Origin of the sequence: Alloprevotella sp. OH1205_COT-284, from assembly GCF_003859795.1 — a bacterium.
Classification (GTDB): domain Bacteria; phylum Bacteroidota; class Bacteroidia; order Bacteroidales; family Bacteroidaceae; genus Alloprevotella.
In genome coordinates, this window is the sequence record NZ_RQYI01000009.1 from 1 (window position 1) to 57,671 (window position 57,671).

36 protein-coding genes, 1 tRNA gene and 3 pseudogenes (1 of these 40 running past the window's edge) are annotated in these 57,671 nt (G+C 50.0%); 12 read left to right on the plus strand and 28 right to left on the minus strand.

What is annotated here, in order from left to right:
• Positions 1 to 65: 65 nt before the first annotated feature.
• The 4 genes from EII14_RS03825 to EII14_RS03840 form a co-directional block, all read right to left on the minus strand.
• The gene (locus EII14_RS03825) at positions 66 to 755 is read right to left on the minus strand and encodes a DUF262 domain-containing protein (RefSeq protein ID WP_124931241.1); all 690 of its coding nucleotides are present in this window, start codon (positions 753 to 755) and stop codon (positions 66 to 68) included.
• A gap of 423 nt (positions 756 to 1,178) precedes the next feature.
• Positions 1,179 to 1,736, minus strand: coding sequence for a helix-turn-helix domain-containing protein (locus EII14_RS03830; RefSeq protein ID WP_124931242.1), 558 nt, complete (start codon positions 1,734 to 1,736; stop codon positions 1,179 to 1,181).
• A gap of 1,873 nt (positions 1,737 to 3,609) precedes the next feature.
• Positions 3,610 to 4,638, minus strand: a complete 1,029-nt coding sequence (holA, locus tag EII14_RS03835; RefSeq protein WP_124931243.1) for a DNA polymerase III subunit delta — start codon at positions 4,636 to 4,638, stop codon at positions 3,610 to 3,612.
• Between the two features lie 205 nt (positions 4,639 to 4,843).
• Positions 4,844 to 5,620, minus strand: a complete 777-nt coding sequence (locus EII14_RS03840; protein ID WP_124931244.1) for an AMP nucleosidase — start codon at positions 5,618 to 5,620, stop codon at positions 4,844 to 4,846.
• A gap of 214 nt (positions 5,621 to 5,834) precedes the next feature.
• Here EII14_RS03840 and EII14_RS03845 point away from each other — a divergent pair, with 214 nt between their 5' ends.
• Complete coding sequence (locus EII14_RS03845) at positions 5,835 to 6,317, plus strand: ferritin (RefSeq protein WP_124931245.1); 483 nt, start codon at positions 5,835 to 5,837, stop codon at positions 6,315 to 6,317.
• 135 nt (positions 6,318 to 6,452) lie between these two features.
• Here the strand turns inward: EII14_RS03845 and EII14_RS03850 are convergent, their stop codons facing one another.
• The 4 genes from EII14_RS03850 to EII14_RS03865 all read right to left on the minus strand — a co-directional run bounded on the left by EII14_RS03850 (position 6,453) and on the right by EII14_RS03865 (position 11,750).
• Positions 6,453 to 8,663, minus strand: a complete 2,211-nt coding sequence (locus EII14_RS03850; RefSeq protein ID WP_124931246.1) for a ComEC/Rec2 family competence protein — start codon at positions 8,661 to 8,663, stop codon at positions 6,453 to 6,455.
• A 15-nt stretch (positions 8,664 to 8,678) separates the two neighbouring features.
• Complete coding sequence (locus EII14_RS03855; protein WP_124931247.1) at positions 8,679 to 9,437, minus strand: 1-acyl-sn-glycerol-3-phosphate acyltransferase; 759 nt, start codon at positions 9,435 to 9,437, stop codon at positions 8,679 to 8,681.
• A 151-nt stretch (positions 9,438 to 9,588) separates the two neighbouring features.
• Positions 9,589 to 10,929 (minus strand): dihydroorotase, encoded by a 1,341-nt coding sequence (locus EII14_RS03860; protein WP_124931248.1) that lies wholly within the window; start codon positions 10,927 to 10,929, stop codon positions 9,589 to 9,591.
• Between the two features lie 68 nt (positions 10,930 to 10,997).
• Positions 10,998 to 11,750 (minus strand): polyprenol monophosphomannose synthase, encoded by a 753-nt coding sequence (locus EII14_RS03865; protein WP_124931249.1) that lies wholly within the window; start codon positions 11,748 to 11,750, stop codon positions 10,998 to 11,000.
• Positions 11,751 to 12,985: 1,235 nt separating this feature from the next.
• Here EII14_RS03865 and EII14_RS03870 point away from each other — a divergent pair.
• The 6 genes from EII14_RS03870 to EII14_RS03895 all read left to right on the plus strand — a co-directional run bounded on the left by EII14_RS03870 (position 12,986) and on the right by EII14_RS03895 (position 18,075).
• Positions 12,986 to 14,431: a lipopolysaccharide biosynthesis protein gene (locus tag EII14_RS03870; protein WP_124931250.1), complete on the plus strand. Its 1,446-nt coding sequence runs from the start codon at positions 12,986 to 12,988 to the stop codon at positions 14,429 to 14,431.
• A 19-nt stretch (positions 14,432 to 14,450) separates the two neighbouring features.
• The gene (locus EII14_RS03875; protein ID WP_124931251.1) at positions 14,451 to 15,458 is read left to right on the plus strand and encodes a glycosyltransferase; all 1,008 of its coding nucleotides are present in this window, start codon (positions 14,451 to 14,453) and stop codon (positions 15,456 to 15,458) included.
• A gap of 47 nt (positions 15,459 to 15,505) precedes the next feature.
• Positions 15,506 to 15,967: an adenylyltransferase/cytidyltransferase family protein gene (locus EII14_RS03880; protein ID WP_124931252.1), complete on the plus strand. Its 462-nt coding sequence runs from the start codon at positions 15,506 to 15,508 to the stop codon at positions 15,965 to 15,967.
• Positions 15,968 to 16,097: 130 nt separating this feature from the next.
• Positions 16,098 to 16,907 carry a phosphorylcholine transferase LicD gene (locus tag EII14_RS03885; protein WP_124931253.1) on the plus strand — a complete coding sequence of 270 codons (810 nt, stop codon included), beginning with the start codon at positions 16,098 to 16,100 and terminating at the stop codon, positions 16,905 to 16,907.
• Positions 16,900 to 17,871 (plus strand): glycosyltransferase, encoded by a 972-nt coding sequence (locus EII14_RS03890; protein WP_124931254.1) that lies wholly within the window; start codon positions 16,900 to 16,902, stop codon positions 17,869 to 17,871. The genes EII14_RS03885 and EII14_RS03890 overlap by 8 nt, the downstream gene beginning before the upstream one ends.
• Before the next feature lie 133 nt (positions 17,872 to 18,004).
• Positions 18,005 to 18,075 (plus strand) — tRNA-Gln (locus tag EII14_RS03895).
• Positions 18,076 to 18,222: 147 nt separating this feature from the next.
• Here the strand turns inward: EII14_RS03895 and EII14_RS03900 are convergent.
• From EII14_RS03900 to EII14_RS03975, 16 genes and pseudogenes are all read right to left on the minus strand, one after another.
• Positions 18,223 to 19,266 (minus strand): endonuclease/exonuclease/phosphatase family protein, encoded by a 1,044-nt coding sequence (locus tag EII14_RS03900; protein ID WP_124931255.1) that lies wholly within the window; start codon positions 19,264 to 19,266, stop codon positions 18,223 to 18,225.
• Between the two features lie 2 nt (positions 19,267 to 19,268).
• Entirely contained in the window at positions 19,269 to 19,742 is a 474-nt protein-coding gene (rlmH, locus tag EII14_RS03905) for a 23S rRNA (pseudouridine(1915)-N(3))-methyltransferase RlmH (protein WP_124931256.1), read from the minus strand.
• A 102-nt stretch (positions 19,743 to 19,844) separates the two neighbouring features.
• Complete coding sequence (locus EII14_RS03910; RefSeq protein WP_124931257.1) at positions 19,845 to 20,666, minus strand: zinc ribbon domain-containing protein; 822 nt, start codon at positions 20,664 to 20,666, stop codon at positions 19,845 to 19,847.
• A gap of 28 nt (positions 20,667 to 20,694) precedes the next feature.
• Positions 20,695 to 21,474 (minus strand): Nif3-like dinuclear metal center hexameric protein, encoded by a 780-nt coding sequence (locus EII14_RS03915; protein ID WP_124931258.1) that lies wholly within the window; start codon positions 21,472 to 21,474, stop codon positions 20,695 to 20,697.
• A gap of 242 nt (positions 21,475 to 21,716) precedes the next feature.
• Positions 21,717 to 22,727 (minus strand): hypothetical protein, encoded by a 1,011-nt coding sequence (locus EII14_RS03920; protein WP_124931259.1) that lies wholly within the window; start codon positions 22,725 to 22,727, stop codon positions 21,717 to 21,719.
• A gap of 64 nt (positions 22,728 to 22,791) precedes the next feature.
• Positions 22,792 to 23,045 (minus strand): annotated as a pseudogene (locus EII14_RS09450) (cell filamentation protein Fic); the annotation flags it as partial.
• A 4-nt stretch (positions 23,046 to 23,049) separates the two neighbouring features.
• Positions 23,050 to 23,470, minus strand: a pseudogene (locus EII14_RS03930) (winged helix-turn-helix transcriptional regulator); the annotation flags it as partial.
• A gap of 9 nt (positions 23,471 to 23,479) precedes the next feature.
• Positions 23,480 to 23,677: pseudogene (locus tag EII14_RS09455) on the minus strand (transcriptional regulator).
• 184 nt (positions 23,678 to 23,861) lie between these two features.
• Complete coding sequence (gene dnaK / locus EII14_RS03940; protein ID WP_124931260.1) at positions 23,862 to 25,781, minus strand: molecular chaperone DnaK; 1,920 nt, start codon at positions 25,779 to 25,781, stop codon at positions 23,862 to 23,864.
• Between the two features lie 1,158 nt (positions 25,782 to 26,939).
• Positions 26,940 to 28,088, minus strand: coding sequence for a retropepsin-like aspartic protease (locus EII14_RS03945; RefSeq protein WP_124931261.1), 1,149 nt, complete (start codon positions 28,086 to 28,088; stop codon positions 26,940 to 26,942).
• Between the two features lie 189 nt (positions 28,089 to 28,277).
• On the minus strand, positions 28,278 to 29,759 hold the full coding sequence (locus EII14_RS03950; RefSeq protein WP_158608317.1) for a thioredoxin family protein: 1,482 nt from the start codon (positions 29,757 to 29,759) through the stop codon (positions 28,278 to 28,280).
• Positions 29,760 to 29,857: 98 nt separating this feature from the next.
• Positions 29,858 to 30,865 carry an FISUMP domain-containing protein gene (locus EII14_RS03955; protein ID WP_124931263.1) on the minus strand — a complete coding sequence of 336 codons (1,008 nt, stop codon included), beginning with the start codon at positions 30,863 to 30,865 and terminating at the stop codon, positions 29,858 to 29,860.
• A 32-nt stretch (positions 30,866 to 30,897) separates the two neighbouring features.
• The gene (locus EII14_RS03960; RefSeq protein ID WP_124931264.1) at positions 30,898 to 31,998 is read right to left on the minus strand and encodes a hypothetical protein; all 1,101 of its coding nucleotides are present in this window, start codon (positions 31,996 to 31,998) and stop codon (positions 30,898 to 30,900) included.
• Between the two features lie 115 nt (positions 31,999 to 32,113).
• Positions 32,114 to 33,757, minus strand: a complete 1,644-nt coding sequence (locus EII14_RS03965; RefSeq protein WP_124931265.1) for a RagB/SusD family nutrient uptake outer membrane protein — start codon at positions 33,755 to 33,757, stop codon at positions 32,114 to 32,116.
• 16 nt (positions 33,758 to 33,773) lie between these two features.
• Positions 33,774 to 37,196 (minus strand): SusC/RagA family TonB-linked outer membrane protein, encoded by a 3,423-nt coding sequence (locus EII14_RS03970; RefSeq protein ID WP_158608318.1) that lies wholly within the window; start codon positions 37,194 to 37,196, stop codon positions 33,774 to 33,776.
• 1,236 nt (positions 37,197 to 38,432) lie between these two features.
• On the minus strand, positions 38,433 to 40,634 hold the full coding sequence (locus EII14_RS03975) for an AAA family ATPase (protein ID WP_124931267.1): 2,202 nt from the start codon (positions 40,632 to 40,634) through the stop codon (positions 38,433 to 38,435).
• Positions 40,635 to 40,842: 208 nt separating this feature from the next.
• On the opposite strand from EII14_RS03975, the gene EII14_RS03980 reads away from it, so the two are divergent.
• Positions 40,843 to 41,574, plus strand: coding sequence for a LuxR C-terminal-related transcriptional regulator (locus EII14_RS03980; protein WP_233569361.1), 732 nt, complete (start codon positions 40,843 to 40,845; stop codon positions 41,572 to 41,574).
• A 128-nt stretch (positions 41,575 to 41,702) separates the two neighbouring features.
• Here the strand turns inward: EII14_RS03980 and EII14_RS03985 are convergent, their stop codons facing one another.
• Positions 41,703 to 42,689 (minus strand): DMT family transporter, encoded by a 987-nt coding sequence (locus EII14_RS03985; RefSeq protein WP_233569362.1) that lies wholly within the window; start codon positions 42,687 to 42,689, stop codon positions 41,703 to 41,705.
• Between the two features lie 128 nt (positions 42,690 to 42,817).
• Here EII14_RS03985 and EII14_RS03990 point away from each other — a divergent pair, with 128 nt between their 5' ends.
• From EII14_RS03990 to EII14_RS04000, 3 genes are all read left to right on the plus strand, one after another.
• Positions 42,818 to 43,741, plus strand: a complete 924-nt coding sequence (locus tag EII14_RS03990; RefSeq protein WP_124931268.1) for a tRNA-dihydrouridine synthase family protein — start codon at positions 42,818 to 42,820, stop codon at positions 43,739 to 43,741.
• A 102-nt stretch (positions 43,742 to 43,843) separates the two neighbouring features.
• Positions 43,844 to 45,013 carry an FprA family A-type flavoprotein gene (locus EII14_RS03995; protein WP_124931269.1) on the plus strand — a complete coding sequence of 390 codons (1,170 nt, stop codon included), beginning with the start codon at positions 43,844 to 43,846 and terminating at the stop codon, positions 45,011 to 45,013.
• A 344-nt stretch (positions 45,014 to 45,357) separates the two neighbouring features.
• Complete coding sequence (locus tag EII14_RS04000; RefSeq protein WP_124931270.1) at positions 45,358 to 50,235, plus strand: S8 family peptidase; 4,878 nt, start codon at positions 45,358 to 45,360, stop codon at positions 50,233 to 50,235.
• Between the two features lie 885 nt (positions 50,236 to 51,120).
• Here the strand turns inward: EII14_RS04000 and aroC are convergent.
• The 3 genes from aroC to EII14_RS04015 all read right to left on the minus strand — a co-directional run bounded on the left by aroC (position 51,121) and on the right by EII14_RS04015 (position 54,893).
• A complete protein-coding gene (gene aroC, locus EII14_RS04005) occupies positions 51,121 to 52,185 on the minus strand; it encodes a chorismate synthase (RefSeq protein WP_199733869.1) in 1,065 nt (354 codons plus the stop codon).
• Positions 52,186 to 52,340: 155 nt separating this feature from the next.
• Positions 52,341 to 52,982: a peptidylprolyl isomerase gene (locus tag EII14_RS04010; RefSeq protein WP_124931271.1), complete on the minus strand. Its 642-nt coding sequence runs from the start codon at positions 52,980 to 52,982 to the stop codon at positions 52,341 to 52,343.
• Positions 52,983 to 53,021: 39 nt separating this feature from the next.
• Entirely contained in the window at positions 53,022 to 54,893 is a 1,872-nt protein-coding gene (locus EII14_RS04015; RefSeq protein WP_124931272.1) for a DNA polymerase III subunit gamma/tau, read from the minus strand.
• Between the two features lie 268 nt (positions 54,894 to 55,161).
• Between EII14_RS04015 and EII14_RS04020 the strand changes: the two genes are divergently transcribed.
• Positions 55,162 to 57,671: the 5' portion of an NPCBM/NEW2 domain-containing protein gene (locus EII14_RS04020; RefSeq protein WP_124931273.1), read on the plus strand. It continues 535 nt past the right edge of the window; the window shows 2,510 of its 3,045 coding nt (coding positions 1–2,510); the start codon lies at positions 55,162 to 55,164; the stop codon falls past the right edge of the window.

Sequence of the window (57,671 nt, forward strand, 5' to 3'; positions counted from 1 at the left end):
CAACACCACAAAACTCCCCCAGGCTTGGGTTAACCCAAAGCCTGGGGGAGGAACGGAGGGAAATCTTACACACTTTTTCGGACATTACCATTTTGAAGAATGATAGCACCAAGATGATAGGATTGACCTTCCGGCATTTCCAGCAAGTTGTTCCATAATGTTGAAATATTCTTGTCTTCCCAACAATATATGCGTTGATATTCCGGAATGATAAGCGGAAGATCGAAAACTTCACGCATAGAAAGAGTTTTTAGGCTTACTTCGCTTTCAACATCCAGTTTTTGAAGTTCTCCCTTTTGGACATATTGTTCCGACAGATCCAGCGGTTTGAAGATCTCTGCACATTCGGCCAATACATTGTCAAATATATTGGAAAGCTCTATAAGAATCTTTTCAAGCTGCTCATTATTGCATACCTCCTCTTGATAAATAGCAATATCTCTCCAACCTTCATTACGCCATATCAAGAGAGGAGAGCCATTGATATGTTCTTTGATATATCTAACGATTCTACCATATCTATAACCATCGCTTTCTCTCGGAGGCTCTATATGAAGTTCCCAATGTCCGCATATATACTCATAGTGAACACTCTCTCTATTTGGGAATGCTGTCTGTACTTGAATAAACCTCTTCTTGTGAGCTTTTTTTGATGAATTATTATGATAGCTGCAATAAACTTCTCTTCCGGGAAGTTTATGGGTAACTATTTGCTCAACTTTGGTATTTACCTGTGTACGTATTTGTAAAGCCATATTGAAATGTATAAAATCCTCAACACAATGGCTGTGCAGGCTTCTGCTACGGTCATGGCATGGTGACAGCTTGTTTATTCATATCCGCAACGCGCGGCAATTATGCAGAGGTGGTAATGTTTTTCCGGGCAGGCCTTATGTGAAGCGACACAATCTATTGCAGCAAGGCCGGTATGAAAAACACAAGCCGCCTAATGCGATTTCTTTTGTAGGTTTTCTATATAACAGAAAAATTCAAGGGTGGTTCGGAGTTTTACCGGACAGCAAAAACACTTATTATTTTATTCTTACGAAGAGCCAAATGCGTATTTTTTATTACAGGGTATCCGTAAAACCTTTTCTTCTCTTAGAAATTAGGGCTGATTTCCCAAACAAGAAACCGGCTCTTTTCCACTTTTAGCGGACAGCTATATTTTTATGATTTCATTTCGAGGAAGGAGAAAAGGCCTCAAATGTTCCATCATCAAAAAACACACGTATTTCCTTTATTTTTCGCTGAGGTCTATCAATATTTTTCGCCAATTCATTCGGATCTTGCATAGAACGCTTGGAAACAGACGCAGGGGTTGAAAAATTCATCGTCGCCGAGGTGGGAGAGGGATTGACTGTTGCGGAAGATGTTTTGGCAGGCATTGCCGGCACTTCCGAAAAAAGAGTTGTTCCGATTTCATTCTCAAAAAGAGAAGCTCCTATATCCATCACATCTCCTTTTGAGAAACCGAAATTTTGACCACTATCTCCGGAAGCTCCCACGGAAGCCGAAGAATGAGATCCTGTCAGCATTTCCCCCTCTCCAAACAGCACCCAATTCGTACTGACTTCCGGAAAAGCCTTATGTATGGCTTGAATGTGATTATTCGTAGGGTTCGTGCGTCCGGTAAAAATACTCGAAATCGCAGCAGGCGACAAGCCCAACTTTTGCGCAAAGTTTTGTTGGGTCATGTCATACATTTCCATAATGGCACGTATTCTATCTTTCATTTTTTAATCGCGATGAGAAATGATTCTCCATTTATATATGTGTATCTAAATTTTCTTTATCTCAATCATCGGATTCGGACTGTTTCCGTATCCTTAAAATAAAAGCAATTCAAGAAGAAAAAGAAGGGTCCTAATTCTTCCTCCTCAAACCGCAGTTTTATTTAGAGAGAAATCCCGAGTTTCCGACAGGTAAAAAATGGTGGTATTGTTCCTTATGCGCTTTACTGCATATTCACTTCCGAGCGTTCCATTCGTCAAGACTTATGCTTAAACAGTATTATCGGAAAGTTACGAATATACCTGCCGAAAATTTCGCCACCCAAAAGCCGAACTTCTCTCCATATCTCCATTCGTTTCTATGAGAAAAGAGAGGGGAAGATACGGAAAGGAAGTACAGAGCAGGAGAAACAAGCTGCTTTTCGTCCATTTCCTTATCCTCTACAAAGGTAAAAATAAATCCTGAAACAAACAACAAACCAATACTGCAAATTCAAAACCCAAATTTCCACATATCCATTTTAGCATTCACATATCCAAATCAAGAACTTTCATGTCGCTATAAACATTTGCATATACAAACCAAAATCCCCGAAAATGGCCTATAAGCTCCACTTTCCTTATTTCTATCAAATCATTGGCTTAAAACAGACTATTAGATGAAGTAGATGAAAAAACTGCGCTTTCAATGCTTCAAAAGAGCCTTTTCATCAAAAAGATCATATAAACCCTCTTATAGAATAGAAGAAAATACTGATTTACAAGCCTATATAAAAATAAAATTCGAGTGAATAATTAAAGATACACAAACCGATATAAGCAAAACAAAAACACAAAACAATATATCTACATTTGTTACATCTATCTATTCTTGTCTCTTGTTGTACACAAACATGAATTGCAAAACCTGCGGTATTTGAATATACAAATCCACAATTAAGAAAACGAAATACAAACAAAAGCTAATGAAAAATGTATTCAAACGAAAGAGGCATAAAACAGCCCCTTTTCACCGAAAAACGCCCATTGGTGCAGCTTGTTCACTCTCACGCAATTCTCAGCGAGCAGAAATCCACCTAAACAACTCATAATCTGAAACTAAAATACAAAAATAAAGATATCAAAGAGAGGTCAAATAAATAGATAGCTTGCTTGTTTTTAGTGTTTATCTTCTATTTTTCGGCTGTTTTCTGTCGGTTTTATTTGCTTTTTAGTCTTCTTTTCGCCCTACACACCCCATATTTACATTTTCCGATGAGATTTTCTCGGAAAAGGCATCTTGTCGGATCGATGCCTTTTCTTTTTTATCATATCCCTACCCTTTTCTTTCGGCTACAAATATAGTTTTCTTCCTCTCAATGTTCATGCCGAAAGCATCCATTCGAAAAAAAGATATAGAAAATTTCGAATCTATTTTTTGCGTATTTCCAACGCCCTACCCTCTATTATTCATTTTTCTATTTGCAGTAAAAAGCCATACAAAAATCTCCGTCTTGTTTTTATTGTTGCCAAAATAGGAAAAAGGCCAGAGAAGATGAAAAGAATTTCATCTGCAAACTTCCGCATTCGACACACTTTTCTCCCCCACTCTTTGAGCGTGTTTCACAATGCAGGAAGACACCTCAACTCCTACATCCGCATCACCCATAGTTCTCCGAATTCTTTCCTCTCTCACTTCCAAAACGAGGGTTTCAAGTCCGCACATTTTTTCTCTCCAATCCGTTTTTACTCTTCCTGATCTCCTCCATTCGCGTTCCGATCTCCTCAACTTTTCTCCCCTCTCCCGTCATCGTCGATACGAAAAAAGGCTTCCGATTTTCACAATGTGAAAATCGGAAGCCGTCGCACTTCCTTTTGATGAAGCTCTCGCCGCCAATCAGTGCAAGATAAAAAAGAGCAACTCTTTCATCAAGTCTCCGGAAGCAATAGAAGGATTATCCACTCCTTTACTTCGCGCATCCGTTCGGCGAATTTGACCAATAATACTCATTACCTTTTTCCCCGTATAAACACTCATCGCCGGCAGAATGCTTTTCTCCACCTGCCACTCCGACACTCCCAACCACGAGGCGATCCCCGCTTTTGTTTTGTCGGGGGCATAATAGGCCAACATCAAGTTGGAGAAATAGCGAAACAAGGCCGGCAATGTTTTTTGAATTGGATTTTGCTTCGGATTACTATCAAAATAATTCGCAATACGATTTACTTTTATCACGTCTTTTCGGCCGAGCGCGTCAGTCAGTTCAAAAATATTAAACTCCTTACTCACTCCGATATGTCGCTCGATGAGGTCGGTCGTCACGGTATTTCCGCCTTCGGCCAGTGCGATAACCAATTTGTCGAGTTCTCCTGCCAGTCGGTTTAAGTCTGCCCCGACATAGGCCGCCAACATTTCAGCCGCCTGCGGTTCGATGGCCAAGTGTTTCCGGCGCAGATATTGAGTAATCCAAGTCGGGAGTTGATAATCGCGCAACTTCACGCTTTCAAACAACACTCCATTTTTTTCAATCAGCTTCACCACCCCCTTTCTGCGATCGATCGTTCCGTTTTTATGGCAGATGATCAAAACGGTGGAAAGTTGCGGTTGTTTGAGATAAGGTTCGAGTTGCTCGATGTCTTTCAAGTTTTGCGCTTCTTTGACAACGACCACCAAACGCTCTGCTCCCATCGGAAATCCCATGGCAGCGTGGCGTACGGAAATCGTGTCGGTTTCTGCTCCGAACAGGGTGATCATATTGAAATCACGGTCTTCGGGTTTGAGCAATGTATCGATTAGGAAGTCGCAAACTCTATCTATATAATAACTCTCCTCTCCCATCAAATAATAGACGGGAGCAATGTTGCCGGCGCGCACATCTCTCACAATAGATTCGTGCGTCACCGAGGCAGTCGCTTTTTTAGCCATAAAAAAGAAACGGTTTAAGTAGGTATTGAGAATTTATTGATATCGGATTTGCTTTTGTTTTCGTCAGTCTGCCGGCGAACAGAAGGAGTGTAGCGGACTCTACACGACTGACAAGCAACAGCAGACTGACGAAAAAGAAAGACAAAGATGATGTCAATAAAATCAACGGCCTACAAAGAAGTATTGTTTGATTTTCAACACCTACTTACCAATCAAATTTCAAGTGCCTCACCGTTTTTCGGTCGCCTTGCAAAAGTCGCAACGCCTCGATGCCGATTTTGACATGGGTGGCGGCAAAATTCTGCGTCACATGATTATCCGATTTTTCGGTCTTCACGCCTTCGGGTGTCATGGGGTTGTCGCTCACCAAGAGCAAAGCCCCTGTCGGAATATGATTGTAGAATCCGCAAGAGAAAAGCGTAGCCGTTTCCATATCCACGGCCATTGCTCTTGTGGTGCGGAGATAAGATTTGAACTTTTCGTCGTGTTCCCAAACTCTCCTGTTCGTGGTATAGACGGTGCCCGTCCAATAGTCGAGCGACGCATCTCTCAAAGCGGTCGATATGGCACGTTGCAGCATGAATGCCGGCAATGCCGGCACCTCCGGCGGAAAATAGTCGTTCGACGTACCTTCACCTCTGATACCGGCAAGCGGCAGAATATAGTCGCCCAACTGCGTTTTGTTGGAAATTCCTCCCGTTTTTCCGAGGAAGAGAACGGCACGCGGTTTTACGCTGGACAGCAAATCCATGATCAACGCAGCGTTGGGCGATCCCATTCCAAAGTTGATCATCGTGATGCCTTCGGCCGTCGCGGCACGCATATTGGCATCGAACCCCACGGCTTCGACTTTCATCTGCTCACAAAACATATCCACATAGTTATTGAAATTGGTGAGTAGGATGAGGTCGCCAAAATCTTCGAGCGGCAGTTTGGTGTAGCGGTGCAACCAATTTCCGCAAATCTCTTCTTTACTTTTCATAGGTGTATGTATTGTATTTTGGCAAAGGTAGCGAAAAATCTTGGGGTGTAAAAGAAGAGGCAGACAAGTTTCGTTGTTTCCTCCACCCTCTTTGTCGGTATAAAAGCACGGTATTATGGCAAAAATAACAGCCGACGACACAGCTATTGACGATATTTTTCGTAATTTAGCCGTCGGAAAATTCCACCCAACGAACATTTAATAAGACATAACCATGATTTCACAAACTCTGCAAGACGCTCTCAATGGGCAAATCGTTGCCGAAATTTATTCGGCCAACCTCTATCTTTCAATGGCATTCTATATGGAGAAAGAAGGTTTCGATGGTTTTTCTCACTGGATGAAGAAACAATCTTCCGAAGAAATGGATCACGCCTACGCCATTGCCAACTACATCATCAAACGTGGCGGAACCGCCGTTGTCGGCAATATTGATGCTGTCAAGCAAAACTGGGAAAGTCCGCTCAATGCCTTTAAGGACGCCTACGAACACGAGTGCAAAGTCAGCAAGATGATCGACGATTTGCTCGACAAGGCCATTGCCGAGGGCGACAAGGCTTCGCAAGATTTCCTTTGGCAATTTGTGCGCGAGCAAGTAGAAGAAGAAGCCACCGCTTCGAGCATCGTGGATCGCATCGAGCGCATGGGCGACAACGCCATATTCAACCTCGACCAGCAATATGGCGCACGCCAATAATATCTATTTTCATCCAACAACGCCTCGACGCTTCATGCCGTCGGGGCGTTTTCGTTATACTCTCAAAAGACGTTTTTCCCTCCGTCCTTCGACACGCAACAGCAGGATCTCCGCACATATCTTTCATACGTTTCTTCATTTCACCCGCACTTCAAACATGCCTTTTTGCTCCACATCGTGAACGGGCAATCCCATGGCTGCGGCATCAGCAACATACTTTTCGCGATAAAACGCCGACATCGAAGCCGCCAAAACCAAACGCTGCGGACGATAGAAGTGCAAAACGTGTTTCAAACCTCGCGTGCAGCCTTTGCCCAACACCAACAGATCGACTTCGAGCGGCCGCCTCGGAAAAGCATAAGACAATCGTTCACACACCACTGCGCAACGCAAATTTCTCATCAACACCACACGCGGCGCGAAAGCCACCGACGGCGAATCGTCTTTTCGGCGATGCAGTTCTGCCTCCAACTTTTCGCAACCTTCGGCCGTGAAAAGTCGATGCAACGGCAGGCTATTCACCCTCCACCCGCGAGGATTCCAATCGTTGCGCGCCGTGGCGAAAAGCGATCGCCGCGTCCGCACATCGTCGTCCGAGAGCAACCACGTTTGTCCCGACTGCTCCACCACATGAAGTGCAAGCGCGGCAGGTGTGTGATAGACACGCAGCATCGCCGCTTCGGTAGTTTTCGGCAGGCGTTCAAATCCGACAACCGCCACCAGTCCGCACAACACCACACCGCTTCTGAACATCAACGTGCGGCGCGAAAACATTTGCCGATGCGAAATGTGCCAAAATGCAAACAGAAGAACGCCATAAACCGCCGCCGTCAGCCACCACGACCACCTCACCGCCGTCACCGAGAAAGGCACGCCGGCCACGCCCTGCAACACAGTTTCCATTCCCCGCAACACGCCCGAAAGCACCACGGCCAGCCATTCGCGCGCAATAGGCAAAAGAGCAAACAACACACTTCCCGACAACAGCAAATAAGCTGCCGGAATTGCCACAAAACCGCCCACAAAACCGCCCCACGAAATGATCTGAAAATAATGGGCGATGAGGGGCAGCGTGGCCAACTGTGCCACCAGTGAAACCGCTCCGAGTTCAAACAGCCAACGCCCTGCCGCTCTTACCGAAAGTTGCCACCATGCGCATCGTTTCGTCAATGCACTCTTCCTCTCCTGCGGCGTCGGCTTCTTCAAAACCGCCGGCATCGGTATCAACGGCCGGAGCAAGAGAATGCCTGCCACCGCCACGCACGAAAGCTGAAAACCGATGTCGAACAACCACAGCGGACGCGCCACCAACATCAGCAACATCGTGAGCAACAGACCGTGAACAGCACGACCGGAACGCGAAAACAATTGCAGCAACTGCGCCACGCTAAACATGACGCCGGCTCTGACCATCGACACCGGCCAGCCCACCAAGAAGCCGAAGCTCCATATTCCGACCCAGCCGACCAACACGCCAAGCATGCCCCAACGACGGCCGCGCCGACGAAGAGGTGTCAGCACAAGAGTTTGATAGAGCCCATAGAGCACAGCCAGATGCAGCCCCGACAAGGCCAAGATGTGTGCCGTTCCGGTGTGGGCATAGAGTTGTCGGGTGTCGGCGTCGAGGTCTGCCCGATGTCCGAGGGTCATTGCCCCCAGCACGGCAGCTTCGTGGCGTTCAAAGTGTGCACGATAGGCCGACATCAGCCGTTCGCGCCGCAACAAAGCCTGCTCTCTGAACGTCAGTTCGACCCGTGCAGACATGATTTGCCAATCTCCGCGCATGCAAACACCGCTTCCACTCACGCCTTGTCGTCGGAGAAACGCAGAAAAATCGGTTGCGCCGGGATTTCGAGGAGGCGGAAGCTCGCCCGGCCGCAGATGCAACAAAATGCCGTCGCCGATTTGCAACGAGCGTTCGCGTCCGACGAGCAACACCTCCAACACGCGATCGCGATGAGCTTCGTCGAGCAGACGCAGACGGGCGCGCCACGATTTTTCGGTGGGACGCGGCACATCGGTCACCACGGCGCGAAACGTCTGTGGTTCAGACGGCCAAACATATACACTTTCATTTCTCGCCGTCATGGCCGACACACAGCCCGAAAGGGCAACGGCAACATTCAGCAACGTCATCGGCCAACGTCCCGAACCTCCGCGATGCCTCATCAACCAACCACCGCAAATTGCCCAAACTCCCACCGCCGTGCCCAACAACACCGTCTGCCACGGTGCAAGTTGTTCAAAACACAACTCCCCTGCTCCGATGCCGACCGCCAAGGGTAGCAGCAAACGGAGCAGGGGAGAATATGAAAGATATGTAGCAGGCGGCAGCGATGTGTTCATTGAGCATCGACAGCTTTATCGTTCGTCGCTTGGAAGTTCGTCGCGATACCGTTCGGGCAAAGCACTCATAATGGCACGACGGCTCTCTTCGAGCGTTGTCTTGACATTATCGCCACCTTGTCCTTTCGGAGCAATGGGGGGATGAATGACCAAACGGAGCGGATGCCAATCGACAAATCCGAAGCCCCGTGTGCGCGGCAGCACATCGAAACATCCGTCGATCGTGATGGGTACGACGGGCAATTGCAGTTCGTCGGCAAGTTGAAAAGCTCCTCTTTTGAAAGCCACCATACGCCCGTCAAATGTCCGTGCTCCTTCGGGAAAGACCATCAACGAAGTGCCGCCCTGCAAACGCTTTCGGGCTATGTTCATCGTTTCGGCAATGGCGTGCCGATTGGATTTGTCCACAAAAATGAAGCCGGCCTTTTCGCAGGCAAAGCCGACAAAAGGAATTTTACGAAGTGATTTTTTCATCATCCACTTAAAATCGCGACCGAGAAAGCCGGAAAGAAAATAGATGTCAAATGCCCCTTGATGATTGGCCACGAACACGTAGCTCTGTCCCTTTTGCAGATGTTCGCGCCCTTCGACCCTGACGGGCAGGAACAACATGCGGATCAGCCCGATACCCCAAAGGCGGCTGGGCATGAAAGAAAACCATCGCGACAAACCGATTGAGCATCCCAAAGCTGTGAAGAAAGCTGTGAGAAAGGTGGTAAGAATGAAAAAAGGAGCCACCACGAAAAATTGATAGATACGATAGAATAATTTCATGATATTCAGATGAGTGAAAGATTTTCACGACATACTCCGTCACACTTCCGCCATCGACAAGGCAAGACCTCGACAGCCGCATGAAGCCGTATCAAAAACAAGACCTCGCAGTGAAGGCAATCGCGCTTAGGACATGTTGTTTTGCATGTCGTCAATGCAGATAGGTGATGCTTCGTCCGCGGAAATTGTCGTTGGTGATTTGTCCGTTGTTGTAAATGAGGAAGCCATTCACAAAAGTGCTTTCCACCCTCCAACGATAGGTTTTTCCCTCAACGGGACTCCAATTACATTTCGACAAGATGCGGTTGGGCGTCACCGTCCATGGCGAATCGGGGCGCACGATGACGATGTCGGCCATGTGTCCGGGACGTAGAAAACCTCGATTTTCGATGGCAAAGAGCTTTGCCGGCTGATGACACATCAGTTCCACCAACCGCTCAATGGTGAGCACGCCTTCGTCCACGAGTTCGAGCATCGCCACAAGCGAAAATTGCACAAAGGGCATGCCCGAAGCGGCTTTGGCCGCGCCTCCCATTTTGTCGGTTATGGTGTGTGGCGCGTGATCGGTGCCGACGCAGCAAATGCGACCGTCGGTGAGGGCGGCGCGGAGGGCGGCGCGGTCGGCTTCGGTCTTTATGGCCGGATTGCACTTGATGCGCGTGCCCAACCGCTTGTAGTCGGCATCGGTGAAAACAAGGTGTGGCAAACAAGCCTCGGCGGTGATCTGCCCATCGTTCGGCTCGAAGAGTTCCAACTCCCGCGCCGTGGTCAGATGCGCCACATGGAGGCGTGCGCCGGTGCGTTTGGCCAATCGGATGGCTTGCGACGTGCTTTTGTAGCAAGCCTCTTCGGATCGAATGATCGGATGAAAACACACATCGGGATCGTCACCGTGTTGAGCTTTGCAGGCTCGAAGATTGGCCATAATGGTGGGTGTGTCCTCGCAATGCACCATGATAGGGAGGCGGCTTTGTTCAAAAATGGTGAGGAGTGCGTCGTCTTCTTCCACTTGCAACGAACCGGTGCTGCTGCCCATATACAGTTTGATGCCGGCCACGATGCGCGGATTTATCTTACTCAGGGTGGCGGCGTTCTCTTTGGAAGCTCCGAGAAAAAAGCCGTAATTGACGTGGCACCGTTGTGCCGCTATGGCGCGCTTCTCTTCGATGCGTTCGAGCGTGACGGCCGGCGGCAGCGTGTTGGGCATGTCGAGCACGGTGGTCACTCCGCCGGCGGCGGCGGCTCTACTTTCGGAATCGAAATCGGCTTTCTGCGTCAATCCGGGATCGCGAAAATGTACGTGGTCGTCGATGACGCCGGGCAGCACAAAGCACCCTTCGGCATCGATCACTTCGTCGGCCGGCAACGTCGGGAGCGCGTCGCGCCCTTCGAGCACTTCTTCGATGCGGTCGTCGTCGAGCACGACGCTTCCCACAAAGCGGCGACCTTCATTGACGATGGTCGCGTTTTTGATGTGTATTCTGTTGTGCATAAGTTGATGGTAATAAAATCGAAAACCACCCGACCCGTCGGCACTTGCCGACAGCGTCGAGTGGGAGATCAGACCGTGCGGGCTTTTATCTTGCCCGTCAGTGCCGCACATCGCAGGCGAATGACCCCGAAAAGGGCTTCGCCGAAAATGCCGCCACTCATTTTGCTCGTGCCCAAACGGCGATTGACGAAAATCACGGGCACTTCGGCGATGCGGAAGCCCAAGAGATGAGCGGTGAATTTGAGTTCGATCTGAAACGCATAGCCTTTGAAGCGGATGCGGTCGAGATCGATGGTTTCCAAAACCTTGCGGCGATAGCACTTAAAACCGGCCGTGGTGTCGTGCACGGGGATGCCCGTGATGAAGCGCACGTATTTGGAAGCAAAATAGCTCATCAACACGCGTCCCATCGGCCAGTTTACGACATTGACGCCCGTGACATAGCGACTGCCAATGGCCAGATCGTTGCCCTCTTCGGCACAAGCCCGATAGAGGCGCGGCAGATCGTTGGGATCGTGGCTGAAATCGGCGTCCATTTCAAAGATGTAGTCATACTTCTTCTCGATTGCCCATTTGAAGCCGGCGATGTAGGCCGTGCCCAAGCCGAGTTTTCCCGCCCTTTCGATGAGGTGGACGCGACCGTTCAGATCGCCGTTCATGAGTTTTTTGACAATGTCGGCCGTTCCGTCGGGACTGCCGTCGTCGATGACGAGCACATCGAAAGCATGCTCGTCAAGACCGATGACGGCACGCAAAATGGCCTCAATGTTTTCTTTCTCGTTGTAGGTGGGAATGATGACTACGCTGTCGTTTCTTTGCATGGGTTGAGAATGTTTGGTGCAAAAGTAGCACTTGCCGCCCACATCTCAAAATATAAACACATTTTTCCCACTCCCTTCGTCGGTCTTTCGGGAAGCATCATTGACAAAGCCTTATGATCGATTGACGCGCAAGCTGCCGGTCGGGCAGACGTCAAAAGCCTCTGCGTCCCCCAAAAGCGCAAACACCATGCGGCAACGGCTCGTCATGCCGCGATGAAGCGAAGATACCCTCCATTGCCCAATGCGAAATCTGCCGAAAAGAAGAAAAAAGACGATGACGTTTTTGCGGTTCACCAAAGAAAAGCGTGAAAAAATTCTGCTTTCGGAACTGCAATTCCGACACATAACGGCTTACGCCATGAGCCATGCGGAAGAACAACAAGCAAAAAACGCATTTTTCCACAACCACGTTTTTTGAAAATCATTGCACCGACCAATTTTCCGGAGAACTTGGCCGTCAAACTTCGTCCATGCCGCGACAAACATTCCGGCATCGGGCAATAAAAACAAAAAAGCATTCGGGGCGACATGTGGCCATTAACAGAGTCCGGCTGCCATTCCCCAAATGCTTTTGTGGACTGCAAAGATAGCAATAAAAAATGAAACTTCACCCCAAAAGAGGAACTTTTTTTGTCATTTTGTGTAAATCATGCCACAACCACGTTCTTTGAAGCTCATTGCACCGACCGATTTTCCGGAGAACTCGGCCGTCAAACTTCGTCCATGTCGCGACAAACATTCCGGCATCGGGCAATAAAAACAAAAAAAGCATTCGGGGCAACATGTGGAAATCAAAATTCCGGCTGCCAAGCCCCAAATGCTTTTGTAGGTTGCAAAGATAGCAACAAAAAATGAAACTTCGCCAAAAAAGAGGAACTTTTTTTGTCATTTTGTGTAAATCATGCCACAACCACCTTCGTTTTCAGCCTTTCCCTCATGAAAAGGATTGGCATGAAGCCATTTCAATCCGAGGCAATCGGCAGAAATCCCACCTTGCCTCATCGGTGCGGCAACCTCATTTCGCCTCTCGCAAACTCCTCGTCCGCATCACACCGGACGGGAGGCCGCGCCCACTCCACGAGAACGGGCGACAACGGCATAACGAGTAGGAAATTCTATCTCTTAGTTAGAAAATTCTACCTCTGAGGTAGTTTTTTCTGCAATGGAGGTAGTTTTTCGTCATCGTCTGTCGAAAAAAAACGTACTTTTGCAAAAACACCACTCATATAGAATAAATGTCCGACACCTCCCTAAAAGACAAAACCGCCAAAGGCATGCTTTGGGGCGGATTGAGCAACGGTGCGCAGCAAGTGCTCAATCTTGCTTTCGGCATCGTGCTGGCCAATCTGCTCACGCCCGAAGACTACGGCATGGTGGGAATGCTCACCATTTTCTCGCTCGTGGCCGCCACCATTCAGGAGAGTGGATTTACCGCCGCGCTGACCAATCGCCCCTCGATGGTGCACCGCGACTACAATGCCGTGTTTTGGTTTTGCCTGCCCGTGAGCCTCACGCTCTACGGCGTGCTCTTTGCAGCCGCACCCCTCATTGCCGATTTCTATTCCGCACCGGAGCTGACGCCGCTGGCTCGCTATTTGTTTCTGACGTTCGTCATTTCAGGTTTGGGGATCGTGCCGAGTGCGCGCCTCTTCAAGACGTTGCGCGTGAAAGAGCGCACGCTTTCCAACCTCATTGCCCTCATGACATCGGGCGGCGTGGGCATCACGCTGGCCTCTCTCGGCTATTCGTATTGGGGCATTGCCACGCAAACGCTCGTCTATGTGACCGCGAACACTACGCTCTATTGGTGGTTTGCGAAATGGCGGCCGACGCTCGCATGGGACTTCGCCCCGATTCGGGAAATGCTGGGTTTCAGCAGCAAACTGCTGGTGACCAACATCTTCAACCACATCAACAACAACTTCTTTTCGCTGGTGTTGGGACGGTTTTATGCCGACACCGAAGTGGGACACTACAATCAGGCCAACAAATGGAACTTCATGGGGCATTCCATGGTGACGGGTGTGGTCAATGGCGTGGCACAGCCGCTTTTTGTCGAAACGGGCGGCGACCGCGAGCGGCAGGCGCGAGTGTTTCGCAAAATGATGCGCTTCACCTGCTTTTTGGCTTTCCCCGTGATGTTGGGACTTGCCATCGTTGCCCACGAACTCATTCTCCTGACCATTACGTCGAAATGGCTCGTGGCGGCCGACATGCTCTCCATGCTCTGCGTGAGCGGAGCATTTTTGCCCGTGACGGCACTCTACACGCAGTTTTTGCTCAGCCGCGGCAGTGCGCATATATATATGTGGGGGTTGATTGCCTTGGTCTGCGTGCAACTCTCGGCGGCCGTGGCGGTCTATCCCTATGGCGTGATGACGATGCTGGCCGTTTATGTCGGCATCAACCTTGCATGGATTCCCGTGTGGCACTACTTCGTGCGCCGCACACTCGGCATCGGCTATCGGCAGGGCTTGCTCGACATCGCCCCCTTCCTGCTCGCCGCAGGCGGCACAATGGCCGCCACCTGCCACATCGTAGCTTGGCTCGACGCGCCGTTGCTCGGAGCCTTGCTGCTCAAAATACCGATCGCCGCCCTCCTCTACACGGGCATTTTGTGGCTGAGCGGCGCAAAAATTCTGAAAGAAAGTTGGGACTACCTCGTCCGAAAAAAACGCTAACCCGATCTCCCCTCCCACCATGATGACTTCCCCCTCTCCCACTCCTGCCGAACCGACACTCATCCCCATCTTTTTCACCTTCGACGAGCACTACGTCGTGCCGGCCATTGTGACCTTTCACAGCTTGCTCCGCCATGCCGATCCGCGTCATCGCTATGCGCTCCACGTGCTCCACTTCGGGCTGTCGGACGATGCACGGCGGCGACTCGGCGAAACGGTCGGCCGGTTCGACAACGCCACGCTCGAATTTCACGACACTTCGACTTACGACGTCGAAGTGGAGCAATGTCCGGGCAAGTCGCATTTTTCCAAAGAAATCTTTTTCAAACTCTGCGCCGCCGATCTTTTTCCGCAATACGACCGCATTCTTTGCTCCGACGTCGATGTTGTGTTTTTGGGCGACATCGCGCCGTCGTTTTTCGCCTTTGAGGGCGAAGACTTCTACTATGCCGGTGTAGACACCGTCTTGCCCTCCGACCGCATGAAGCTCTACCCGGATTTCTCCGAGGAGGAGCGTTATTTTTTGGCAAGAGAAATCTGTGCCTGCTACCTGCTCTTCGACCTGCGCAACATACGCCGCGACGGCATGCAGCGCGTCATGACCGACTACTACAAGGCCAACTATCCGCGCCTCCATTTTCCCGAACAAGACTGCATGGCGCTGACCTGCCGCGAGCAGGTGCGCATCCTGCCGCTCCACAACGTGGTGCAAAACAACTACTATGCCGTCGATGCCGATACCACCCCGTTCTATCCCCTCAACCTCGGCCTGCCGACCGAGCCCGAAGCACGACGCGCGGCATTCAAAGACGCACTCACGCGACCTGTGCAACTGCACTACATCGGCCCTCGAAAACCGTGGAACTCCCTCGGCGTGACGCGACAGAAAGACTGGTTTGCGGCGTTGATTGACAGCGGACAAACGGCCTTCTACCTCCGCTCCCTGCCGTCGATCGTGAGGCAACGCTGTCGCCAATACAGCGCGAAACGCTTGTTCGGAAAACTGAAAAAACGCCTTTCGCTTTGATTTCAACATGATTTGGCGTACATTTGCAGCCTACTAACGTCAAGAATATGTACAACAATAAAATCGTGGTCTACACCTCCGGAACGTTCGACATGTTCCACTCCAACCACCTCAAAATGATCAAATACGCTCGCGGACTGGGCGACACGCTCATCGTCGGCGTGAGCACCGACGAGCTGGTCAGCAGCTACAAACGGCCGCCCGTCATCCCCTTTGAAGAACGTCTGGCCATCATCGAGGCTTTGAAATATCCCGACGTGATCATTCCGCAACGCTCCCTCGACCACACCGAAGCCGTCAAGAAGCTCAACATCGACGTCTTCGTCGTGGGCGACGACTGGACGGGCAAATACGACTATCTCACGGAGTTGGGCGTTACGGTGTTCTACTTTCCGTATGGCGACGGCGTGAGTTCGACAAAAATAAAAGAGGAGGTGCTGAAAAACTATCGGGATCTCAAAAGCAAAGTCGAGATGCGCGTCAATCCCGACGTGAAAGTGAAAGATTAGCAACACCGCGGACGAAGGCGGGCAGGCAGCCGCTCTTGATCGGATGCGCCGAAAAAGCCGGCAAGGTCAATCTCTCCCGATCGGCCGACATCCTACCCTACCTCAATCCTCCCCGAAGCCTCAACCCAATATGCAAAACTTCGACCCTGCCGCCCTCCGGGCGCGTTTCAACCCCGACGGTTCGCCGCTGCGCCGCATGCAGGAACGCATGACCGAGATGCTGCGCGAAATCGACCGCATCTGTCGCAAACACCACCTGCGCTACTGGCTCTGCTCCGGCACTCTGTTGGGCTGCATCCGCCACGGCGGCTACATTCCGTGGGACGACGACCTCGACATCGAAATGATGCGCGAAGACTACGACCGTCTGCTCAAAATTCTGCCCGACGAACTGCCGCCGCATCTCAAACTACAAACCCACGACACCGATCCGGGCTATTTCTATTGCTTCGCGAAAGTGCGCGATACACGGAGCCACCTCACCGAAACCAACGACTACGACCGCATCTTCAAGCATCGCGGCATCTTCATCGACATCTTTCCCTACGAAAAGATGCCCTTGCCGCTGCTCTGGCTGTCGAACCGCACCTTCGGGCGGGTCTACAAAGTGATGAAAAACCCCGAATACAACCCTCAGCAACTTGTGCGGAAAACGTCGGCCATCTACGATTTCAACCATCGCTACGTTTTCCCCCTGCTCCGACTGCTGGCACGCTTCTGGCCGACCGAGAAGCTGAACTATTCGCCCGGCATCCCCTACGACAACACCATTTACGAGCGCGAAACTTTCCCCCTGCGCAAGGCTGTTTTCGATGGTTTTGAAGCCCCCATTCCGGCCGACACGGAGGCCTATCTGCGTCGCAAGTTCGGAGATTACATGAAATTGCCCGACCTCGACCGCCTGCACCCTCACGCCGCACATTTTGAGTTCTATGATTAACCCTCTCGCCCCTGTTGCCCTCTTTGTTTACAACCGCGCAGACAACACCGAGCAAACCCTGCGCCACCTTGTGGCCAACACGCTGGCCGGCGAAACGGACGTTTATGTCTTTTCCGACGGCGGAAAGGACGATGCCTCGTGGGCGGCCGTGAACGAAGTGCGCCGGTTGGTGCGCAACTTCAAAAAAGAGGCAGCCGCCACGGGCGCACTGAAAAGCCTCACGCTCATCGAACGCCCCGAAAACGTGTATCTCGAACGCAACATCATCGACGGCATTGCCCACGTGTTGAAACGACACGACACGATCATCGTGCTGGAAGACGACATCTGCACCGCGCCCCACTTCTTGGCTTTCATGAACCAAGCTTTCTCGCTCTATCGCAACGAGCCGCGCGTGATGCACGTCACGGGCTTCACTCATCTCTCCCTCCTCGAAGAGCACCCCGACATGGTAAGCGCGGAAAACGAAACCTACTTCACGCACCACGCCGGAGGCTGGGGCTGGGGCACATGGCGCGACCGTTGGCAACACTTCGTGCATTTCGCATCGGAAGCGGAAGCCCTCGAAGGACTGACCGCGGAAGACATCGACCGACTGCAATACGGCGGAGCTTTTCCCTGCCTGCACTCCCTCGACCGCACCCCCATTCCGTGGGACGTGTGTTGGGAGATCGCCGTCGGCAAAGCCGACGGCCTCGCACTCGCACCGGCACACACCTTGGTGCGCAACATCGGCCTGAAACAAGGCACCCACTTCGGAAGGGCTTTCGACTGCTTGCAGCGTTTCAGCTACGACCGCCGACCACTCTCGCGCCCCGTTGCCATTTCCTATCGGACGCCCGCGCCCAATCCTCAAATTGAGCAACTTTTTGCCGAGGCCATTCGCGACTGGGGCATCCGCTACACCCGACTCGGAAAGGCAGTGAGGTGGTTATACAAAAGACTGTTGAAGAAAAAGGTGTGAGAGAAAAACGACGGCATGCTTTTCAAGAAAAAAAGGATGACCGACAAAAGATTGTATTGTTTTTTTGGTCACAACCGAAAAAGTGTGTAATTTTGCATTGAGAAAGAACGGCAACTCTTTCTTCCACCTTTTTTGGGGTATGGTGTAATGGTAACACTACAGATTCTGGTCCTGTCTTTCCTGGTTCGAGTCCGGGTACCCCAACAAAACACATAAATCTTTTATTGTCCGACAACGTTTCTCCCCGAAAGCCGCTCAGCAGCTTTCGGGGAGAAATGCGTTTTGTCGCCACCTGCCGAAACACGGCTGCGACAAACGGAAAGATGACAAACGGGAAGTTCCGCAAAACGGTCAATACCACAAATCGAGAAACAGCGGCAGATGATCGCTCACACCGCCATGATAGCGCGTGCCGAGATAAGTGCGCTTGGGCTTATAGTCATCCAGCTCGGTTCTTTCGAGCAAAAAAGGCAATGCAAGAATGCGGCAATCTTCCGGCGAAGTCGTCAGCGAAGCATCGGGACGGAGCAAAGAGGGAGAAACAAGGATTTGGTCGATGCGACTCCAACGACGGCGAAAATAATAGGTGCCTTCGACCGAAAGATTGCCCTCGGAGGGATAAGGGCGGGCATCGGCGGCAAGCGAAACGAAATGAGGCGCGAGCACTTCGCGAACGCAGCGATCGCGAGGTTCGTCGTTGAAATCTCCCATCAGCAGAAATTTCGGGCAGGCACGGTGTCGCAACAAACTGTCGGCAATCGCCGCCACCACGCCTGCGGCACGAAGACGATAAGGTTCCGTAAAGACGGCACCGCCGCGCCGCGAAGGAAAATGAACGACAAACACATCCAACGTGTCGCCACGGGGAGTGCGCCCGGTGGCAAGCAGCACGTCGCGCGTGGGGCGTTCTCTCGCCGCGTCGTAAGGAACGGCATAAGACGCATGGGAGATGAGGGCAAAAGCCTCCGGCTGATAGAGCAACGCAACATCAATGCCGCGACGATCGCAAGAAGAGGTAACGAGATATTCATAGCCCAAACGGGCAAGACGAGTGCGACGACAAAGGTCGTGAACCACACTGTCGTTTTCCACCTCGCAGAGAGCAATAAGCTCCAATGGGCGCACACCGCCACAGGCCACAATCGTCTTGGCCAAATCGCCCAACTTGCGATAATAACGGCGAGTGTGCCAACCCCGTTCGGCCGTGGGGAGAAACTCGGAGTCGTCGGCATCGGGAGCGGGAAGCGTGTCATAAAGATTTTCCACATTCCACGACATGACGCGAAAACGCATTTTCTGCTCCGGAAGCCGCTTGCGATAACTCCAACCGCTTTGTGCCGAAAGAGAACAGAAAGACAACCAACAGTAAAACAAAAGAATGGCGCGGAGATACATGCTTATTCGTGATGATAAGGCTCGCCTTTGAGAATGGTCATGGCACGATACAGCTGCTCGACCATGAAAAGACGCACCATTTGATGAGAAAAAGTCATGCGCGACAAAGAAATTTTCTCTTTGGCCGCAGCATAAACAGCCGGTGAAAAACCGTAAGCACCGCCTACAACAAAAACCATGCGCCGAGCCACAGAGGCGTGAGCCATATCGAGATAGCGGGCAAACTCCACCGAACGAAACTCTTTGCCGCCTTCGTCGAGAAGCACCACTCTATCTCCCTCTTTCAAGGCTTTAAGAATAAATTCTCCTTCACGCTCTTTCTGCTGATCGACAGAAAGAGATTTTGCATTGCGCAGTTCGGGAATAACCTCCATGTCAAACGGCACATAGTGCTTGATACGCGCGACATAGTCGGCAATAAGAGTTTCGAGATGCTTGTCCACCGTGCGACCGACAACGAGAAGAAGGATTTTCATGATGACAAATAGAAATAAGTATGGTTGCAAAAGAAAATCCCCTCTTTCCGAAGAAAAGAGCTTCGAGGGAAAGAGGGGATGCAGTTAAAAGGAATTTGAAAATTATTCCTCAGTCTTCTTACGACGCGTGGAACGACGCTTTGGCTTTTCTTCGGTCGGTTTTTCAATTTTGATACCGGCCAATTCGGGATCGATCATGATACGACCGCAGTATTCGCATACAATCACTTTTTTGCGCATACGGATGTCGAGTTGCCGTTGAGGCGGAATTTTGTTGAAGCAACCGCCACAAGCATCACGCTGCACATAGACGATACCGAGACCGTTGCGCGAACTTTTGCGAATGCGCTTGAAGGCCGTGAGCAAACGAGGTTCGATCGAAGTTTCGATGCTTTTGGCTTTTTCACGAAGTTTTTCTTCCTCCGCCTTGGTTTCCGAAACAATTTCATCAAGCTCAGACTTCTTTATATCAAGATCGGCCTTACGCTCCGACAACACATTGCGCCCTTTGTCAAGATCTCCCTGCTTGGCATTGATCAGACGTTCGGCTTCTCCGATTTTCTTTTTCAGCAACTCAATTTCAAGACCCTGAAATTCAATTTCCTTGGTGAGATTGTCATACTCACGATTGTTGCGCACATCGTTGAGCTGCTCTTGGTAACGAGTCATCATCGCCGTGGCCTCGTCAATGGCTTCTCGCTTGCGCGAAATATCGGCACTGATTCGTTCGATTTCTTCTTCGTATTTTCCAAGACGATGGGTCAAGCCTTCAATCTCGTCTTCGAGGTCTTGAACTTCAAGAGGAAGCTCTCCGCGGAGCGTTTTGATTTTGTCAATCTCCGAAAGTTTGGTTTGAAGCTGATAGAGATTCTTCAACTTCTGTTCGACCGACATGTCGGCAGGATTTTCTTTTTTAGTTGCCATATTTCAAGTTGTGTGATTTAGAAGTGAGTCAGATGTAGCGTATGGGGTTTGTATTGACCGATGTCATAAGCACGGGAAGCTGTGGAAACTCCCGTGTCAAAATGCGTTGCATAAGATCAATGGTATATCGCTCGCTTTGATAGTGACCGAGAGCGGCAAGCCATATATCATTTTCACGCCCGAAGAAATGATGATACCCAATCTCTCCGGTAAGAAAAAGATCGGCACCACACTCCACTGCGCGTTCGATCAAAAAATCTCCAGATCCGCCGCAAATGGCAACACGCTCAATCGTCGTTTGCACGCTTGGGCTGTATTGTATGCAATCCACTCCGAAAACGGATTTGAGATGTTGCAGCAATTCATGAGGCGTATAAGGTTTCGCCAAACGCCCGATCACCCCGCTCCCTCCGCTCCCGTCAGACAACGGAGCAAGAAAAGAGAGATCTGTCATGTTGAGCTTTCGTGCCATTTCATGACTCACTCCATCGACAGTGTTGTCCAAATTGGTGTGAGCGGCATAAATGGAAATATCATGACGAATGGCCAAACGTACGCAACGCTCCACATAAGTTTCGTCTGCTATACGTTTCAATCCGCGAAACAAAAGCGGATGATGGGCAATGATTAAATTAAGCCCTTTTTGTATGGCTTCGTTGATCACAGCCTCGGTCACGTCAAGGCACAATAATGCCCCTGAACACTCACTCCCTGTTATTCCGATCTGCAAGCCGGCATTATCATAGCTTTCTTGCAGGGGCAGCGGAGCAAACTTTTCAAGGGCCTCTACTACTTCTTTGATTTTCATAAGGCGGAGGGCAAACAGTGTTTTGACTTCTAAGTTGCCGTATTGCGGTGCAAATTTACTTTTTTTTGAGAGAACATGCAAGAAAAGAGAGCCAAAAATCATGCCGGGTGCAAATTAGAGCAACTCATTGCTCCCAATGCCTGTTGATTAAATCCATATAATAGGTTTTAAGGTCATGTGCCATATCAAATCCAATTCCTATGATAATATTCGGTTCTAATGATAAAGTCTGCGCTATCGACTCAAATTATAGCATAATTTCCTTGCTCCTCATTCACAAGAAGCGGATTTAGAAGTGTTGCTACCGACTCAAAAGTTTCTTGCTCGGAAAATTGTATTTTGGGCCGTCCCCACCACCCTTCAATAAATCTCCTATATTGACATTGTATAGTACGGCGAGGTGCCTTTGCCAAGCTACTATTATAAAAGGAATCCACCTTGCTATAATGGCCATTGGTCAATGAAAAGAAATAGCGCCAAGTTTCTGATATTCCATTTGCATCGAACCCGGGACGTTCAATTATCTCCACCACGTCCAATCTATGAACTTCGGCATATTTAGAGAATGCTGTTTTTAATATTTCACTTGCCTCTTTATCAGAAGAAGGTGCGCTATACCCAAAAATTGTCACCTTGCCTGCTCTTGAAATGTAGTCCTTCGCAACATTCCATTGGTCACGAATAAAAATATCGCTATTGTAATCCTTTTGTTCCACTGGATACAACAATGGAACCCTTTCGTATGATGTGCCACATTTCGGACATAGGTTTTGTATTGGGCCAAAAGTCATGCAGTCTTTACATAGTCCTGCCCCTACATTTCCGTGTAAGAATAAAATTTGCGGTCTATTCCGGGTAATTTTCTCCACTCTGTTATATGCCTGTATAAGCAAACTATCCCAGTTGAAAGAAACAATACAGTCTTTTTCTGTGAGCGAAAGAATCAGAAGATCATAGATAGTCAAGGTGGTTGGAAGATGAATATTTGAGAAATAGTTGTAAAGAACTTCTTCCATGACAATCCGTGCATCTTTACACTCATCATAACGCCTAAACAACTCACTGTATATGTCTTCCAGATTCTTGCTTTTCGTTTGCAATGTGATTCCTTTAATGATTTCATCTAATCCGACCTGCTCAACGGCTTCGTTCATCGTTGGGCAAGATTTGCCCATGACTGCCCTTGAAGCACCAGCTCCTACTATTACAACATGAGGACGTCGGCAATATAATTCTTCTATACTCTTTTCCATATACTGGCTAATTAAACGTATCTCCCCTATGAGCAGTGTTGCGTCATACCTTGCTTACAACCTCATATTTCGTTCTTATTGTTTCAAGTGTTGTAAATTCTATTGTTTGCAGCATATCAGCAAAGTGCATACAATTTAGCAAACGTAAAGCCCCTCTTTGGATATATTCTTATTTCTGATTTGTCCGGCAAACTCATATCCTCAATAGATAAGCATGTATCTGTTGCCGACATTTTATACTCCCCGGCTCAGCTATCCACAAGATAGGACTATCAAAAGAGTATAAGCCTTCTCCTTACTTCGCTCATCTATATTGCTTATCTCACTCATGTTTCGTAGCTTTGTCATTATTGTTTACAATCTCCCAATAGCCATTACGACGACCATTTTTACGCTCTAAAATACCTTGCTTCGACAATTTTACGGTCATAGTCTTTACCGTGCGCTCCGACTTTCCTATATGCACAGCTATTTCCTTTTGCGTTGCGTTAGGCTTTTCCTTAATGAAGTTGAGCAACGCTAATTCTTCTAAGATGCAATTCAAAGTGCAAATATTGCACTTTGGAGCGTTCTTCGTTGCACTTTGACTTTCTGCCGATACATGCAGATACCTATTCTTTAACTCATTCTGCTCACCTAATATCAGATTGCGGAAGAAAGCGTCAAGATATTGCGTTGTGGCAAAGATAGATACCTTGGGGAATATTATTATAGTTGGCACGAACAAGCGCATTACGGAAATACCTTATTTGTCATCTGTCGTATAAATCCTTTGGATGAACCGGTAATATCTCAGTTGGCTGAAATAACAGTTCAAGGTTCGGTTGTCGGCGATTACAAACGCACGGATTCACAATAGTGAAACTCTTACCAAGTTCTCTGCAAGCCATATTTCCTTAATCCCTTTCTTGATAAGCCCCCCCTTTTATTCTGTTGGTTGGACTTTTCATAAATATTTATGATAGTTTGCAAATATAGCAAATTTTCTTGTATAAGGAGATCAAAAAGAGGAGAAAGTATCCCCTTAAAGATACAAAGAAATTGCGACATGACAAAGAAAAAGACCGCATCAAAACCAATGGGTTTTGACACGGCCTCATTTACTATTTGTTTCATGCTCGTTTGTGAGCGGAATTATTTCACTTCTTCAAAATCGGCATCCTGGATGTCTTCCTTGCCGTTTTGCTGAGCACCACCCTGCGTGCCTTGGTTGAAGCCACCTTGCTGGAAGCCTTCGGCACCGGGTTGCGCACCGGGAGCACCGCCCTGTTGATACATCTTGCCGACAGCGGCGTTGAGCTCGGCAGTGGCGGCATCGATGGCTGCAATGTCTTGCGCCTTGTGGGCATCTTTGAGCTTGCTCAGGGCAGCTTCCACTTCGCCTTTGACGTCGGCAGGGAGGTTGGCACCGTTTTCTTGAAGCATGTTTTCGGTTTGGAAAATCATGCTGTCGGCCTGATTGATCTTTTGGATGCGTTCGGCTTCGGCCTTGTCGGCTTCGGCGTTGGCTTCGGCCTCGGCTTTCATGCGGTCGATGTCTTCTTTCGAGAGATTGCTGGAAGCCTCGATGCGGATGCTTTGCTCTTTACCGGTGGCTTTGTCTTTGGCCGATACGTTGAGAATACCGTTGGCGTCGATGTCGAAAGTCACTTCGATTTGAGGCACGCCGCGACGGGCGGGAGCAATGCCGGCGAGGTTGAAGCGACCGATGCTCTTGTTTTGAGCCGCCATGGTGCGCTCACCTTGAAGGACGTGGATCGTCACTTCGGGTTGGTTGTCTTCGGCGGTGGAGAAGGTTTGGCTGCGTTTGCAGGGAATGGTGGTGTTGGCTTCGACGAGTTTGGTCATCACTCCGCCGAGGGTTTCGATACCCATCGACAGAGGAGTCACGTCGAGGAGTACGATGTCGCTCACGCCGCTTTCTTTGTTGAGAATGGCACCTTGAATGGCAGCACCCACGGCCACTACTTCATCGGGATTAACCCCCTTGGAGGGAGCTTTTCCGAAGAAGTTTTGCACGAGTTCCTGAACGGCAGGAATACGGCTCGAACCGCCGACGAGAATGACTTCATCGATTTCGCTCGTGGAGAGGCCTGCATCGCGGAGGGCGTTTTCGCAGGGGATGCGGCAGGCTTGGATGAGGCCATGCGCAAGTTGTTCGAACTTGGCGCGGCTGAGGGTCTTCACCAAGTGCTTGGGCACACCGGCCACGGGCATGATGTAGGGGAGGTTGATTTCAGTGGAGGCGGAGCTGGAAAGCTCGATTTTGGCCTTTTCGGCAGCTTCTTTGAGTCGCTGCATGGCCATGGGATCGCCGTTGAGGTCGGCTCCTTCGTCGTTTTTGAACTCTTGCACGAGCCAGTCGATGATGACTTGGTCGAAGTCGTCGCCGCCAAGGTGGGTGTCGCCGTTGGTGGAGAGCACTTCAAACACGCCGCCGCCAAATTCGAGAATGGAGATGTCGAACGTTCCGCCACCGAGGTCGAAGACGGCAATCTTCATGTCTTTGTGAGCTTTGTCCACGCCATAGGCCAAGGCTGCGGCCGTAGGCTCATTGACGATGCGCTTCACTTCAAGACCGGCAATTTGTCCGGCTTCTTTGGTGGCCTGACGTTGAGAGTCGGAGAAGTAGGCGGGCACGGTGATCACCGCTTCGGTCACTTCTTGTCCGAGATAGTCTTCGGCGGTTTTCTTCATCTTTTGAAGCACCATGGCCGAGATTTCCTGCGGCGTGTAGTTGCGGCCGTCGATGGCCACGCGAGGCAGACCGCCGTCGTTCACCACTTTATAGGGCACGCGTGAAGTTTCTTTGTCTACCTGTGCAAAGTTTTCTCCCATGAAGCGTTTGATAGAGTAGACGGTGCGCTGAGGGTTGGTGATGGCCTGACGCTTGGCGGGATCTCCCACTTTGCGCTCGCCGTCGCCGACGAAAGCCACGATAGAGGGCGTGGTACGCTTACCTTCGCTGTTGGTGATCACGAGGGGTTCGTTTCCTTCGAATACGGATACGCACGAGTTGGTGGTTCCGAGGTCTATACCGATAATTTTTCCCATAGTTGTATGTTTTTTTTATTTTGTTTTCGATTTGATTTTCTTTGTCGAACGGCGCAGTCCGTTTGCCGGACATGGCGCCTTACGCCCTCTATTGTGCAAGCCTTGTGCCAAAAGAATGAGTATTCGGCGAGAACTGACAAGACTGCCGTTTTGACAGCCGACAGACTGACAACTGTTCTTTCATACGTTTGGCAAGCATCAATACGAAAAGAAGTTTTGAATAGCGAACGAGGCGATTGATCTATGAAAATCGTTTTCACAATGCCCGAACCCAATCGGGAAGAAAGGAAAAGCACAACTACCTTTGAGTTGAAAAATTCTACCTCTGAGATAGGATATTTTACCTAAGAGATTATGAAATCTGACTCCTGTCGGATCGAGCAACCGTCTTTCTCTCGCGCGCACGCGCGTTACCATAGTGATTATGTTTTGCTTCCGCTGCCTTCGCAAAACAAGATAAGAATTTGAAAATCAGATTATTTAATGCGAAGGCAAGTGAAGGCAAAATAAAAAACTCATTTTCAGACGACTGAAAATCAATCTGTTGATGCGTTTTTTTTGCTTTCACTACTCCCGAAAGGGGGCGGTTTTCGAGCGGAAAAGGCGGAAGGAGGTGAAGGCAACCCCTACTTTTGCCTTCACCGTAAGAGCTATGATTTTCAGACGGTTGAATTTTTCAAAAAGTGTTTGCCTTCACTTGCCTTCGCATTAAACAAATTGATAATCAAAGGGAAAGGCCTTTTTGCGAAGGCAAAACGGCAAAAACAAAAAAACGGGTGGAAAAACGACTAAAAAAGGCGGTTTCATCGGAGAAGGAAGGACGCCCGAAGCGGAAGCCGAGGCTAGTTGTCAAAGGAGCATTGCGCCTTCAAAGAGTTGCCGTTTTTTTTTTTGGGGGGGGGACGAACGAGTTTTTTTTTGAGAGGACGGAAACATTTCCGGCCATTGGTGTCCGATTAAAACGATGGTGTCCGAATGCTCTTCTTTCGGACATGACCTTTAAGCCGCGGGCAAAGACACGTCAGCAGTCCGTTTGAAAGGAACGGTGGCACAGGCCAAAGCGAACAGGAACAACGGACATCCGCCCGATGCCTTGAAAGTGATGAGCTTCGCGGCGTCGGGCGGATAAAGGGGGCAGCGATAGGAGATGTCGTGATGCTATCGTTTGCGAATGGTGATGAACTTCTCTTGTCCGGTAGCGGTGTCGAGATAAGAAATTCGGGCTTCGTTGCCGGGCATGGAGATGAGTGCCGTGGTGGTGGCGGTGTGCATGTCGATGGGTTGTTCGAATCGTTTTCCATTGACAGAGAGAATGCGGCTGCCCGAACGAATGGGGAGTTTCGGATCCCAAACCATACCTGCCGTGAGGTGTCCTTCGGGAGAAACGGTGATGACCACGTCCCACTCGGCGGTGTAGAGATCGCGCTTGGGGCGGACGTCGTGGGGCAGATAGTAGAAGGTGCGATGCTTATAGTCGATGATGACATCGCCGTGGGCAAGAATGGCAGAACCGATGCGCGAGTCGTGGCCGTCGGTGGTAATGGTGGTCACGTTGTCGAAGTCGATGCCGGCGAGGGTGAAGCGGGGGATTTTGAGGCGGTGTTTGAGAGAAGAGTTTTCAAGACCGGAAGCGCCCATAGAGAGGATGCCCGTACCGGAAGCGAGGTGTTTCACCGCTTTTTTCGACTTGCGCAGACGCTCATGGCTTTGCGTGGACATTTCGTAGAAATCGGCTGCACCGCTGTCGAACATCACGGTGTCGATAGCCTGCTTGCCGAGATTGACAATAAGGTGAGGCACAAAAGCTTCGGTCACGAGGGGAGTAGCGCGTGAAAAGTCGACACCGAGATCTTTGCTGAAATCGGTGAATGTGAACAAATTATTGCGACTGTCAAACTTGACAATCCCCATCTTCATGAGATTGTAGCCGATGATACCATCGATGCCGAACTGCTCGGTCATGTTACCCTTCTCCCAACGCATGGCTTCGAGATGCAGGAAAGAAACGTTGCCAAGTTTGAGTGAATCGAGCACCACGAGGTGAGCCTGCACGAGTTGTCCGTTGGAATCATGTCCTTTCTGCATGGAACCGACTTTGAGTCCGAGTTTTTGGGCAAAAGAATAGCTGACACAGCAAGGAGCACCGGTATCAATAAGGAACGTTCCGGCATGTCCGTTGACTTCGACCCGGGCGATGAGTTTTCCGTTGACATTGCGATAAGGAACAGTGGCACGGAAGCTACCGGCATTTGCTTCGCAAACTCCAATGAGAAGCAGCAAATAAAAAAAGAATGATATGCGTTTCATGAGTGTCGGAATGATAAAAAACGAAAAATAGAATTGTGCTCTCGAAAACTTAGGGAGTACACGAAAGAAATAACGACAGAAGTGTTTCAAGGTAATGAAATTCAGAAACTCTCAAAAACGTGTTTCTGCAGTCTTGCTTGACAGACAACTTTGCAGAAACACGCTAATGGAATATGAAAATACGATGTGTCACCGTGCAGACCGATCGAAATCGAGAACTTCCCGAATGAGTTCATCTCCATTACGATAGCCCACGATGCGTTTCAGTTCTTTACCTTCACTATCAATGACAAGCATGGTGGGATAGGCAGAGATGGCGTATTTGGCAGCAATTTTTTTTCCTTCGCCTTTCTCCATGTCGATTTTGATGCTTACAAAACGAGTTGTGAATGCTTGTCCCACTTCGGGGAGAGGAAAAATATCATCGGCCATCTTTCTGCAAGGTGTGCACCACGAGGTGTAAGCATCGAGGAATAAAAGTTTATTCTCGATCTTGGCCTTGGCAAGAGCTTCGTCAAAAGAGATGGGATCGAAAACGACACCTTGATTATGTTCCAACCGATCAGCCAAACTATTGAGTTGTTTGGATAGATTTTCGGAAGAGGTTTCGGAAGCTGCCGTTTCTCGAAGATAAGCTATAACGGCCACGCGTTGTGATTCGGATATTTCAGGCAGATCAAGGCTGAGATCGACAGAGGCCTTTTGCTGTCCAAATCGATGGGAGTTTCTGCGAAGATAGTCCAACAACTCTTCATATTTGCGTTCACCTCGAAGTTTAGCAACATCGTAGAGGGCATAAGTCAGGCAAGTGTCGGGAAGATCTGCCTTTTGCATGGCAAGACGAATATCTATCAGCTTCGAGGGTTGATATGGCGATGTGCCCAAAGCCATTTCTGCCACATCAGTGCTATAATGTGTTTCGATGAAGTAGTTGACAGCAGCAGCCCCATTGGATTGAATGAACTTCTCTTTATTATCGATCAAAAAACGAAACAAATCACTCTCCGAGTCAGAAATCAATTGTTTGAAATACGTCCAGTTTTCTTTTTTGCTATATTCCTTGGGCGTGAGTTTGCCAAAATACTGAGTAGCTACTTGCTTGATTTTCTCTTGCTCATCTGCCAAGCTGAGAGCGTAGAGATAGTTGAACAGATCCTTCTTGCTCCGTTTGCCGAGATCGTATGCTTTTTGAGTACCGACGAGAGAGGTTTTCGGATGGAGCAAACGCACAATATCTGCCTTAAACTCCGGTAGTTTCTTACCTCCGACAATGCGCGAAATCACTTCGCCGTTGGCATCAAGGATGAGGTAGTGCGCAAAGCTCCGTATGCTGTAACGTTCGGCTATGTGTTTGTTTTCCCGCTTGCTTACATCTATGAACAGATTGACGAAAGTTTTGTTCATGTAGTTGGCAAAATCAACATCCGAAAACACATACATATTCATGCCGTGGCAGGGAATGGCCCAATCGGCAAAGCAATTGAAAAAGATGGGTTTCCTTTCGGTCTTGGCTTTTCGGAGTGCTTCTTCGAGCGTATAAACGTACTTGACTTTGATGTCGGCTTTGAATTTGTCACCATACATACTGGAAACGGGTTGTGCAACAAGCGTTTGCATACTCAACGTGAAGACCACTGCAAGTATCCACGTAAGGAAATGTTTATAGTTCATGATATTGGAAATTATGAATAAGTTTCTCCTACTGCCGAAACACTCATCGTCTTTCGGAGAAGAACATGGTGGAAATAAAGAGATGCTCTGTTTGAAAATCATTCCGCATTTTTGACGCAACGCACACTGTTGAGAACCTCTCTGCGAGCATTGTCGAGACGACAAGTACCGCGCCATACCTTGGTATTGAATTCCGCCGACATCCTCACCATGGCCACCGGAATGGAGTCTTGCATGTTGAAAGTGGTAGCTGTCCAATAGTACCAAGCCCTGTCTTTGTTGATGTAAAAAGGTAATGCCTCCTTGCGATAGGCATTACTTCCTGCCTTTGGTGCATTAAATCTTGCTGCACCTCCTTGTTCGAGAAGTGTGGCCAATCCTTCTCCGCGCCAAGCCTCGCTGACTTCGATTTCTGAATCGGAAAGGCCGAGCGTACGTTCAAGCTGCTTCCAGTCTTCGTCGGTGGGCAGACGCCACCCTTCGGGAACGGCTTTGAGAGCAGCCTGATGAGAGTAGAGGAAACCATATTTCTCCACATATCCTCCATTGACTTTCTCTGCTTTGAGGAAAGAAGCTTTTCCCTCTCTTGCACGAGCTTCGGGCTGATTGGCATAGTCAAGCAGTTTATCTGTGAGCACCTGCCCGAATTCAGGGTTGAGGACTGCGATCATCTCACGCACCTGATCGGCAGTCAGACGACCTTTCTCTATCTGCTTCACCCAATCTTCGATCATGAGAGTGAAAGAAAAAGAAAAATTTCCGCTTTTCATCGGCCATCCATCATATTGCGGATCATGAGCGATGGCGAGCATCAGTTCTTTAAATGCTGCATCATCGGGCTTTACTTTTTTGAGATCTGGAGCGGTTTCGTTCCAAGTGAAGCAACCATCCAAGCTATACCCCGGAAGGGCATAGCGGAGATTTTCGGCCATCCAGATCTGTTTGCCGATACGTATGGTCTTGTAAGTATTATTGTCTCTGGCATCAACAAAGTCGGGAGCCTCTTGAACGACAGCAGGATTGAAGTTCACTCCGAGTTCGTCCTTATCACTGCAAGAAGGCAGCAAAGCCACTCCCATGAATGCAAATAAGATATATTTTTTCATGTGTATCTTTTTTCAAACGTTATACATTTTCTTCATAAGAAGTATTCTTCGTTTTTCTCTTCTTCCGACATTCCATCGTAATTCAAATCCACACCGAGATCTTGCGAGATAAAATCGGCAAGGATTTTGTATTTCTCCATGATCACACTCATGGATCCATAACGACGGCGGAAGCCTTTATCTCCCAAATGAAGAATGGCCTTGACGAAATATGTTCTATCCTCCTCATCATCGTCGGGGGTAGCAGTGCCGGTGTTTTTCCAACCTCGCAAAAAACCGTATTGCCCCATTTCGGCAATCATGTTTTTGCGGATTCTCAAAGCTTCTTCTCGATCGTCTACATAAGGAGCCCCTCCGTGTAAACTTTCCGTAAGTCTCTCAACAATATCCTTTCCTTGATAGACTTGGAAAGGAGGCTCGTCGTAAAGTTCATTGACAGAAAGCGTCCATGACTTCTTTTGCCACTTCACGATGGTGGAACATTCACCGAGTGTTTCCCAAGAACGACCATACCATCCTTTTTCAGAGCATACGGCGGCAAAACGTGCACAGAGATTTAGATTTCCTTTGACACGATCGTGAATCATGTTTTTGATGATCGTGCCAACCTGATAGTCAATGGTATCTTTATTGACCACATCTTTAATTTTAGCTAATACCAACGTTCGAAATCCCACTCTATAAAAGGGCTTTTCATCCCCACGCCTGGTAGACACCGTGAGTGTATCGGCCAACATAATGCAAAACGGTCGCATCGGTTTGCTCACCTTTTTCAGATATTCCTTCACGTAGCGCAAAGCGTTCATTTGCTCGTGGGGATCAGTGATGTAGCGATAGGTGTATTTCACACTTCGATCGTAGCCGTAGAAAGTCCAATTTAAATCAATGGTTTCATAAGTGTAAAACGGATTTCCGCTATGGTCGAAACCTTTATGCTTTTGGGCAATGGTGTCGTTGAAATAAACGGGAATATTGTATTCCTTGTAGATTTCATAACGAGCGGTCTGAATGGAATCATCGGGATTTTCCGTGATTTCAAAGTCATTCTCAATTTGAATGCCGGGCGTCAGTTCTTCCTCTCCGGAACAAGCGGCAAATAGCACCAAAGCAAGGCAGAAGAATAGATGTTTCATCGTGATTTTTGTTTGATTGGTGAGAGATCAGCCAAAGCACAACGATATTGTCGTCCGAGCAATAAGCAAAACCTCTTCATAGTTATTCAACAAAGTCGAGAGATGCTGTTAGAAGTCAAGATTGATCCGAACTGTCCGAATTGTTATCTCCATTTTCTTCTTCATCTTCGGGAAAAACAGGAGGAACCGGATCGGGTTTGATTTCAGAACGTTTCTCACGCAGATTGTCTGCCATCGGAATTTTATCAAATTCCACCACACTCTTGGGAATGGCAAAAGTGAAAGAAGGATCTCCCGCAGGCAAGACATAAAGATGAGAACTTAGGAAAGAGTTGGATTCGCTGAAAGCATTGAAGACATGCACCACGTTTTTGGCCAAAGGCTGACGTTTGTTGACGGCATAACGTCGGAGGTCGAACCAGCGATGACCTTCGAAACACAATTCGCGGCGACGCTCGTTGCGCACTTCATTGACCAATTCCTCTCCGGTGAGATCGGTGTGGGTGTAATAGGGTATGCGTTGCGTGCGAAGGGTTTTCATGCTTTGATTGGCATCGGTCTCTTTGCCCGGTTGCATGGAGCAGGCCTCGGCATGATTGAGATAGGCTTCGGACAGACGCAGCAAGAAGGCATCCGAAATATGATTCAGTTTCAATCCACGCTCATATTTTTGCATGAAGCGTATGCTGTCGCTTTGGGCATTGACCGAGAAGAATGCCACTTTTCTCATGTCGCCATCTTCATAGAGGTCATACAGTTCGCGCGACACGCAGTAGTCTCCGGGATTTCCCGACAACGAAGTGCGCGTGTTCTCGGCCGCCACATTGTTGGCTCCTTGCGAGAAAATGATTTCACGATTGGACGGTGTGAGAAAAGGAACATTGATCTGAAAATCCGACGTGCCGGAGAGCGTGAAGTTTTTGCTTTCGATCACTCTTTTCGCCGTCGCTTCGGCCTCTTCCCATCTCTGCATGTAGAGCAGAGTTCGGCTCAACAGCAACGCCGCCGCTTCGGCCGATGCTCTGTGCAAACGAAAACGAGGATTTTGCGGACTGATCGTGAGTTGTTCCTCGGCAATGCGCAAATCATTCACGATGCTTTCATAAACGGCTGCGGCCGAAGCTCGCTCAAACTGCGTGTCTTTATTTTTATCGTGTTCAACGTGAGACGTAAGTTTGAGTGACACATTCAATGTCACCGTGGCCGAATCGGGATCATAGGGTTTGCCGTAGAGGTTGGCCAATGCGAAATAAAACTGTGCTCTTGCAAAATGCGCTTCGCCTTTCACACGATGATACATCATTTTTTCCTCATCCGTGTTGCGCGGCATGTCGTCGATGATGTCTATGATGTTGTTGGCGTGGTTGATGCGTGTGTAGAGCGTATTCCATGTAGTGGCGTCGTCTTGCGTGACAGTATGTGTAAAATTGTAACGCACATCTTGCTGCCAAGTAAAAAAGCCAAACATGAGCGATACGACTCTGTCCCAAGCTTGATCACCGACGTTCCCCTTGGAAGCATCCGTTCCGGTGGTGTTGATATCATCATCGAGCATATTGACAAATGCCATCGTTCCGGCCGACATGCCTCTCTCTACCGTATGACTGCGGAGATATACATCTCCAATGAGCAATTCGTTGAGGTCGGTGACACTTTTGGCAGTGACGAGGTCTTGTGAATATTCATTAAGGAAGTCGCTGCATCCGGCTGTTCCGAACGCCAACAGACCGATCGCAATGTTGAAGAAGTTATTTTTCATAATCTGCCATCTTGTTTTAGAAAGTGACTCTCATACCAATTGTATAAGACGGACGCATGGAGAGAGAAGTGTTGATGGAAAAACCGGTTTGCGTAGGATCTTGCCCGTCGAGTTCGCTCGATTTGAGCGTAAAGACGTTGGACATAGACAGATCGAGCGAGAGATTGCTGAAAGGTGTCTTTTTCAGTTGTTTGTTTGTAAATTGATAGCGCACCGTCATGTTGGACAGTCGCAGATAGCTTCCCGAAACGACACGCAGGTCGGAATTATCGTACATCGTCCAATGGTTTTCGGCAAAGGGTTTGAAACCATGCACACCCACTTGCGCATCAGAGCTCCAATGGAAACGATACTCAATCCACCCGATGTCGCTCGGACTGAGCAAAGCCGGGTAAGTCGTATACTTCTCATCACCGGGAGCTTTCCAACGTTCGAGAAGTTCCTTACGCACATTATTTTCAGAAGAAATACCGTTGAGGATGTCTTTATAGATGGCAAACTTGCGAATTTTGTTGCCCAAGCTGTAATTGAAGCTCGTGCTGAACGAGATTTGTTTCCAACGGAGCGTACTGTAAAACGATCCTTGCAAATTCGGTTCGCGACTCCCACTATTGACCATCATCATCTTCATGATTTCTCCCAGCGTTTTACCTTCGAGCAAGTGTCGACGGTCTGAGTAATCGTCAAAGAGGGGCATACCGTTTTTCGGGTTCAATCCGAGGAAACCATAAGAGTAAAACGTACCGATGGCCTCTCCGTCGATGAGTGCCGTCCCTGTGAGGAAATCGTTAAGTGAGTATTCGTTGGCCGATTTACCTTCAATGCGATTGAATACCATGGAGTAGTTGGTCGAGAGATACCATGACCAATCCTTCGATTTAATCGGATAGCCCGACACCGAGATGCTCATCCCCTTATTGTAGATATCGCTGCCGTTCATCACGTACTGCTTCACGCCGTTGATGGTGGACACGTTCACATTGTTGAAAGCATCTTTCGTGTGTTTGTAGTAAGCATCCGTTCCCACCGTGAATCGGTAATCGAAGAAAGAGAAATCAATACCGATGTTAAATTGGTCTGTCTGCTCCCAACGCAAGTTCGGATTGGGCAAAGCATAGACCGTCGATATGTTCTCGCCGTAATAAGTATCCACACTGCCTTGGCGCAACAACAAGTTAGGCGTTTGGTTGTCCACCATGTTTCCCGTCTTACCGAAAGACGTGCGCAGACGTCCGTCGCTCAAACTTCTGTTGTATTTGAAAAACAGCTCTTTGATGTTAAGCATTCCCGACATCGACCATACCGGCAGGAATTTCTCATTGCTCCGGCTTCCGAATTTGTTAGAAGCGTCGAAACGGCCGTTTGCGCTGAACGATGCGAGATTACCATAGCTATACGACAAGATCATGTAGCTACTGAGGCGATTGTTCTTGTCAGCCGTCAGCCGTGGATGATTGGCAGCCACCCACGAAGCGTAGTGAGGAAATTTTTCCATCTCCTCCGGCGTCATGATCACATATTTCATGCCTCGGTTTTTGAAATATCCACGTGTATTCTCGGAATATCCATTGGTTCTCGCAGCGTTCATTTCATAACCGATTGAAGAACTCAGCAAGTGCTGTTTACGCTCACCAAAATTGTAACGGAAGTTGGTTTGCAAACGCAGCAAAAAATTCTCATTCACATTGTTGGACATGTTGTACACCCCACCATAGGGCAAATCAGAAAGACCATGTTTTCCGGGGATCGGAGCCACTTCCGATTCTCCGTTTTTCAGTTGAGCCACATAGTTGCCTTTCTCACCAAACCATGTGTGTCTGTTACTCGAAGCACGCTGATAAGAGGTGGTCAGCGTGAGGTCGAGCATCGTTTTGTACCGATACACCAAATCCAACGCCGCGTTGATATTGTTGTTCTCATAAGTATTTTCAGCGTTTGCCACCTCATTGAGAATATTGTAGCGATATTTATATTGTGCCCCCTTGTCCGTGCCGACGTTGTAGGCATGCTTTTGGTAGTAGTAGAGCGAACCGTCGGGATTGTGCGAAGGCAATGCTCTCGTCGTGTTGTAAGCATATCCGAGCGGATCGATTTCGTTGGGCAGTTGATTTTTCTTTTGCACGCTGGCATTCACGCGAATATTGGCAGAGATCGTTTCGGCGATTTTAGTCTGTAAGCTCACGTTGGCCGTGTAGCGATCGCTAAATTGCGTTTTCACCACACCCTCCTCCTTGTTGTAACCCAACGAGGCATAGTAACGCGTGGCTTCATTCCCGCCCGACATGTTGATCGTGTGGTTGTGGTTGAACGTGTCTTGCGTGAGCAGTTTGAACCAATCCGTATTGACCGTTTCGGCACGTTGCACTTCTTGTCGAAAAGTGTCGTAGTCAATCTGCCCCGTGACATAACGGTTATACAATCCCTCATACCCTACCATCGTCATGTGGTTGGGGAAGGCATAGTGCAGGTCTGTCAGGTCTTTTCCAAACTGCACGCGCTCCTGCGAGTTCATCAGATTGATGTTTCTGTCGGAGTATCGGGGTCGTGCCGTGTAGCGCATCTGCGTGTTGTAGCTGATACGGGGAGGGCCGGGTTCTCCCTTTTTGGTCGTCACCACGATCACGCCGTTGGCCGCTCTCGTGCCATAGAGTGCCGTTGCGGCGGCATCTTTGAGCACGTCGATGCGCTCGATGTCTTGGGGATTGATACCCGAAATGGCATTACCGATGTAGTTGATGTAGTCGGGGTCGTTGAGTTGCTCGTTGGTCACGTCAACGGGATCCGAGAGCGGAATGCCGTCAAGCACCCAAAGCGGTTCACGGTTACCGATGAGGGTCGACGTTCCGCGGATGCGCAAACGCGCCGTGGCTCCCACCTCACCCGAGTTTTGCATGAAAATCATGTCGGGCACACGACCTTCGAGTGCTTGTTCGATCGAGGTCATGCCGGGCATGAGGATGTCGTCCATTTTGAGCGAGGTGATGGAGCTTGTTTTCTCACGCGTCGAAATCGTACCATATCCCGTCACGATAGCCTCTCCCAATTCCATTCCGGAATCTTCGAGCCTGAACGTATATTCGCCTTTTCCCGACAGCAGTGTGATGCTGCTGCGTTTCATCCCCAAATAAGAGGCTGTAATTTTCGTGCGGCCGTTCATCACGTCAATAGGCACTTTGAGCGTAAACCGTCCATTGGCATCAGTCATGGCAGCCCACACTTTTTTACCCAGTGTCACACGAATATTGGCAGAATTGAGCGGTTCGCCCATTTTGTCATACACCACTCCCCTCAACTGTACCCATTTCTCGGCCACTCTACCGGCGGCATAAGTACTTGACGGAGAGCTCGTTTCCTGTGCGTAGGCATTGACACCGACTCCGAGCAAAGTGGTCGTGAGCAGGCTCAAATATGCACTTCGAAAGGGAAGGAGTTTCCTCATGTTCAGTGAATTTGATTGATAAAAAAAGATGAGTTTAGAATATGGATAAAGCCAACGAAAACCGGCTTCGACGCTTCGGAGCAAGGCATATCGCTCGGAGCATTGCACCGAAGAAAGCAACATCGGTCATGCTCACAAAGCGAGAACATCGAAAGCTCTTTTAATACTTTCGGGCACAAATATACTAAATAGTGTAATAAAAGAAAAGTTTTATAAGAGAAATTCTCTATCGTTCTTCAAATTGCTCCGACAATGATCCTGTCACCCTCACTTTCGACACAAAAAGCAATGTCCGAATAGTGTCCGAAAAAGTATGTAAACGCTTTTTCCGCAGCTTCTCTCAAACGCGTTCTTTCCATTCCCTACCGCCCAAAAGAACATCCGCCTCTCCCCCTCTTCGGGCGGAGAAGCAGATGCTTTCGGAGTTCGGCGTGTAAGCAGTTACACATCCGTTGGAGCAGATGTGTTCAGTCGCCCCAAATGCTGCCCAACGATTGTTTTTGGGTGTCGGGCGGTTTGGAGGCTTCTTTTTTTTCGCCGAATGCACCTATGGTACATAATAAAGCATCTCAAAGAAAAAGAGGAAAACGGAGGAGGAAACACGAAATGCAGATTGGGAATAACAGTAAGAACGGAAAACGCTTCTACCTCTGAGGTAAGAAAAACGGGCTCTGAGGTAGGCGTTTCTACCTCTTAGGCCGTGAGAGCGGCCTCCCTCGAAGAAGCGAGAAACAACAGTCTTTCGCGCGCACGCGCGTATCCTTGTAATTGTATTTTGCCTCCGCTGCCTCCGCAAAAGGATGCAACAAGCTGCAAATCAAGACTTTGTTTGCGAAGGCAAGTGAAGGCAAAACGAAAATTTATTTTGTAAACAATTGAAATACATCGACTTATGCCGATTTTTTGCTTTCACAAACTCGAAAAGGGGTGGTTTTCGCCCAGAAGAGGTGAAAGGAGGTGAAGGCAAAAAGAGATTTTGCCTTCACCAAAGGTATATTGATTTTCAACGATTTGGAAGAAGCTCCCAACTTTTGCCTTCACTTGCCTTCGCAAGAAAAGTACTAATAATCAATGCGATGACCGTTTTAGCGGAAGCAAAACGGCAAAAACTAAAAAATAGGGGAAAGAAACGCTCAAAAAGGGCGGTTTCATCGACATCGACAACAATCGGCACTCCGACCAAGCGGAAGAAGCCGAAGGGGATGCGACAGCTGAATGATGGCACACCCCCTCCGCTCACGAAGTCGACGCCGAACGCGTGTGGGCGAGAATGAGCCGAAGTTCGGCCTGCGAAATGTCGTCGCCCAAGGCTTCCATGAGTTCGTAGAAAGAAACGGAGTCGGGGTGCTCGGAGATAAAACCGACGACGCGCGCGATGTGGTCGGGAGCGACAATATCGGCGAGGGAAAGTGTGCCCTCGGCCACGTGTTGCGAAAGATGCTTGTAGACGGTGGCTGCAACCAGCCCTCTCTCGGCGGCGATTTCTTCGACCGTCTTTCCGCTTTCAAACATCCGTAGAGAGATGAGGTCGGTGCGCTCGCGCGGTGGTTTTGCGGCCTTGGCGACAGCTTTTTCGGCGGCGTTGGCCTTGGCGGTTTTGGCGGTACGCTTGCCGGAGGCCGAATCGGGAGTTTCACCCAAGGTGGCAAGAGCTCTGGCCTGCTGATAGGCTTTCTGTTCAAAACCGTGGGCAGCCACGTGACGCAAGAGGGCGACACGCAGGCGAAGCTCCTCGGTCATTTCTTCGGAGTGTTTTTTGAGGCGTTTGGCCACCACTTTGTTGTTGGTGGACAAGGAGGTGTTGCCCAACAAATGCACGAGGGGAGCGAGGGCATCGAGAAAATAGTCGGCCGCCTTGGTCACTCGTTCCTGCAAAAGGGGCGAGTGGCGATAGTCTTCGGCGGTGAGGACGATGTGCTCATATTGCCGTGCAAAGCGGTGCGAAACGGCTTCGATCCGATCGGCCAGATCGACACGGAGGGCTTTGAAATCGGCCACGGTGGCCGGCTGCTGCTTGTAGAAATATTCGTCGAGAAGGCGCAGAAATCCGTCGAGGAGGACGAGAAGCACGCCGAACGAAAAGACCTCGCCGAGGAGTTGGAGGAAGAAGAGGCGTTCCATTTCGCGCACTTTCTCGGGCGTGGGAAGTTGTTGCGCCATATCTTCGGAAAAGGCTTGCACGTGGGCGTCTTGAATGATGGCTCGGGGAGGGATGGGGGCGGAGAGTACCAAGCCTTCGAGCGTTTTGCAGCGCGAGAGGGCAACGTAGGTCTGCCCGTGGGCGAAGGAGGCAGAGGCGTCGATAATGGCACGCTCGAAGGTGAGGCCTTGGCTCTTGTGAATGGTGATCGCCCAAGCCGTGCGGAGGGGAAACTGCAGAAATACCCCTTCGGTGATTTCCTCGACCTGCATGGTAGTTTCGTTGAGGGCGTATCGTGAGTTGAGCCACTCCTCGCGCGGCACGTCGATGTGCTCGCCGGTGTCTTGGGCGCGGACACAGATTTCGGTGGGAGTGAGCGAAACGACTTCGCCGAGCATGCCGTTGAAATAGCGATGGGCACCGGTGCCGTCGTTTTTTACGAACATGACCTGTGCGCCGATTTTGAGCGAGAGGTCGGGCTGAGTCGGATAGGAATATTCGGGAAACGTGCCTTTGATTTCGGCACGATAGGTGAAGGCTTTCGAGGGCAGTTGCGCGAGGTTGTGCTCGTTGATGCGGTCGGCCTGATGGTTGTGGGTGACGAGGCGGACGTATCCTTCTTCGCGCCGCGGCTCGAAGTTGGGAATGTAGCGAGCGTTGAGGAGTTGGAGCTCGGTCATGCCGGCGGTGTTGTTGCGCACGGCATTGAGGAGATCGATGAAGTTTTCGTCGCGCTGCCGATAGACGGTTTTGAGTTCGACGGTGGCATAGTCGGTGCTGCGCAGGGCGTTGGCAGAAAAGAAAAAGGGCGATTCGTAGTGGGCGGAAAGCAACGACCACTCCTCCTCTTTGACGACAGGCGCGAGCTGCTGCAAATCGCCGATCATGAGCAGTTGCACGCCGCCGAAAGGTTTGTGGCGGTCGCGGTGGCGGCGGAGCACGGCGTCGATGTTGTCCAACAGGTCGGCACGCACCATGGAGATTTCGTCGATGACAACGAGGTCGAGACTGCGAATGAGGCGTTTTTTGCGTTCGCCCATGCGAAAGGTTTCGCGGCTGTATTGCACACCGGGCAGAAAAGGAGCAAAGGGTATTTGGAAGAAAGAGTGAATGGTGACACCGCCGGCGTTAATGGCCGCAATGCCGGTGGGAGCGAGAACCACCATGCGCTTGGTGCTCTCTTCGCGCAGACGGCGCAGAAAGGTGGTTTTGCCCGTTCCGGCCTTGCCGGTGAGAAACAGGTGGGTGTTGGTGTTTTCGATGATTTGGCGAGCCAGAGCGATTTCGGGATTGGACATGACACGGTGATTTTAGGAGAGCGTCGGGAGGGGAGAATGGAGGTTTTCGCGGTGCTTTTTGAGCGTGCGAAAAGTGATTTTCCCACAAAAATACGAATTTTCGTGCGTTTTTTTCTACTTTTGCAAAAATAAAAGCAAAGAGCGGCCTGCTGCTCCGACTTCTCACGGAAAAGCACACGCCGAAACTCACAACAGCACCCATACGAGCATGCCCCCTTCACACCCCCATTCAAAACCGACCGCGACGGCACTTCCCGAATTGCCCGACGAGGAGCGGAAAAACACAAAAACGACACGCCGACACAACGGCATGCAGCCTGCGCCCATACAAATGGCCATCATCGACTCCAACCTATTGGCCTGCATGGGGTTGATGCACATTTTGAAGAAATTCATTCCTTTCGCGCAGGTGAAGATCTATCACGCTCACGAAGAGCTGATGGCCGACGATCCCGAAAGTTTCGCCCACTTCTTCGTTTCGTCGCGCATTTATTTTGAACACACCCGCTTTTTTCGACGCAGAGCCTATCGCACCATCGTGTTGATCAACGGCGAAAACCTGCCCCCCATGCCGGGAATATTGACGCTCAACGTTTCGCAATCGGAACAAGACCTCATCACCGACCTCCTGCAAATGCACTCGCAAGGACACGGCACTGGCCCGCACCGACCGCGACAACAACCGACGGAAACGGCCACACGACCACGAAACAACGACGAGCCGACCGCAGAAACACAACCACTCACCGCAAGAGAAATAGAGGTGATCACGCTGCTGGGAAAGGGGTATATCAACAAAGAGATTGCCGACCGCCTCAACATCGGGCTGACGACTGTGATCACACACCGAAAAAACATCATGTCGAAAATCAATGCCCACTCGCTCTCCGACGTGATCATCTATGCCGTGATGAACGGACACCTCGACTTGGGCGAATAGCCGAGACGACAACCGTCAATCTCCAAAAACAAACATCGCCCCGAATACCGCTCGGTATTCGGGGCGATGAGTTTGGTGTAGCCCGACCACGAAAGAGGAAGCCGGGAGAAACGAGGGTTGCGGAGAGATCAAAAACGGATGAAAAACAACGACACGCCCAGCACACTGATGACGGCACCGAGCACTTCTTTGCGCGTCACACGCTGTCCGAAGAAAAGATGAGCCGGCCAAAGAATGAGAATAGGGCTGAGCGACATGAGGGTCATGGCAATGCCCGTGGCGGTATATTGCGTGGCCATGAGCGACAGAGAAACGCCGAAAAAGGGGCCGAAAAACACGGCACAAATCAACATCGTCATGCCGCGACGATCGACCACCCCGCGAAGCAACGCCCCCCCCTTGCGGCTGACCAAAAGGATAAACACAAAACCGGCCAAACCGGCAACGGCGCGAATCATGGTCGAAGCAAAGGGCAGCGTTTGCAGCAGGCCGTCGAGCGTTTCGCTCGGCAAAGACAAGGTGCGAATGGAAGCCTCGTAGTGTTTCAAACCGACGGCCGACAACACCAATCCCAAACCCTGACCGACGGCCGCACCAATGGCATAGAGCACACCGCTCGTGGGAAGATTGAGGTGTATTCTGCGCTTGCCGGCCTCTTCACTACGGCCGCGGCCGAGAATGGAAAGGGCAATACCCAACGTCGTGACCGACATGCCCAAAACAGCGGAAAGAGAAAGGGTTTCGCCCAACAAGATCCAACCCGATATGGCAGCCGTGGCAGGGGCGACAGTCATGAAAAGCTGAGCAAAACGCGAACCGATCACGGCATAGGCGTTAAACAGACAATAGTCGCCGAACACGTAGCCCACGACGCCCGACATCAACAACCACCACCATGTTTGAACATCGGCATGGAGAGGAACGCAGGAACCGGTGACCACATAGAGCAAGGAGGAAATCATGAGCATCGAAAGCACCATGCGCAACACATTGACCACATGAACACCAAGACGCTTGGTGGCAACTTCGCTGAACAGCGCACTGATCGTCCACGAAACGGCAACGAAGATGGAGAGAGATTCTCCGAAAAAGGGAATGGAGGTGAAATTTTGCATATCTCGAAAAGTGTCGTCGGCGATTATTTCTCGCCGTCATACCCGATTGGGGGGATTTTCGGGCGCAAAAGTACAGACTTTTCGGAAGATAGCCGCGCTAATCCGACCAAAATGCGTAAATTTGCACAATGATACCGCTCTATTTTGCTCCTCTGCAAGGATATACCGACGATGCTTATCGCCGTTTTCATCAACAAGAGGTGGGAGGCGCAACGGCCTACTACACACCTTTCGTGAGATGGGAGCACGGCGGAGTGAGATCAAAAGACTTGCGCGATGTGCGACCGGACTTCAACGAAGGGGTGCCGCTCGTCGTACAAGTCATTGCGGCTTCGATCGAAGAATTTCGGCATTTGCTCGAAGTCTTGACGCCCTTGGGACATCGCCGCATTGATCTGAACATGGGCTGTCCGTTTCAGCTGCAAGCACGCCACGGACGAGGGGCAGGGCTGTTGGGAAATGTGGAAGTGGTGCGTGAAATTCTCAACGAAATGAACGTGCGCAGCGATTTTCATTTTTCGGTGAAACTCCGTCTCGGTTGGGACGCCCCGAACGAATGTATGCAGTTGCTTCCCCTGCTCAACGACGCCCGACTCGTGCAAGTGACACTGCACCCACGACTCGGCATACAGGGCTACAAAGGAACGGCCGACATTGAGGCGTTTGCGAAATTTGCCGAAGAGTGCCGACATCCGCTTGTGTTCAACGGCGACATTCGCACACCGCAGGAAGCCACACGCATCATGGAGCGATTTCCAACACTCCACGGCCTGATGATCGGCCGCGGATGGCTGGCTCGACCATCGCTGGGCCGAGAACTGGCCGAAGGACGGGAATGGTCGAGAACGGAGCGCATGGCACTTATAAAACGACTGCACGACCGTCTTCATGCACACTACGCCGCCATAGTGCCCGGAGATGCCGCCCTACACCAAAAACTCAAAACCTATTGGGACTATATGGAAGAGGAGGTGGGGCGGAAGTGCCTGAAAAAGCTGAAAAAAGCCGGCAATCTGAAAAACTATCTCCGCGCCGTTTCGGAAGTGGTCTGAAACCGCGGAACGGCAAACTGCGCGGTACATCGGTTTACTCCCAACGCCCGACAAAGTCGAGCTTGCTGTTTTCTGAAATCATCAATCATACCTTTTCAGTATATGGAACCCGTAATCTCCCCAACCATCAAGTATATCGGTGTCGACGACCGCGATCTTGATCTCTTCGAGAGCCAATATCGTGTGCCCGAAGGAATGTGCTATAACAGTTATCTCATCTTGGACGAGAAAGTGTGCATCATGGACACCGTCGACCCTCGTTGCGTCGATGAGTGGAACAACAAACTGCACGCCGCGCTCGACGGACGCACACCCGACTACCTCGTCGTTCAGCACGTAGAACCCGACCACGCCGGAGCCATTGCCGATGTGGTGAACGCTTATCCCGATCTGAAAGTCGTGGCCAGTGCCAAAGCCATTGCTTTCATCGCCCAATTCAACGAAGGCATCGACTTGTCGGATCGCTCCATTGCCGTGACCGACGGCTCCACCCTCGAACTCGGCACACGAACCCTCACTTTTGCCACTGCCCCCATGGTACACTGGCCGGAGGTGATCGTCACCTACGACGACAAGGACAAAGCCTTGTTCAGTGCCGATGCGTTCGGACGATTTGGTTTCTACGAACTCGACGACGACAAGTGGCTCGAAGAGTCGCGACGCTACTACATCAACATCTGCGGTCGATATGGCATGCAGGTTGGAAAGCTGTTGGAAAAAGTAGCAAAATTCGACGTCGAAATGATCTGCTCGCTCCACGGAAATGTGTTGCGAGGCGAGAAAAAGGCCGAAGCCATTCGCCTCTATCACATCTGGGCGAAATACGAAGTGGAAACACCCGGAGTTCTCGTGGCCTACGCCAGCATACACGGGAGCACGAAAGCCGCCGCACTCCGATTGGCCGAAATTTTGAAAGAAAAAGGTGCTCCGGCCGTAGAGGTGGCCGATTTGGCACGAGGACTGATGGACAAGGCCGTTTCCGATGCTTTCCGATATGGCTCATTGGTGCTCTGCGCATCGAGCTACGACAGCGAAGTGTTCCCTCCGATGCACTATTTCATCCATAAACTCCGCCTCAAAGGCTATCAAAACCGCCGCGTGGCCATCGTCGAAAACGGCACTTGGGCACCGACGGCAGGAAAAACCATGCGTGCAGAACTGGAAGCATTCAAAAAACTCGACATCGTCGAGCCGGTTTTCACCATTAAAAGCACGCTCAAATCCACCGACGTCACAGCACTCGAAACACTGGCAGAAGCGGTTTTGGCCTGACAGGTCTGACGAGCATTCATCGCCTCGCGCCCTCATCAAGACAGCTCTTCCATTTTGCTCGCTGCCTCTCTGCGAAACAGCGCTTCTCCCAAGAAACACGGTCGTTGTCGCAGAGAGGCAGCGATGTTTTTTCAAAAGACATTCAAAAAACTCTTGAAAAAGACGTTCAAAAAAGTTTCGGAAAAGGCATTCCGATACTTTTCAAGGCATTTCAAATTGCAATTTATAGTAAACCAAATACAGACTTTCTCAAAAAAAACTTTTTTCGCATACGACATTTTGAAGCCTCTCCAAAATGGACTACCTTTGCACGCGAAAAACTTCTCTTTTTTAACCTTTTGAATATGAATAAATTTTATGCCATGTTTTTGGGCTTGGCCATTGCCGGAAGCGGCATGGTGGCTCATGCACAATTGGTGAGAGGAGGCAATGGCTCCGTTTCGGAACTTGCTCCCCTCAAAATCACCAAGAAAACTTTGCGAAAAATGGCTCCGAAGGGAATGAAACTTCGTATCGACCATGCCAAAGCCCGACAGCAATACTTCGTACTTGCTTTCGACCAAACGCTCACGCCAGAGGCCGAGCAGTCGGTGTCGCGCCACGCCGCCTACATCTCCTACCTCCCCGACAACCTCTATATGTATGCCGCACCCGATGCCGAGAAGGCAGTGGCAGCCATACGGAAAGCACTCGACGGACGTAAGGACGTCAAGCTGCTGACAGTCGGGGCACTGCCCATTCGCTACAAACTCATCAACGTGCTGTTGGAAGCCTCAGACAAAGGCACTCCCCTCCCCGCATCGGTCGTTGAGAAAGGCATCGTCGTGAGCACCGTGAGACCGGAAGACCGACAGACTCTCGAAGCCACCCTCGACAAATGGTACATGGATTACGACTTGACTTCCGACGAAAGAGTGCGACTTCTCAATCCCACCATCGAACAAGTATTTCAAGTGGCAGCATTGCCGTTCGTGATTTATCTGCAACCATACGAAACGCCCGTCCCGTTGGCTTTCCACATGAATTATATCACCGAAGCCAACCGCATTCAAATCGTGAACTACGATCTGAAAGGCCCTATCGGTAGAGGAACGACATTCGCCAACTGGGAACCCTATGGAGGCGAAGACCGTTGGACACTGGGAAGCTACGGTCGCAATGCAAAAGAGGCGAGAGACAAAAGTATCAATGCTCATGGAACGAACTGTGGGTTAATTGTGGCAGGAGCCGATAATCTTGTAGAGGGCCAAACACAAGGTATGGCTCCCGGAATGCAAATCATTGCCATGAATGATAAGTTAGCTCCATGGGGGCTACATCACAACGGAGTCGAGACTGCACTCACCAAAGGTTTCTCTCCGCTCGTATCCAATCACTCGGTAGGATGGAACATCAACCCTGTTCATCCCGATCTCTACTTGGAAAGCTCTGCTTTAATTGACGATATCATCTATCGCAATAACAACTATATGTGCTGCTACCCCACCGGTAACTGGGCATATGGAAAATCCACCTATCCTCCTTATACAGATCCCGACTACGGACGTATTACCGGACACATAAAGACCAACAAAAACGGATTGGCAATTCACTCCACGATCTACCCCGGAGTTGATGTTACATGGGCGAACTTCGGTCCGACTGCCGATGGACGCATGAAGCCTGACATCTGTGCCCAAGGCTCCGGCGGAACATCTTATGCCTCTCCCGGTGTGGCCGGTCTGATCGGTGTACTTTTAGAGCAATTCAATACCACTTACCCAACTCTCTCTCATCGCATAGACGTCTGCAAAGCTGTTATGCTCAACACTGCACTCGATGTACGCACCTACGCCAATGGCAAAGAAGAGGGGCGAGGTATAGACTATCGCACAGGTTTTGGAGAAATCAACCCTCCCGCTGCGGTGAAAACCATTGCAGACCGTCGCATCAGTTTCGATCAAAAAGTAAAACAAGGAGAAACAAACGAAATGAAACTCTCTGTGCCCGAAGGGCAAACGGAGCTTCGCGTGATGCTTTATTGGAACGATCCCGCAGCCACCGTCGGTGCGCAAAAAGCACTCATCAACGATCTCGATCTCGAAGTCGTTACTCCGTCGGGCGAGGTGGTTCTGCCATGGACACTCGACCCATCTCCTCAAAACGTCACGAAACCGGCTCAACGCGCCGTCAATCGCCGTGACAATGCGGAGCAAGTCATCATCACAGCATCTAAAAAAGGCGAGACTCTTGCTGCCGGTGAATACATCATCCGCGTAAAAGGGCACCACGTGCCGAGAGGCCCTCAAAACTTCGTGACGACTTGGCAAATACGTGAACGCGGCATCATTTGGACTTCCATTCCGAAGGGCTACCGTATCAGTCCGGGACAAACCGTTCTCCTCTCGTGGGACATGACCGTAAGCACCGAAGAAGATCTTCTTGCACTCAATTTCCACAGAGGCAGCATGACACCAAGCGTTTACTATCGACTATCCCCCGAATCAGAATGGATACGCGCAAGTGCCGTTCAAGATCTTTGCTATTGGACAAACGTCGGCAGCAAACAAGTAAACGGAGTCGTCTATGGTAAAAACTTCTTTAAATGGAAAGTTCCTCAAAACATGTCTCCTACTTCCACATTACAGTTCAAAGTAACGGTAGACGATTTAGAAGCAATTTCCGCATCTGCACAAGTAGGCGAACACTTGTCCGAACGTCCCAAGATTTTGGCTTTTTCGGACAATAAGATAAAACTCTCTTGGAAACCCACAGAAAAGACAAAAGAAGGTAAATACTTCATTTATGCCCTCTACGATAAGTACATGCAAGTCGTGGACAGTGTCGATCTTCCCATCACTGAAAAAGAAATCACAGCTCCGAAAGGTGTGAAATGGTCGCAAGATCAGTTTTTTTCCGTTGCCGTATTCGACAGCAAGGCCAAATCTCTCGGTCGTCGTTCGATGCCCGTTGGGTTTGACCCCTTCAACTCCGAAACCACAGATTCCGAATATCAATGGAATCCATCCTACCTGCTTTGTGTAGGCGACGAATTAAATCTGAAAACCAATCTCCTCGAAGGCAATGTACGTTGGTATCTCAATAGTAAACCTATCGAAGGCGAAGCCGGCACTACACGCGTCTACAAAGTGACGCGAGACGTTCCGGGCAAGTATCACTATACCATTTCCGATGCTTCGGACAAAGTGATCTACACTTCTCCTCAAACCACCATCAATGCTTCTACCGTAGAATTGGCTGACACGGCCAAATGGGGTGATTTTGTATGGGAAGGCTATGCTTTCCATAAAGCCGGAGGATCGGCCTCAAATCTTCCTTTACTTACCGAGAAACTCCCTTTCTACGGAAAATTCACTCTTTCTCAACTCTCTTTCGACTCCGAACACACACTCTTCCCATGGTCGAAAGGTACAATTTCAGATATCATCGGCTACGAAGGTTGCCCTACCACCGGTTTTTCAGAGGAAACTGTCATCGTGATGAAGCGCAAAGGATTCACCCCCGGCAAGTACACCCTCAAATTCGAACGTGCATCAGGCGTAGCCCAAATCTTCATTCGCGATGGCAACGGTAGTTTGATCAAACATTTCGACACCCCTGTCAATTCTCATACGTCGAACATCGGAACAATGTCGCTCGACGAAAACTCCACAATCGAACTCCATTGGACGGGCAACCACCTCATCTTCTCCGCCACACTGCAAATTCCCACATCCGAACTCTCCATATCCCCCGCCCGCGTCGTTCCCCGCCCCTCTTTCTGGCTTGATCCCAACAAACAGGAACAAACCGACGGCAGTGAAGTGAAACGCCTCGCCGACTCCTATCCTCAGGCCGAAACATTCTCTTTGGTTGGTCAAAAAGGTGCTCGTTTCAACCCCGGCGGATCCAACTACAACGCCACACTCGACTTCAACGGTCACAGCGGCTACATCGGCGGCATGCGCAAAGCCAACACTTCTAACAACACCACGGATTTCATTGTTCTCAATGCCGTTCGTGGTTCAGGCAACGAACGCATCGCCAGCTTCGGCAGTGGACAAAGCGACGAAAAAGACAAGCACAGCTATGCCTTGACGATAGACAGAGAAGGGCGCTATTCGAGTGTTCGTGAGAATGTGTGGCTTTTGCAGTCGAAAGGCCGTGCAGGCACACCTCGCATAGTTACTGTTCGCCATAGCAAAAAACTGACCAACATCTCCATCAACGGTGAAAACGTGGACGGTTCTGCCAAAGTAAACTCCGAAAAATTCAATCTGCAAAAGATGACCATCGGCACCTCTTTCGACGCAGCTTCTCCTCACTATTTCCGTGGACAACTGGCCGAACTCGTGCACTACGATGTCTCACTCCCTGCAATGAGCGAGAACCGCATTCGCACCTATCTCGCAATCAAACACGGCATATCTCTCGACCACGACTACATGATGACTCCTTCCATAATCATCTACCCTGTGGTGAAAGGTGGCTATAAACATCAGATCGCCGGTATCGGACGCGATGACAAGTCTCGATTGAACCAGAAACTGTCGCGCGGCACCCACACCAACGGTACTCCCGCCATGCTGACCATCGCATTGGGTGATTGGGCAGAAACCAATACGGCTTCTACCGCCGAATTTGCTCAAAACCTCACCTATTACGTGGCAGGCGCAAACACCAATGGAAAACCCAACCAGCGCATCGGCGACACTTCCATGGTGAGCTATCAGCTCCGTCGCACTCAACCGGCAGATGCTACCCCCGAAACACTCTCATTCTATCTGCCGGCCACATCTTTCAACCGCGAAGGAAAAACGGCCTACATAGAGTTTTCGACCAAAGAACTGACAGATCCTCACCCGATGAACGGTTCAACCTTTGTGGAACTGAAACCCTATGCTGCCAATCCCTCCCTCATCCGTGCCATCTACACTCCCGTTGAAACCGACACCTATTTCCGTGTCGTGTGGAAAGACACCGTTCCCAATGCCATCGAAGGAATACTTCTTGACACCGATAGAAGCGTATCTTACGACGTTTCAACCGCAACTTTCGAGGTAAAAGTAAAAGATGCTCAAACCCTTGACGTGATTGACCTGCAAGGTCGCACACTCCACGCCAAAATCTCCGTGAAAAACGATCGCAGCAATGCAGTCCGCCTGCCTGCCGGAGTCTACGTGGTGAAAGTGTCTTGCAAAGACGGTTCCACCCATGCCGTGAAAGTAAACGTGGCCGAATAAGCCGCGACGTAACACCGACACAACCTTTCTGCTTCCGCAACGGAGGTCGCTTCAAAGTCCGAAAGACGGCGATGCGACCTCTGTTTCGTTTCCATAATCAGACCACGGCAAAACCTCTATCGAGAAGAATTTAGGTCAGTGATAGATTTTTCTACTCGTTACTCCGTTTGCACTACTCCTTGGGTAAAATGCGTTCCGATGCTTTAAGGTATATCCGGACAGACCGAAGAGAAATCGGTACAATTCTTCGTGAAAAAAGCAACATTCAACCCCTACATGGACTTTTTCTTTTTTTTATCTACATTGTCTACACTAAACCTCTTAAATCGCAGATATACAAACCATTGCGAATGTAGACAATACGGTAAATCAACTACATTCTTCGTTACAACCTACACACTGCATCGGGAAGGCATGCAGATGCCCGAAAGCCCAACCATGTAGGCCGTGTAGGTTTTCGGAAAATCCGTATACACTCCTTTTTATCTGTGTATCATCGACTTAACCATTTCCCATGTATATCAAAAAAACTCCGTCTACACTTACATTTCTCTGAAATTCAACCACATGAAAGGGAAAATGTATGTTTTCGGCGTTTTTACGAAATGATCATTGGGGAAGCCTTCCGCTGCACTCTCAGCATCCAACAGACACAAAAATTAATGGGACTTCTGTCTCCACAGAGTCCCATTAACCAACACAAAAACTAAACTAGACTTAACTAAACTATTTTCACGTTATCGTCTCGACAACTAAGAATATGGCAAATATACGGTCTTAAACAATAACTTCCAAGAAAAAAAGACAAAAAGTAATATTTTTCTTTCATTTCATTGAATTTACAGCTTATTAATCCTTTTGAGAGCCATTTGAGAGATGAAGATTTCAAATTCTCGCAGATCGATTTTGCAAATAGGCGTCCACAAGTGTGATGGCGGCCATGGCTTCAACAATGGGAACGGCACGCGGCAAGACGCAGGCATCATGGCGGCCCCTTGCTTTGACGACGGTTGCATGGCCGTCCACATCAATGGTGTTTTGCTCGCGCAGCAAGGTGGCAACCGGTTTGAAAGCCACTCTGAACACTATGTCCTGCCCATTGCTGATCCCCCCTTGTATGCCTCCGCTGTGGTTGGTGGCAGTGGTGAAACCGGGCAGAAAAACATCGTTTTGCTCCGATCCGCGCCAGCTCGCACCGGCAAACCCCAATCCATACTCAAAACCTTTCACGGCGTTGATGCCGAGCATGGCGGCTCCGAGGCAGGCGTGCAATTTGCCATAGGCCGGATCGCCCCAACCCGGCGGACAGTCACGCACCACGCACTCAATGACCCCTCCGACCGTGTCGCCCTGACCTTTGACCTCCATGATGAGATCGGCCATTTGTTGCGCCACTTCGGCATCGGGACATCGAACGGGATTTTGCTCGATTTGCGAGAAGTCGAACGTATGATAATCGCCTTCGAGCACAATGTTGCCCACCTGCTTCGTCCAAGCCGTGACCTCTACTCCCAAACGGCGCAAAATCATCTTGGCAAAAGCTCCGCCGACGACACGGCAAATGGTTTCGCGTGCCGAACTCCGTCCGCCGCCGCGGTGGTCGCGGTGACCATATTTGACGTGATAGGTGTAGTCGGCATGCGAAGGACGGAAAAGGTGGCGCAGATTTTCGTAGTCGGAGGAATGCGGATTTTTGTTGCGCACGATGAAGCCGATAGGGCATCCCGTGCTTTTCCCCTCGAACACTCCGGAGAGGATTTCGACGCGATCGGGCTCTTTGCGCGGAGTGGTGAGCTGGCTCTGGCCGGGACGACGACGATCCAATTCGGCTTGCAGAAACGCCATATCGATGTCCACGCCGGCCGGCATTCCGTCGATCACGCCACCGACGGCCGCTCCATGACTTTCTCCGAAAGTTGAAACTCGGAAGATATGTCCAAATGTATTCATGATTGCTAATGAGTAAGTCGTGTGATGAAATGATGAAATGATGAAATGGTGAAACGCTGAAAAAAAAGAAACTTCCATCTCCAAGGATTTCTCAACCGCCGGCAGACGGATCGCGAAGTTTCTCTCGGAAATGGAAGTTCGGGTTTAGAGCTTCATCAGTGGCAGCCACAACCGCCACCGCAGCATCCGCCGCCATGATCGTCGTCGTCACCACAGCCGCAACCGCAACCGTCGTGATCATGGGCATGGCCATGGTCGCCCTCACCGCAACCGCAGCTTCCGCAACCGCAGCCACCGCCTCCGGTGAGGATGTTGATCGCCCCTTTCACTTCTTCGTCCGTGGCAGGCCGAGCCGTAACGACGCGCCCCTTATAGTGCAGCTCTTTTCCGGCATAGAGCGGATTGAGGTCGAGCACAACCACGTCTTCCTTCACATCATTGACCAATCCGTCGAAACGATAGCCGTCTTCATTGACCAAGGGAATGATGTTGCCGGGAAAGATTTGCTCTTTGTCAAAGCGTCCGTCCACGAAGAAAGCCGTTTTGGGCACTTCGATGACATGCTTTTCTTCATAAGGGCCATAGCCTTCATCGACACTGAGCGTGAAGTCGAACTCGTCGCCCTCGTTGAGGTGCGCCACTTTGCTCTCGAAACTTTCGAGTGCCATGCCGAGATTGGTGATAAATTGGAAAGGATGCTCCACGGGAGCTTGTTCGAGAATTTCGTGGATGCCGGCACTGTTGTCGGCATAAAGGTCATAGGCCACAGTGATGTAGCGGTGATTGAGTTGTTCCATTGTTTTGAATTGAGAAGAATAGATAGATGCTTCTTTCGGTCAGGCCAATTCGAGTTTCAGCGCAATGGCGAGTTGTTTGAAAGCATCGTTTTTTTCTAACATTTGCTGATATATCTCTCTCGGCGAATAAGCACGTTTTTTAATGCGCTTTGTCGTATCGACCTCGAAGGCAATCGTGAGCAGGTCATTTCGCAGGGTCGAACGCAAATATGCAGTGAGTGCAGCCTCCACATGCCTCATGTGTTGTGCCGCCGCTTCGTTTTCCACGAGTGCAACGGCCTTTGGTTGTCCTGTGGCGGCATCGTTTTCTATGGAAATCCGCCCCTCTTCGGTGGCCATCACTTTGAGTCGGCCGGCAATGGAGCGGTTTGAAGGTGGCAGTTCGTTGGCAAAACGCATCCACTGATAAATGAATTGTTCAAACGAAAAGGTTTCCGCAAGAAGTTCTTTTCGCGGAGCGGCAGCCGCCGTTTCTGCCGAAGCCGAAGCGACCGTCGTGCCGGAAGCGGCGGTCGAAGCAGTGCCGGGCGGACGGGTCAAAGAAACCGTTTTCAACTTCTCGCGCAGCAGCGTAGAGTTCATGCCCGATGCAACAGTCCGTTGCGGAGCTGTCGGTTGCGGCGGAGGAGAAGAAAGAGCAACAGAGGGGGCAGTAGCAGGGGGAGCAGTAGCGTTTCTTATTTGAACCGGCTGCACCGCGGCACTCTCTGTTTGAAGAGCAGGCCGCTCTCCCGTCGCGGCAGTCTTAGCCGGAGCGGGATTGAAGATGGGGAGAAGACATCGCGCAGGGCGACGCCCACAACCCGGTGCATCTTCCTCTTGAAGGAGTTGCGCCACTTGTATCAGGGTCAGCTCGACGAGCAACCGTTTGTTGCGAGAAGCACGATAGTTGATGTCGCAATCGTTACACAGCCGAAGTGCTCCATAGAGAAATTTCGGCGTGCAGCGTGCGGCCTGTTCTCCATAGCGTTCTCTCACGCTCTCGGCCACTTCGAGCAGTGGCAGGGTTTGCGGATCGCGGCTCACCAGCAGGTCGCGGAAATGAGCGGCCAAACCTCCCATGAAGTGATTGGCCTCAAAACCTTTTGAAAGGATTTCGTTAAGCGTGAGCATTACGCGAGGAATATCCGTTTTCAGCAGGCTTTCGGTCAGATCGAAGTAATAGTCATAATCGAGCACGTTCAAGTTCTCGATGACCTTGGCGTATGTAATGTTGCCACTCGTGTAAGAAGCCACTTGATCGAACACGGAGAGCGCATCGCGCATGCCGCCGTCGGCTTTTCGGGCAATGACATTGAGCGCACTGTCTTCGTAGGTGTAGCCTTCGTTGTCGGCCACTTTTCGCAAATGGTTCACGATGTCGGCCACCTCCATGCGGTTGAAGTCGTAGATCTGACAACGCGAGAGAATGGTGGGGAGAATTTTGTGTTTCTCGGTCGTGGCGAGAATGAAGATAGCATGCGCGGGCGGTTCTTCGAGCGTTTTCAAGAAAGCATTGAAAGCAGCTTGCGAGAGCATGTGTACCTCGTCGATGATAAACACCTTGTAGCGTCCCACTTGCGGCGGAATTTGTACCTGTTCGATCAGTTCGCGAATGTCATCGACGGAGTTGTTGGAAGCGGCATCGAGTTCGTGAATGTTATACGAACGTTGCTCATTGAACGCCACACAGCTTTCGCACACATCACACGCCTCACCCCGGTCATTGGGCGAAAGGCAGTTGATGGTTTTGGCGAAGATGCGCGCCGATGTGGTTTTTCCCACACCGCGAGGGCCGCAAAACAAATAGGCATGCGCCAGTTTTCCGGAGGCGATCGCATTTTTCAAGGTAGTGGTCAGCGCGCTCTGACCGACGACACTGTCGAACGTCGCCGGACGATATTTACGGGCTGAAACGATATAATCTGACATAATCAGTAGCGGAGTTTGTGGCAAAGATACGAATTTCCACCGAATATAAATCTCTGCGACAATGTTATTTCAACACGGAAAAACAACTGACAGTTGCCAAGATGCCACTTGATAAGAATTTCGATCACTCATATTACCCCACAAAAGTTCGAATAGGGAAAAGCTTTCCTAATTCGAGTGCTTTTTACGACAAAAACAAGGAGAATGTTTAAACGTTTTTGTATTTTCGCAAAAAAACGATTTACTCCTTAATTTATTCCTATATTCTATGAAAAAAATTTTTATTTCTACACTCTTGGCCACAGCTTTCTCGACGATGGCACAGGCAGAACACTTCGAGCTGCCCAAAACCGGAACCGGCGGCACGGAAATCGTTCCTTTAAGTGAACTCGACATTTCTAAAATCACCAACGGTTGGGGAGTTGTCCGTCCCAACAAGAGCATTTCCAACAATACGCTAAGCATTGCCGGCGATACCTATGCCGGAGGTTTGGGTGTACACTCCGTTTCGCGCATCATCGTTAAACTCAACGGTTCGGTAACTCGTTTTTCGGCCAAAGCCGGTGTAGACGACGGCGCCCCCGACAAACCCGATCACGGCATCATGGACTATCGCGTCATTGTCAAAGGACAAGACGGAAAAGAAATGGAGAAGTATAAAGCCACCGCACGACGTGGTGAAAAAGCCGTAGACATCGATGTGGACGTGAACGGATGGAAATATCTGATTCTCGAAGTCACCGAGGGAAACGGCAACAATTGGGGCGATCACTTCAACTGGGCAAATGCCTACTTCGAATACCAAGAGCAAAACTCAACGCGTCCCGAAATCGTTTCGGCGACAGCTTTGGCTTCTCCCTTTGTTTGCGCCACGACAACATTCAGTCTGCCCGGCGTGCGCTACATGCATAAGGTGCGCACCACAAAAGAGGGCATGAATGTCAGCGTGAGCGGTTTGCCCCAAGGACTTAAATGGAACGAAAAACGCCAACTCGTCGAGGGCACCGTGCAAACCGAAGGCACTTATACTTACACGCTCACTGTTTCTCACAACGGAGAACTCCGAACCCAGCCCGTCACACTCAACGTGAACAGCCAACTCCAACAACCCACACCTTTCATGGGGTGGTTGTCTTGGAACACCATCGAAGGCAACATATCCGGCGATGTCATCAAAAAAGTGGCCGATGCCATGAAGAGTAAAGGTTTGTGCGATGCCGGATACAAATATCTCGTCATCGACGATCTTTGGCACGCTCCTCAACGCCACTCCGACGGTCGGCCGAAAGAAGATCCCCTAAAATTTCCGGAAGGTATGAAAGCCAGTGCCGACTATGTTCATGGAAAGGGCTTGAAATTCGGTATCTACTCCGATGCCGCAGCCACCACCTGCGCCGGTGCTTTCGGCTCTTATGGATATGAGGATATCGATGCCAAGCAATATGCCGAATGGGACGTCGATCTGCTCAAATACGACTACTGCCACGCTCCCGGCGATCAAACCTCTGCAGCCGAACGCTACAAGAAGATGGGCGATGCACTGAAAAAAACAGGACGCGACATTCTTTTTTATATGTGTGAATGGGGCGTGCGCGAACCTTGGAAATGGGGTACGGAAACCGGTGCCACCACTTGGCGATCCACCTACGACACACGCGACTGTTGGATCGGCAAAGACGGCGGTATCGGTGTCGTGCAAAGCATCAAAGGCATGAAAGACCTGTGGCCTTATTCGGGAGTAAACCGCTTCAACGATGCCGACATGATGTGCATCGGCATTCACGGCAAAGGTAAATCAAGCTCGGATCTCTGCCTGACGGGACCCGGCATGACGATGGATGAATATCGCACTCAGTTTGCCCTTTGGTGCATGTGGTCATCGCCACTCACCCTCTCATTCGACATGACCAAACCCATCTCCGACGAGGATCTCGCACTGATGACTCACCCCGAACTCATCGCCATCAATCAAGACCCCATGGGACAACAAGCCGAACTTGTAGGTTTTGAAAACGACATCTACTATTTTGCCAAAGACCTTGCCAATGGCGACGTGGCCATCTCCGCCACCAATATGAGTGCCACGACTAAAACGGCCACGTTCGATTTTTCCAAAATCTCCGCGCTCGACCCCACCGTCGCTTATCATCTTCGCAACGTATGGACGCGCCAAAACGAAGGCACGGTTCTCAGACATCTCGATGCCCAAGTCGCTTCTCACGCTACCGTGGTCTACCTTCTCTCTACCGGTTCGACCGCTCCCGATGCCAAAAACACTTTGTATCCCTCCGAACTGACTCCTGCCAACCAAAGCAAGATCGAGAAAAAGTTAGAAACCGCCACGCTGTCTTTCAGGCTCCCAATCAGTAAAATCGTTCACCCGACGCTCAACGTGACCAATGATGAAGGCAATATCGTGGGAGTTGCCGCGCTGAGCATAGCTGAGCAAGCGGTGAACATCGTTTTTTCAGAAATGCTTCCGACAACAGAAACGACAACGGCCGAAACACCGATGTCCTCCGAAACCGGCATCACCACCCTCGGCACCCTCCATTTCGTCATTCCCGAAGGCACCATCGTGGCCGAAAACGAAACGTTCAATCCCACGCTTCGCTACCAATACACCCTCATTCCCGAAAAAGACCACACCTACACCATCAATTTCGAGAAAGACGCCACCATCTCCAACGTGGCACGAGCACTGCAAACCATCAGCCTTGACGAAGAAGGAGGCGAAACGCAAACCAAAGAGCTTGCCAACGGCAACAAAGCATACAA

Excerpts from the sequence above, each read along its gene's own strand:
- EII14_RS03825 (WP_124931241.1), bottom strand. The coding sequence starts at position 755 with ATGGCTTTACAAATACGTACACAGGTAAATACCAAAGTTGAGCAAATA.
- EII14_RS03830 (WP_124931242.1), bottom strand. The coding sequence starts at position 1,736 with ATGAAAGATAGAATACGTGCCATTATGGAAATGTATGACATGACCCAA.
- holA (WP_124931243.1), bottom strand. The coding sequence starts at position 4,638 with ATGGCTAAAAAAGCGACTGCCTCGGTGACGCACGAATCTATTGTGAGA.
- EII14_RS03840 (WP_124931244.1), bottom strand. The coding sequence starts at position 5,620 with ATGAAAAGTAAAGAAGAGATTTGCGGAAATTGGTTGCACCGCTACACC.
- EII14_RS03845 (WP_124931245.1), top strand. The coding sequence starts at position 5,835 with ATGATTTCACAAACTCTGCAAGACGCTCTCAATGGGCAAATCGTTGCC.
- EII14_RS03850 (WP_124931246.1), bottom strand. The coding sequence starts at position 8,663 with ATGAACACATCGCTGCCGCCTGCTACATATCTTTCATATTCTCCCCTG.
- EII14_RS03855 (WP_124931247.1), bottom strand. The coding sequence starts at position 9,437 with ATGAAATTATTCTATCGTATCTATCAATTTTTCGTGGTGGCTCCTTTT.
- EII14_RS03860 (WP_124931248.1), bottom strand. The coding sequence starts at position 10,929 with ATGCACAACAGAATACACATCAAAAACGCGACCATCGTCAATGAAGGT.
- EII14_RS03865 (WP_124931249.1), bottom strand. The coding sequence starts at position 11,750 with ATGCAAAGAAACGACAGCGTAGTCATCATTCCCACCTACAACGAGAAA.
- EII14_RS03870 (WP_124931250.1), top strand. The coding sequence starts at position 12,986 with ATGTCCGACACCTCCCTAAAAGACAAAACCGCCAAAGGCATGCTTTGG.
- EII14_RS03875 (WP_124931251.1), top strand. The coding sequence starts at position 14,451 with ATGATGACTTCCCCCTCTCCCACTCCTGCCGAACCGACACTCATCCCC.
- EII14_RS03880 (WP_124931252.1), top strand. The coding sequence starts at position 15,506 with ATGTACAACAATAAAATCGTGGTCTACACCTCCGGAACGTTCGACATG.
- EII14_RS03885 (WP_124931253.1), top strand. The coding sequence starts at position 16,098 with ATGCAAAACTTCGACCCTGCCGCCCTCCGGGCGCGTTTCAACCCCGAC.
- EII14_RS03890 (WP_124931254.1), top strand. The coding sequence starts at position 16,900 with ATGATTAACCCTCTCGCCCCTGTTGCCCTCTTTGTTTACAACCGCGCA.
- EII14_RS03900 (WP_124931255.1), bottom strand. The coding sequence starts at position 19,266 with ATGTATCTCCGCGCCATTCTTTTGTTTTACTGTTGGTTGTCTTTCTGT.
- rlmH (WP_124931256.1), bottom strand. The coding sequence starts at position 19,742 with ATGAAAATCCTTCTTCTCGTTGTCGGTCGCACGGTGGACAAGCATCTC.
- EII14_RS03910 (WP_124931257.1), bottom strand. The coding sequence starts at position 20,666 with ATGGCAACTAAAAAAGAAAATCCTGCCGACATGTCGGTCGAACAGAAG.
- EII14_RS03915 (WP_124931258.1), bottom strand. The coding sequence starts at position 21,474 with ATGAAAATCAAAGAAGTAGTAGAGGCCCTTGAAAAGTTTGCTCCGCTG.
- EII14_RS03920 (WP_124931259.1), bottom strand. The coding sequence starts at position 22,727 with ATGGAAAAGAGTATAGAAGAATTATATTGCCGACGTCCTCATGTTGTA.
- dnaK (WP_124931260.1), bottom strand. The coding sequence starts at position 25,781 with ATGGGAAAAATTATCGGTATAGACCTCGGAACCACCAACTCGTGCGTA.
- EII14_RS03945 (WP_124931261.1), bottom strand. The coding sequence starts at position 28,088 with ATGAAACGCATATCATTCTTTTTTTATTTGCTGCTTCTCATTGGAGTT.
- EII14_RS03950 (WP_158608317.1), bottom strand. The coding sequence starts at position 29,759 with ATGAACTATAAACATTTCCTTACGTGGATACTTGCAGTGGTCTTCACG.
- EII14_RS03955 (WP_124931263.1), bottom strand. The coding sequence starts at position 30,865 with ATGAAAAAATATATCTTATTTGCATTCATGGGAGTGGCTTTGCTGCCT.
- EII14_RS03960 (WP_124931264.1), bottom strand. The coding sequence starts at position 31,998 with ATGAAACATCTATTCTTCTGCCTTGCTTTGGTGCTATTTGCCGCTTGT.
- EII14_RS03965 (WP_124931265.1), bottom strand. The coding sequence starts at position 33,757 with ATGAAAAATAACTTCTTCAACATTGCGATCGGTCTGTTGGCGTTCGGA.
- EII14_RS03970 (WP_158608318.1), bottom strand. The coding sequence starts at position 37,196 with ATGAGGAAACTCCTTCCCTTTCGAAGTGCATATTTGAGCCTGCTCACG.
- EII14_RS03975 (WP_124931267.1), bottom strand. The coding sequence starts at position 40,634 with ATGTCCAATCCCGAAATCGCTCTGGCTCGCCAAATCATCGAAAACACC.
- EII14_RS03980 (WP_233569361.1), top strand. The coding sequence starts at position 40,843 with ATGCCCCCTTCACACCCCCATTCAAAACCGACCGCGACGGCACTTCCC.
- EII14_RS03985 (WP_233569362.1), bottom strand. The coding sequence starts at position 42,689 with ATGCAAAATTTCACCTCCATTCCCTTTTTCGGAGAATCTCTCTCCATC.
- EII14_RS03990 (WP_124931268.1), top strand. The coding sequence starts at position 42,818 with ATGATACCGCTCTATTTTGCTCCTCTGCAAGGATATACCGACGATGCT.
- EII14_RS03995 (WP_124931269.1), top strand. The coding sequence starts at position 43,844 with ATGGAACCCGTAATCTCCCCAACCATCAAGTATATCGGTGTCGACGAC.
- EII14_RS04000 (WP_124931270.1), top strand. The coding sequence starts at position 45,358 with ATGAATAAATTTTATGCCATGTTTTTGGGCTTGGCCATTGCCGGAAGC.
- aroC (WP_199733869.1), bottom strand. The coding sequence starts at position 52,185 with ATGAATACATTTGGACATATCTTCCGAGTTTCAACTTTCGGAGAAAGT.
- EII14_RS04010 (WP_124931271.1), bottom strand. The coding sequence starts at position 52,982 with ATGGAACAACTCAATCACCGCTACATCACTGTGGCCTATGACCTTTAT.
- EII14_RS04015 (WP_124931272.1), bottom strand. The coding sequence starts at position 54,893 with ATGTCAGATTATATCGTTTCAGCCCGTAAATATCGTCCGGCGACGTTC.